Origin of the sequence: Pseudomonas fluorescens (assembly GCF_001623525.1) — a bacterium.
Taxonomy (GTDB): Bacteria; Pseudomonadota; Gammaproteobacteria; order Pseudomonadales; family Pseudomonadaceae; genus Aquipseudomonas; species Aquipseudomonas fluorescens_Q.
The window spans coordinates 4,615,747-4,673,417 of sequence record NZ_CP015225.1; the positions used below are offsets into that span (position 1 = coordinate 4,615,747).

The following is a 57,671-nucleotide window of genomic DNA, read 5'->3' on the forward strand; positions in this document are numbered from 1 at the left end:
GGGGTACGTGCCGCGCGCGTCTGGCGTTCCAGATCGAGGAAGCGCGCGAACACCTGCTCGGCGTTGCCGGTGATCGGCGCGTTCACTTGGGCTCCGCGAAACGCGCGGTACCACTCATGCCGGACAACAGCCCCGTGGCATCCGGCAAGGTCGCCACCAGCAGCAAGGTCTGGCTACCCTCATCGATGCGCGCGCCCAAGCGCTTGACCGTCGCTTGCAATGGCTTGCCGGTTTCATCGGGAATAAACGTGAAAGGCTGGCCGGGCTTGAGCCGGTTCATCCAGCGCGACGGCACCAGCAGATGGATTTCCAGGGTGCGGTTGTCCACCACATCGAGCAACGGCGCCCCAGCGGCCACGCTTTCATAACGCTGGACCTTGCGCGCCACCACCTGACCATCGAAGGGTGCGACCACGCTGCAGCGCTTGACCTGGACCTGGTACACCTGGGACTGCGCCTGGGTCTCATTGAGCCGGGCCTCGGCCCGCGACACCTCAAAACGCCCGACGGATTTCAATTGCGCCAGTTGCCGGTTATGCGCCAATTCCTCACCAGCACCCCGGCTGGCCGCCTGGGCCGCGTTGAGCTGGGCCTGATACGCCGAGCAATCGAAACGCGCCAGGGTGTCCCCCTTCTTGAACGACTCGCCCTCACTGAACGGCAACTCGACGATACGCCCGGCCAACTCGCTGGCCAGCACCGCCTGATCCCGCGCCCGCAGCACCCCTCGCGCCTCATTGCCACTCGGCGCACTGGCCGTGACATTGCTTTCCAGCAAAGGATCGTCGGCAGCAGGCGTTTGTGCCTGAACCGTGCACGCTACAAAGGTCAATCCCACAACCCAACTACTCAAACGTCGCATGACCGTTACTCCCTGACGGATGGGCGGAGTCTACGACAGCGGTAGGTAGCGTCAAGGGAATCGCGGCGAGAAGGGAAATCTCTTGTTTCAAAATCGCCGAATAGGCATCAAGAATGTGCCAGATTTTTTACTGATATTAATGAGTAAAAATTCTTACAACAGGTTAAGAGCTTCCACTCATTCAAAAGGGTGTTGGAGGATGGATCTTTGGAGATTGTAAAGAGAAGTCTTATCTCGCAACAAAAATTGATAGCTGAGGCGAAGAATGAGTTTGACCTTCCACATTGCATGCGCTCGACACTGGCTCGCCGGTAATGGAGGGCCGTCTAGACAGCGGTTGACGTCACGACACGCTCGACTTAGGATGACCTTACTCAACCCCGTACGCAGAGGTTAAATTCTCTGGCTGTTGGGGTGAAAAAACCGGCTTAGGCCGGTTTTTTCGTTTTTGGGGGTTGAGTTTGCGTACTGCATTTTTTGTTGATGGCTACAACCTGTTCTATGGATTGCTCGCCGACACGCCTTACAAATGGCTGGATCTTCGCAGTCTGTTGACACACATCGCGCATATCGAAAACCCACGCAGCACCACTGCTTCAGTTGATTACTTCACCTCCTCAGTCAAACCTGCACTGGCGACCCGGGGTCGAGTATCAAAAGAAGCGCAAGACACTTATATCCGGGCCCTGAAGACCACCCGCATCAGTGTCCATTACGGGCATCATCAACTTGAACCTGCCAAAGCGCCTCGCTTCGTTGATAGAAAGACGAAAGCCTCCCGCGAGGACAAAATTGATATCTGGAAGCTGGAGGAAAAAGAAACAGATGTCCACATAGCAATCAGCATGTACAGAACCGCTGCCAAGCAAGCAAAGCTGAAGCATCATGAACGGGTGGAGCAACTGGTCCTTGTATCCAGCGACACCGATATGACTCCCGTTCTAAGAGCCGTGCGAGAAGATTTTCCAGAGATAATTGTTGGTGTCATTCTTCCCCATCGAGCCGAATTGAATCGCCCATCTCCAGGTTCTTTAAAGAAGCATGCCCACTGGATGCGCCGCGTTGTCACTTGCGACGAACTCCAATCCCACCAATTCCCCAACCGAGTGCCCACGCACAAAGCCCCCGCCATCAAGCCGGATTATTGGTAGCAACCAACCTCAGCTCCCCATCGCAATACACCACCTCACGCCCCAACCAACCCACATCCACCTGCGGCAACACCGCCGAGGGTTTACGCAATTCACGCAGCAGCGTCGAGCCGTGGGACAAACGCCCACCCATTCGCGCAATCACCGCCCGGGCGCTTTGATAGTGTGCGTGGCGACCAGGGTCCAACGTGTCTTCCAGCAGAATATCCTCACCCAGAATCCCACGGGCCTGCCCCGGATAAATCATGAAGCCGCTGGCCTGCTCGGTGCCTTCACGACCGTCCTGCCAGAAGCTGCCATCGCGGGTGCGGATGTCCGGGTGCGGCGCGAACCAATGGGCTCGGTCAGCCGTCGGCATGGCGTGATGCAGGCGGAAGAACATCCGCATCAAGTTGTCGCGATACCATTCGCGCACTTGCAGGTAGTAACCACGCAAGCCCGGCAAGCCGGTCGAGTGAGCCAGGCGAATCGCCAGGGGCCATTGTGGGAAGGCCTGCAAGGGCAACTCGGTCGGCGCCGGGCGTGGCGTCGCCGGGTCGGTTTCCCACGGCAGGCGATGGGGGCTGTGTTCCAAGTCGTCATAGGCGGTCGGTGGGCGCCCCAACAGGTCGCCGCCGCTGCTGGCCAACGCCGTGGCGATGCACAGATTGCCTTGCACCACGAACACATAGAACCGGGTGAACCAATCGGCCAATCGCTGGCCGTCGGCGCCTTGTGTGGTCAGTTCGAACAGCTCCCGGTCGAAGCGCCGCAAGCCGTGTTCGAGCGTGAGCAGATGCCCACGAGCGATGCGTTGCATGCGCAGGAACAACGGCAGCGAACGCAGCAGGCGCAGTGGCCGCCAAGGCAGGTGCGGTGTCGCGCCGCCAACCTCGCCGGCGTAACTGCTGGCACTGATGCCCCAGTCGGCCAGCCGGGCGAGAAACAGGTCGTTGTTGATGTACGACGCGCCGCCAAACACCGCCGTGAACGGCTCGCTATCCTGCAACACCCGCGGATCCCAACGCGCCATGATCGCCGGAATACTCGCCGCCGCGCGGCGCTGGGCGTACTCCACCAACACGCTGGGTTGCGGCGGCAGGATCTCGGCGATGTTGGCGGCGGTCAGGTGGCGGCGCCAGCCGTAGTCGCTGATCGGCCGGTATTGCAGCAGCCACAGTTGCGTGCCGTCCCAGGCCCATTCAACGTCGCCGGGTACGTAGTGGAAGACCCGCAGCACGCCTTGCAGGAAACGCCATAACACGTCTTCGGTCAGGCCATGGGCGGGCTTGAATGTGCCGCTGTTCCACGACGCGCCGAGGCGGGAAAGGATCGCCCGCTCGGGGCTCACCTGACCATCGGCCAACGACTCCAGGTGACCTTCGACCCACTCCAGCTCGACTGATAGGTGGCGCACGAAGGCAATCCCGGACAACCGTGGTGTGATGAAGCGCTGCACCACCACTTCCTCGACACCTGCCGCACTCAACTCGACAATGCGCGCCGGCACGTTGTGCGTCGGTTCACGCAGGAACGTGGTGCTCAGGCCGGCATTCGCCGCGTCGGCCTGGTCCTCGCCGTAGCTGGAGGAACGCACCGCCCAGATAGCGTCCGGTTGACTGCTCAGGAACGCCGGCAAACGCGAATCATGGCAATCGTTGAGTGACAGCGCCGCAGGCACCGCTTGTCCGGCCAGTTCCGCCAGGCGCAAGCGGCCACCCTTGGTGTGCGCGACGAACCCACGCTCGCCCGACTCCAGCCATGCGGTGAACTCGGCCGGCGCATCGATCCACGGGTAGTGGCCCCAACCGGGTTTCAGGCTGATGGTCAGATCGGCACGGGCAAGAATGGCCGACCAGGCCGCCGCTTGGGCGACGCCTAGCACCTTGTCCTGATCGCCCCACACCAGTTCGACCGGGTCGGTGATCCATTCCAGCAGCGGCAATGCGGTGTCCGCACGCAGTTGATCCCAGAGCGGCACAAAGGCGCGGCAGCGAGCATAGCCGGCGCCCATGCGTTGGTATTGCGCGGGCGTCCAGGTCTGGCGGGAGAATTTGTGGGCAAACAGCGTCGGCTTGTTCGCCAGCAGCCAGTGAATGGTCTTGCGAATCGGCAATGGCGACATCAACGCCGGCAATCGTCGCTGCCACAAAAATGCGCCCACCGGCGCCAGCAATACGCTGCGGCAAAAGTGCCCCGGCTGGCGTTGCAGCGCATGCAGCACCAGCAACGCACTCACCCCCACCGCCATGATCGCGCTGCCCTTGTCCGTTGCCGCCAGCAACGTCTGGGCGTAGGCCGCCAGGTCTTCGCCGGGGGTCTGAGGGTTGTTGCCGAAGCCGGGCAGTTCCAGCGGCACCACGTCGTGGTGCTGAAAATGCGGCAACGCGTCGTCCCACCAATCGGCGGCGCTACCGTTGCCGGCCAGCAGGTACATCCGGGGCTTGCTCATGGACGCTCCTCAGGCCAGGTCGCGCAAGGCAGCGTCGAGGGTCGGGTACCGGAACGTATAACCGGCCTCGACGAGACGATTGGGCACCACGCGCTGGCCGTCGAAAAACAGCTGGGCCATCTCGCCAGCCAGGGCACGCACCGGCGCGGCTGGGATGTGGAACCACACCGGACGCTTGAGTACCTTGCCGACGCTTTCGGCGAACAGCGCCTGACTGACCGTTTCTGGCGCCACCAAGTTGTAGGTGCCGCTCAGGCTTTCGTCATCGAAAGCCCGGGCGATCACTTGGATGACGTCGTCGCGGTGCACCCAACTCATGATCTGCCGACCATCGCCCATCCGCCCGCCGAACCCCAGGCGAAACGGAATCAGCAACGGCAGCAACGCGCCGCCCGGGCCAAACACCACGCCCAGGCGCATCACCACCTGGCGCACGCCCAACTCCGTGGCGGGCCGGGCTGAGGCTTCCCAACGCACACAGAGTTCAGCCATGAAACCATCACCCTGGGCGGCACTTTCATCGAGACTTTCGCTGGCGTCACGCACGCCGTAAAAACCGACGGCCGAGGCCTGTATCCACAACGCCGGTTTGTGCCGGGCGTTTTTCAACCAGGTCATCAAGGCTTCAGTGGTATTGACCCGACTGGCGATGAGTTGCGCCTGACGCTTGGGACTCCAGCGCGGCCCGGCCACCGGTGCGCCTGCCAGGTTGATCACCACATCGAAGGTTTCGTCATGGCCCAGTTTGCCCAACGAACGCAGGCACCGGGCGCGGCCGTCGAACAGATAGGCCGCTTTCAAGGGATCGCGAGCCAGCACGCTGACCGTGTGCCCGGCGTCGAGCAGTTGATTGACCAGTGTCTCGCCGATAAACCCGGTGCCCCCCGTGACCAGCACGCGCTTGTAGGCGCCACCGGCAAACGGGTTGGCGGGCTTGCCCGCGCGCTGCATGCGCAAGGCCGCCAACCCGTCGCGAATCCCCGAGGCCGTGACCCCGATGGCGAACAAGGTCAGCAACCAACCGCGCCAGCCCAGGTCGATCGCGCTCAGGCCGGTGGGCAAACTCGCCCACTGCGCCAGTTGCACGCCGTACAGCGCGAAGAAGGCCCCGCCGTTGACCGCCAGCACCGTGTGCATGATGCGCTCGATGGCGGGCAACTTGCGGGTCCGGTCCTCGACCACGAAATCCCAGAGCGTCAGGCCGATCTCCAGCGCGAACAGCAGCGCGATGACGATCGCCCACGTCCCCTCGAAAGCCAAGTGCGCCATGCCCAGGAACAGGATCCCGTAGAAGCACGAGCGCAGGGCGTGGATAGAGAGCTCCAGCCGGGCACTGTGGCGATAGGGCAAGGCGACGGTGAGTTCGTGGTGATACAGGGTATCCAGCGCACCGAGGATCGCTTGGGCGATCAACAGCGTGATGGCCCAGTCCAGCAGGGAAAAGTCAGGCATGGTTTGCATCACTCGGCGCGTGGTCAGTCAGGGAGGTGCGGCGGTCGTGGCGATAGAGCCAAAACAGCGGCGGCAATAAAACGAGCAGTGCCAGGCTGTCGAACCACAGGTGCGACCAGACCCGTGCCTGGGCAGAAATCAGCATGTCCTGGGGCGCCCAGAGCAAGATGCCGGCGATGATCCAACCCCAGGGCATGGCGCGCTTCAGTCGATTGCCAATGTGCACGAGGGCGAGCATGTACAGCGCGTAGCTTTGCAACGTGGCGCCGAACAAGGCCAGCCACCAGACCTGTTGTGCCCTGGCCGTCGCGGGCACCGCGGCGGCGCCCCAGAAGGCCTGTTCGATGTTTTGCAGGTAGCCATCGAGCAACCCGCCATGGCCTGCCCAGCTCAGGGTGATACCGGCAAGCAGATGCATCAGGGCGGCGGCATAGAGCCAAACGACCAGGGCTTTGCGAAGGGTGCTTTGAGGGACTGGCATTCCGTGTCCTGAAGGCTTGCTGGAGGGTCGCAAGTCTAATGGAAAAGGAGGTGGCTTTATCTGGCTAACGGGCCGGCCAACGATAAATAAATCCGCGCCTGAACACCTGAGGCGTTCCCCACACCCAAGCCGAACGCAATTGTGGCGAGGGGATTTATCCCCGCTGGGCTGCGCAGCAGCCCCAAATGGTTGAACACCCGCAGCCTGACACGCCGAGGAGACTGGTTTCAGGGCTGCTGCGCAGCCCAACGGGGATAAATCCCCTCGCCACAGGTTCGTGTTTGGTGTTCCATTTCAGCAAGCAACAGGTCCTAGGAGATTTCCTTCAAGTTGTAGCGATGTTGGTGAACTTGTTCGGCTCGGGGCCCGCCGCTAGTCTGGGTTTGTCACTGAAAAAACGGTGACACGGACGTGCAAGTCCGGGTAAAAGAACGCCAAATAATGCCACCAGCCATTTAATGAGCATTCGTGCCCGTGTTTTATGGCGGCTGTGTGTGGGGAGACCTTCGGGTCTGCCGAGGTTTTTTTGGTGGTTCCTACTCGGTCTTGCACACCCTCACATAGCTGCCACCCTTATATCGCGTGCAAGCGAGCTAGGGCGGCTCTGATTGAATAGGAAGCCAAAACATGTTCAAGGTAACTCCGAATCCGCCAGGAGGCCCTGGCAACTCCGACAAATCCTCAAAAACCAAAAAACTCGACGAAGCCGCCGAGCGCGCCCTCGACTACTACCTCAACCCCAAACCGGCCGATGAAGCCTCGGGTAAAACCCAAGCATCCCAACTCTTCATGGTCGCCCCGGACATCGACACCGAAACCCTGTTGGCCAATGCCTCCGAAGACCTGCTGTCCATCAGCGCCATCGCCGCCGACCTGGCGGATGACGTTGAAGGCAGCCGCCGCAGTGTCATCCTGGCGATCAGCCGCATGGCCGATGGCGTGCATTTGTTGGTGGAGAGGGCGATGGATCGGCTTGAGGTCCAGGCGTCGGGCTGACGTTCCCGTGGTGGGTTGAAAACCGCCATCGCGAGCAAGCTCGCTCCCACAGGGTTTTTGTGTCGACTGAGATATCGAGATCAACGCCCGTCAACTGTGGGAGCGAGCTTGCTCGCGATGACGCCAGCCCAGACAACCCGATCCCCTGTGGCGAGGGAGCTTGCTCCCGCTGGCCTGCGAAGCAGGCCCCTGTGTTTCTTCTGGCTGACCGCGTTGCCGGGTTTTGCGACTGCTGCGCAGTCGAGCGGGAGCAAGCTCCCTCGCCACAGGGTTCATTCACCCCGCAGATTAGCGCTGCATCCCCCAACGCTTCACCGTCACCCGCTCCAAACTGTCGAACACCAGGTTCTCCACCAATAACCCAATCAAAATCACCACCGCCAACCCGGCAAACACCTTGTCGGTGTACAGCTCGTTGCGGTTCTGGAAGATGTACCAGCCCAGGCCACCTTTGCCGCTGGTGGCGCCGAACACCAGTTCGGCGGCAATGAGGGTGCGCCAGGCGAAGGCCCAGCCGATTTTCAGCCCGGCGAGAATCGATGGCAACGCCGCCGGGATCAGGATGAACAGCACAAAACGCAGCCCCTTGAGCCCGTAGTTGCGCCCGGCCATGCGCAACGTTTCCGACACGCCGAGAAACCCCGCATACATGTTCAACGCCAGCGCCCACAGCACCGAATGCACCAGCACGAAAATCAGACTGTTCTGCCCCAGGCCAAACCACAGCAGCGCCAACGGCAACAGGGCGATGGCCGGCAACGGGTTGAACATCGATGTCAGGGTGCTGAGCAGGTCGCGGCCCAGTTGGGTCGACACCGCCAGGGTGGTCAGGCCGAACGCCAGGACGATGCCCAGCAGGTAGCCCTTGATCAGCACCACCAGGGAAATCCACACCTTGCCCAGCAGCTCGCCGCTGAGCAAACCGTCGTACAACGCGTTGGCGGTTTGCAGGAAGCCCGGTAGCAGCAGGTCGTTGTTCTGGTAGCGGGCCACGGCTTCCCACACCACCGCCAGCAGCAACAGGATCAGGCTTTTGCGCAGCCAGCCCTGTTGCCAGAGGCGCTGGCCGAGGGGCAGCTCGCGCTCCAGGGGGACATGGGTAAGCGGTTGCAGGTCGACTTCGTACTCTTCACGTACAGGCGATAAATGGCTCATGGAACGTTCCCCTCAGTACGCGATACGAATGTCGGTGAAATCCAGCTCACGCTCGGCTTCAAGCGGCTGGCCTTCATTGAACAGCAACCCATGGATGCGCCGCGCCGAGTGCTGGAACGCCACGCCACCGAGGCTATGCAAGTCGTATTGATGGCTGTGAACTTCGGCCCGTACACGCCCGGGGTGCGGTGACAGCAGCAGGATGCGATTGCCCACCACCAACGCCTCTTCGATGGAGTGGGTGACGAACAGCAGCGTGAAGCGCACCTCTTCCCAGAGCAGCAGCAGTTCTTCCTGCATCTTGCGCCGGGTCAGTGCATCGAGGGCGGCGAAGGGCTCGTCCATCAAGAGGATTTTCGGCTGCATCGCCAGCGCCCGGGCAATCGCGACGCGCGCTTTCATGCCACCGGACAACGTGTGAGGGTAGGCATCGGCAAACGCCGCCAGGCCAACCTTGTCCAAGTAATGCAGCGCCCGCTCCTCGGCTTCGCGACGCTTGAGGGTGCCAGACGCCAACAGCGCGAACATCACGTTCTGCTTCACGGTTTTCCAGGGCGGCAGTTGATCGAATTCCTGGAACACCACGATCCGGTCCGGTCCCGGCGCGTTGACGGTTTGGCCTTGCAAGCGAATCTCGCCTTCGCACGGGGCGATGAAACCGCCAATGGCCTTGAGCAAGGTGGACTTGCCGCAGCCGGAGGGGCCGAGCAATACGAAACGGTCCGCCGGATCGACTTCGAAACTCACCTGGTGCGTCGCCCGCACCACACGCTGCGGGGTGCGGTATTCCAGGCTGACGTTATCCACCGACAACAACGCGGTACCGGTAGAGGTGGGGTTGCTGGCCGCGTGGCCTTGCAAAAGCGCGGTCATGACAATCAGCTCCCCTGCAGCGGTTTGGCGTCCTGGAAGAAATAGTCTTCCCACGATGCCGGTTTGTTCTTGATCGCGCCGACGCGGTAGAGGAATTCGGCCAGCGGGTAAGTGTTTTTCGGGTTGACGGTGAATTCGATCTGCGGGTTATCGATGATTTTCAGCAAGGTCGCCCGGTCGATCTTGGCCTGGGTCACCCGCAGGTAGGTATCCGCCGCCGCGCCTTTGTCGTTCTGGGCAAACTCGGCCGCTTCGGTCAGTGCCTCGACGAATGCCTTGTAGGTCTTCGGGTTCTCATCGCGGAACTTCTCGGTGGCAAACAGCACCGTGGGCGAGTTCGGACCGAGTACGTCATAGGAATTGAGCACCACGTGGACACTGGGGTTTTGCAGGGCCTGGTCCTGGAACGGCGGATTGGAAAAGTGCCCGGTCAACTCGGTGCCGCCGGCGATCAATGCCGCCGTGGCATCCGGGTGAGGAACGGCCAAGGTGTACTTGTCGAGGCGATTGAAGTCCTTGTCGCCCCACTGCTTGGCGGCGGCGTATTGCAGGAAGCGCGACTGCACCGAAACACCCACCGCTGGCACCGCGATGCGGTCCTTCTCGGTGAAGTCGGCGATGGTCTTGACCTTGGGATTGTTGCTCAACAGGTAATAGGGAAAGTTGCCCAGGGAGGCCACGGCCTTGACGTTCTGCTTGCCACGGGTGCGGTCCCAGACCGTCAACAACGGCCCGACGCCGGCCCCGGCAATGTCGATGGAGCCAGACAGCAACGCATCGTTGACCGCCGCGCCGCCGGACAGTTGGGTCCAGTCGACCTTGATCTCGATACCTTCCTGCTTGCCGTGCTTCTCGATCAGTTGTTGATCGCGGACCACGTTCAGCAACAGGTAAACGATGCCGAACTGCTCGGCGATACGAATTTCGCCCTCGGCGTGGGCGCTGGCCGGCGTGACCAGGCTGCCGGCCAGCAAACTGAAGCCCAGGCCGATGGCAGCGGCCAGCGGTGCAAAAGCGATGCGTTTGGACATGGTGATTCTCCAAGCTCTTTGCGCCAGGCGCAGCCGATCAGAAAGGGGCGTCGCCCTGGATGGTGGTGCGATACAGCTTGCGGCGCAGATGGCTCGGGCAACCGGCGGCCAGGTGGATCAGCGAGCGGTTATCCCAGAACACCAGGTCATGGGGCTGCCATTGATGGCGATAGATGTTCTGCGGCAGCACGCTATGGGCATACAGCTCGGCCAGCAGCGCTTGGCTTTCGTCCTCCGGCAAGCCGACGATGCGGGTGGTGAAGCCCTCGCTGACGAACAACGCCTTGCGCCCGGTTTCCGGGTGGGTGCGCACGATGGGATGGACGACTTCGGCAACCTGGGCCAGTTGCTCCGGCGTCAGCGTCGGGCGCCAGTTGCCTTCGAATTTGGTCTCGCTGTAGCGCGCCGTGTAAGAGTGAGCCGCCGAACGGCCTTCCACCGCTTTGCGCAACGCATCGGGCAAACCCTCCCAGGCTTTGTGCATGTCGGCAAACAGCGTGTCGCCGCCTTCGTTCGGCAGTTCCTGAGCGTGGAGCATCGAGCCGAGGCTGGGGAGTTCTTTATAGGAGAGGTCCGAATGCCAGAATTTGCCGGCATCGCCGAGGCCGATGGATTGGCCGTTTTCGATGATGTTGGAGACGATGAGGATCTCCGGATGCCCGGCCAGCAGGAACTGCTTGAGCACATGGATCTGCAGCACGCCAAAACGGCGGCTGAAGGCGATGTGCTGTTCCGGGGTAATTTGCTGGTCGCGGAACACCACCACGTGATGATCCAGATGGGCGCGGTGAATGCGGGCAAAGTCCTGGTCGTTGATCGGTCGGGACAGGTCCAACCCAATGATCTCGGCGCCAACGGCTTCGATGAACGGACGGATTTCGAACGTCTGCGGCGCGATGTTCGCGGCGCTTGGGGTAAGGGAATCCGGAGAATAAGAGACGGCTGACATACATCACTCCCACGCACGGCGCGCTTGAACAGGCGCGCACTCGATCAAAACTCACGGCGTTACCGTGTTGGTTTGTGTCGTGCGGCGCGCCGATTGGTCGGCAGGTACGCAGGGGGATGACTTTAATAGTATAAGAAAGTTAATTTAAATATTAAAAATGCATAACCATATGGCAGAACTTGAGGGAACGACACGGTCCTGTGGCGAGGGAGCTTGCTCCCGCTGGGTCGCGCAGCGGCCCCAAAAAAAGCGATGAGCGCTGCGCACTCAAGCGGGAGCAAGCTCCCTCGCCACAAAAGCTATCCAGTCATCGATTGGCAGCTGTGGACTACCGCTCGTGCAGCGCCTCGGCCCGGGCCTTGATGATGGGCTTGAGCAGGTAGCTGAGCACGGTTTTCTTGCCGGTGATGATGTCCACCGACGCCACCATGCCCGGAATGATCAGCAGCGGTTTTTCATCAGTGCCCAGGTGGCTGCGTTCGGTGCGCAGCTTGATGATGTAGTAAGTAGTCTTCTTGTCTTCATCGGTGATGGTATCGGCGCCGATCTGTTCCAGCTTGGCTTTCATCCCGCCGTAGATGGTGTAGTCGTATGCGGTGAATTTCACCGTGGCGTCCTGGCCGGGGTGCAGGAAGGCGATGTCCTGGGGACGGATTTTCGCCTCCACCAGGATGGTGTCGTCCAGCGGCACGATTTCCACCAGGTCGCTGCCGGGCTGGATCACGCCGCCGATGGTGTTCACCAGCAACTTGTTGACGATGCCGCGCACGGGCGACGTCACCAGGGTCCGGCTCACCCGGTCTTCCAGGGCTTTGCCGGTGGCCTGGGCCTTGTTCAGGTCGGTGCGTGCTTCATTGAGCTGGGTCAGGGCATCGCTGCGGAACTTGCCGCGGGTCTCGTCGATCTTGCGCTGCACTTCCTTGATCGCCGATTCGGCACGCGGGATCGCCAGCGTCGTGGCGTCCAGTTGCCCACGGGTCTCGACCTCGGCGCGCTTGAGCCGCAGCACTTCCACCGGCGATACCGCGCCCTGGGCCACCAGCGGCTCGGACATGTTGATTTCCTGGCGTTGCAGCGCCAGGCCTGAGCGGTATTGCGCCTGCTTGGACACGAATTCGCGCAGTTCCTGCTGGCGTTGGATCAACTGCTCCTGCAAGCCGCCGATTTCATCGTGCAACTGCTGGCGGCGGCTGATGTACAGCGACTCCTCGCTGGCGGCCTGGCCCGGCACCGCCTTGAGCACATCGGCCGGGAAGTTCAGCGGCCGGTCATCGACCTCGGCACTCAGGCGCTCGACCCGCAACAGCATGGACAGGCGATCGGCCTCGGTTTCGCCGACATTGGAGACAAAGCGGGTGTCGTCCAGGCGAATCAACGGTGCGCCGGCTTCGACGATCTGCCCTTCCTTGACGAACAGCTCAGCGACGATGCCGCCTTCCAGGTTCTGGACTTTCTGGATCTTGGATGAGGGAATCGCCTTGCCGTCGCCCTTGGTCACTTCGTCGATCACGGCGAAGTTGGCCCACAGCGCCAGGAACACAAAGAAGCCGATGATGCCCCAGATCGTCAAGCGCACCACCCGGGGAGCGTCCTCGATCAGCGCCTTGTTGACTTCGGGCAGCGGTTGGCCGTGCAGCGAGTCGGAGCCTTTGAAATAGCGGCCCACAGCGCCCCTGAAACCTGATTTAAGCAACACTGATCTGCCCCTTCTTCAACGCTTCCATGACGGCGGCTTTCGGGCCGTCGGCAAGGATCTGTCCACGGTCGATCACCAACAGGCGGTCCACCAACGACAGCAAGGATGCCCGGTGCGTCACCAACAACACGGTCTTGTTTTCCACCACGGCGGCCAGGCGCTGTTTCAAGCGTTCTTCACCCGTGTTGTCCATGGCGCTGGTGGGTTCGTCCAGCAACAGGATGGGCGGGTTGAGCAGCAATGCACGGGCCAGGGCGACGTTCTGGCGCTGGCCACCGGACAGGTTTTGTCCGCGCTCACCGACCTGCAGTTCATAGCCCTGCGGATGCAGGCGCGCGAACTCATGCACGCCCGCCAGTTCCGCGGCCTGGAGCACCAGTTCATCTTCGACGTAACGGGCGCCGGAGGTCAGGTTGTCCCGCAGGGTGCCGGCCAGCAGCTGGATGTCCTGGGGCACGTAGCCAATGTTGTAGCGCAGCTCGCTGACGTCGATCTGGCGGATGTCCACGCCGTCCACTAGCAAGGCGCCGTCATCGGGTTGATAAAGCCCCACCAGCAACTTGGCCAGGGAACTCTTGCCCGAGCCGCTGCGACCGATGATGCCGATTTTCTCGCCCGGCTTGATCACCAGGTTGATGTTCTTCAGCGCGGGGTTCTGCTGGTTCGGGTAGGTGAAGTTCAACTGACGGCATTCAACGGCGCCCTGCAACACCTTGCGGCTGAGCGGGCGCTCGTCGAAATTGCGCTCCTGGGGCAGCTCCATCATCTGGTCGACGGAGGTCATGGTCACCCGCGCCTGTTGGTAGCGGGTCAGCAGGCCCGACAGCGAAGCCAACGGGCTGAGGGCACGGCCGCTGAGCATGTAGCAGGCCACCAGCCCACCCATGCTCAGGTTGCCGGCGATGATCAGGTAAACGCCGAAGACGATCATGATCACCCCGGCCAGTTGCTGGATCAGCAAGGTGATGTTCATCGCCAGGCCGGACAACATCTTCACCCGCAGTTCGAGGCGGCTGAGGGTGCCGATGGTCTGTTCCCACTGGTACTGGCGCTCGCTCTCGGCGTTGTTGACCTTCACCGCATCCAGGCCGGCCAGGGTTTCGATCAGGCTGGATTGGCGCTCGGCGCCCAGGGCCATGGTGCGCTCCATGGTTGCCACCAAGGGCTTTTGCAAGGCGTAGCCGATCAGCAAGGCAATCGGGAACGCCAGCACCGGAATCCACACCAGGTGCCCGCCGATAATCGCGATGACCATGAAGATCAGCAGGGTGAACGGCAGGTCGATCAGGCTGGTGAGGGTCAGCGAAGCGAGGAAATCCCGCAGGCTCTGGAACTCATGGATGTTCTGGGCAAAGCTGCCGACCCGCGCCGGGCGGTATTTCATGGACATACCGACGATGCGCTCGAACAGCGTCGCCGAGATGATCAGGTCGGTTTTCTTGCCCGCCAGATCCAGACACAGGCTACGCAGCATCTTGAGGATCAGGTCGAAGACATAGGCGCCGATGATACCAACGGCCAATACCCACAGGGTCGATTCGGCCTGGTTCGGTACCACGCGGTCGTAGACGTTCATCACGAACAGTGGCGCGGCCATGGCGATGATGTTGATCAGCAGGCTCGCGGCAATGGCATCGGCATACAGCCAGCGGGACCGCTTGAGGGTGTCGCGAAACCACGAACGCGCCCGAGGAATCAGCGTGCCGTGGTTAACGTCAAATTTATGCTGCGGCTGGGCGAAGAACACCTTGCCGCTGTAGTCATCGGCCAGCAGTTCGCGGCTGATGGTCACCTCACCGCCATCACTTTCGCTGAGCAGCAACCGCGCCTGATCGTCACCGACCCAGCCCAGCAGCACGGCACTGCGGCCGTCCTTGAGCAACAACAGCGCTGGCATGGCGATGGTCGGGATTTGTTCGAGCTTGCGTTGCAGCACCCGACCTTGCAGGCCGGCACGGGCCGCCGCGCGCGACAATAATTCGACGCTCAGCCGCTGCTTGGGCAGCGGCAGGCCGGTGGTGAGCATTGCCGCGCTGGCCGGCTTCTGATGCAGCATGCAAAGCGCCAGCAAGCCGTCCAGCAGCGGGTCGTCGTGCAGCGTGCGCGGGTCATGAACTAGTTCGACTGGACTGACTTCTGATTCCACGCTCTGCACTCTGACTGATTAAAACGGGTGGTAAGACTCAATTCATCCCAGGCAACTGAACCTTGGGCTTCATGTCGTTCTGCACAACCGATGCCAACGGCGCGACCACACCCTGGCTTTTCAACAGCTGGCCCATGGTCGCCTTGATCCGGTACTGGGTGAACAGCTGCACGTTCTTGATTTCGGCCAGACGACGGGACGCGCTGAACAGCTCGTTTTCGCTGTCGAGCAAGTCGAGCAGGGTCCGCTCACCGAGGCTGAACTGCTTCTGGTAGGCAGTGCGCACATTGGCACTGCGATCCACGTATTGCTGGGCGACCGGCACCTGGGCGTTGGCGTTGTTCAAGGCGTTCCAGGCCAGGCCCAGCTCTTCGTTCAACTGGCGCAGCGCGTTGTTGCGAATGTCCAGCGCCTGGTTGGACAGGTAAGACTTGGATTCCAGGTCCGCCTTGTTGCTGCCGCCGGCATACAGGTTGAAACGCATGCGCAGCATGGCTTGCCATTCATTGTTGTGACCGTTCTGGCCGTCCAGGTCGTTGTCGGCCGTGCGACCCAACTCGGCGTCGAAACGTGGGTAGAAACTCGACTTGGCGGCTTCGTACTGTTGCTCGGCCGCGGCGATGTCGGCTTCGGCCGAACGCAGCACCGGGCTGTTTTCCAGCATCTGGGCGCGGGCTTCGGTCAGGTTGGCCGGCAGCAACGCCAGAAAATCAGCAGGCCGCTCCAGTTGATCGGGCAGTTGGCCGACGGCGCTGAGGTAGTTGGTCTCGGCATCGGCCAGGTTGGTTTGTTCGGTGATCAGGTTGTTGCGGGCCTGGGCCATGCGCGCTTCGGCCTGGTCCAGGTCGGCACCGCTGCCCACGCCGCGGGAAGTGCGCAGCTTGATCTGGTCGAAGATGCGCTCGTGACTCTTGAGGTTTTCCTCGGCCAGGCGCACGAACTCGCGACGGGTCAGCACGTCCAGGTAGACCTGGGCCACTGTCAACCCGGTGCGCTCGGACGCGTCCAGCAACGAGTAGGCACGGGCATTGACGGTGGCTTGTTGACGCCCAACTTCGCTGGACGTCGCAAAACCGTCAAAAACCATTTGCGACAGGCGCAGGCTCGACTCGCTGCGGTTCAGGGTTTCCCAATGATTGGTCCCACCCGACCGGGTGGTGACGCTGTCGGTGCCTTCACGGCCGTATCCGGCTGCAAGGTCCACTCTAGGCAGGTAGCCACCCTTGGCCGCCTTGAGTTGGTAGTCCGCCGCAAGGCGACTGTTCACGCCGGCCTGGATTTCAGGATGGACATCCAGCGCCTGTTGCATGGCCTGCGGCAAGGTTTGTGCTTGTACGAAACTGGCGGCGAGGGCAAAGGGTAAAGCCTTGAACAGGTGCAGACGCATGGTGGATTTCTTCCTGAAACACTTGTCTTGGATCACAGCGAAACGTGGCGCTGCATCGGATGATGGCAACCGGAATGACCGTATGTCGGAAAGTTCAAAACAGGAGCTGAAACACGCACTGAAAGAACAGGTCGCCGCTTAAATATCAATGTGACATTACGCCAATGATTGTTTAGGATGGCCGGCATAAGGTCAATAGTTTGGCACAAACAAAATAATTGAAAAATCACAGCCAAAATATTGACACGCAGAAGCGTCAAATAACCTTACTTTGTGAACATGAACGTCCAGACCGCTGCTGCCTTCAAGCTGGCGGGTCCATGGAAGTCTACTGAGCGTGACACCCGGAGAGTCTTCAATGAGCAGTGTTATTGCCGTTGTCAAAAGCATTGTTGGTCAGGTTTTCGTCGTATCCCCTGAGGGCATCCGGCGCGTACTCATTGAAGGTGATCGCCTGAACGTAGGCGACCAGTTGGACACCGGCCCTGCCGGCGCCGTCACATTGGAACTGGCCGATGGCCGCACCCTGGACCTGGGCCGCGATACCCAGTGGAGCGCCAATGCCCCGGACTCGTCCACCGATCTTGAACAGGCCACAGCCCAGGCTGCGCCGTCAGTAGAAGAGCTGCAACAAGCCATCGCCGCCGGCGTCGACCCGACGACCGCCCTGGAAGCCACCGCCGCCGGCGCCACTGCCGCAGGTACGGGCGGTGCCGCCGGTGGCGGCCACAGCTTTGTGGTGCTGGATGCCACCGCTGGTAGTGTCGACCCTACTGTCGGTTTCCCAACTGAAGGTCTCGCTGCGGCTGCCGCCACCGATAACAACATCCTGGGTGGCGATACTACGGATACAACCGCCAACGCCGTGCTCAATGCGACGATGACCCTGAGCGCTACGCCAACCCTGACCGAAGCCGGCGGCGTGCTGGTCTATACCGCGACCGTGACCCAGGCCCCGCAGACGGCCCTGACCGTGACCTTGTCCAACGGCGCGGTCATCGTGATCCCGGCGGGTCAGCTGACCGGTAGCGTCAACGTTCCACTCGCGCCGAATGACACTGTTTACAACGACCCAAGCCAGATCAGCGTGACCGTCACTGGCACCACCGGTGGCACTGGTATTGCCGTGACCGTGCCCACCACGCCGGCCGTGACCCAGATCACCGACACCATCGACACCACCACCGTCACCCTGACGGCGGGCAACACCGTGACCGAAGGCGGCCAGATCACCTACACCGCCACCCTGACCAACCCAGCCCAGACCCCGGTGACCGTGACCTTGAGCAACGGCTCGGTCATCACCATCGCGGCTGGCCAGACCACAGGCACCGTCAACGTCGAGACGCCAGCCAATGACGTCTACAACAACGGCAGCACCATCAGCACCACCATTACCGGTGCGACCGGTGGCAACTTCGAAAACCTGGTCCCGAGCACTACACCTGCGGTCACCACGATTACTGATTCGGCGGATACCACTGGCCTGACGCTGACGGCCAGCAACACCATCACCGAAGGCGGCCAGATCACCTACACCGCCACCCTGACCAACCCGGCCCAGACCCCGGTGACCGTGACCTTGAGCAACGGCTCGGTCATCACCATCGCGGCTGGCCAGACTACCGGCACCGTCAACGTCGAGACGCCAGCCAATGACGTCTACAACAACGGCAGCACGGTCAGCACCACCATCACGGGTGCGACCGGTGGCAACTTCGAAAACCTGGTCCCGAGTGCTACGCTTGCGGTCACCACGATTACTGATTCGGCGGATACCACTGGCCTGACGCTGACGGCCAGCAACACCATCACCGAAGGCGGCCAGATCACCTACACCGCCACCCTGACCAACCCGGCCCAGACCCCGGTGACCGTGACCTTGAGCAACGGCTCGGTCATCACCATCGCGGCTGGCCAGACTACCGGGACCGTCAACGTCGAGACGCTGGCTAACGACGTCTATAACAACGGCAGCACGGTCAGCACCACCATTACCGGTGCGACCGGTGGCAACTTCGAAAACCTGGTCCCGAGCACTACACCTGCGGTCACCACGATTACTGATTCGGCGGATACCACTGGCCTGACGCTGACGGCCAGCAACACCATCACCGAAGGCGGCCAGATTACCTACACCGCCACCCTGACCAACCCAGCCCAGACCCCGGTGACCGTGACCTTGAGCAATGGCTCGGTCATCACCATCGCGGCTGGCCAGACTACCGGGACCGTCAACGTCGAGACGCTGGCTAACGACGTCTATAACAACGGCAGCACGGTCAGCACCACCATTACCGGTGCGACCGGTGGCAACTTTGAGAATCTGGTGCCGAGCACCTCGCCTGCGGTCACCACGATTACCGATTCGGTAGACACCACTACCGTGACGTTGACTGCCACGCCAACCGTGAACGAAAACGGCACGATCACCTACACCGCGACGTTGACCGATGCCAATGGCAACCCGGTCACCGCGCAGAACGGTCCTGTGACGGTCACGCTGGACAGCGGTAAAACCATCACCATCGCGGCGGGCGCAAGCTCGGGCGTACTCGATGTTGCTGTGGGTAACGATGTTTACCAAGGCCCAACGACCGTCACCGAGTCGATTGTTTCGGCATCCGGCGGCAATCTGGAAGCGATTGCACCGAACACCGCGCCGGTCAGCACCATCGTCAGCGACGTCAACGACACCACCACGGTGACCTTGACCGCCACACCGACCGTGAACGAAAACGGCACCATCACTTACACCGCGACGTTGACCGATGCCAATGGCAACCCGGTCACCGCGCAGAACGGTCCTGTGACGGTCACGCTGGACAGCGGTAAAACCATCACCATCGCGGCGGGCGCAAGCTCGGGCGTACTCGATGTTGCTGTGGGTAACGATGTTTACCAAGGCCCAACCACCGTCACCGAATCGATTGCTTCGGCATCCGGTGGCAACCTGGAGGCCATCGCGCCGAACACCGCACCGGTCAGCACCATCGTCAGCGATGTCAACGACACCACCACGGTGACGCTGACCGCCACGCCGACCGTAAATGAAAACGGCACCATCACCTACACCGCCACCCTGACCGATGCCAACGGCAATCCGGTTACCGCGCAGAACGGTCCGGTCACTGTCACCCTCGACAGCGGCAAAACCATCACCATCGCCGTGGGCGCAAGCTCGGGTGTGCTCGATGTCGCTGTGGGTAACGATGTTTACCAAGGCCCAACGACCGTCACCGAGTCGATTGCTTCGGCATCCGGCGGCAACTTGGAAGCCATTGCTCCAAACACCGCGCCGGTCAGCACCATCGTCAGCGACGTCAACGACACCACCACGGTGACCTTGACCGCCACACCAACCGTGAACGAAAACGGCACCATCACTTACACCGCCACATTGACCGACGCCAACGGCAACCCGGTCACGGCACAAAATGGTCCTGTGACGGTCACGCTGGACAGCGGTAAAACCATCACCATCGCGGCGGGCGCAAGCTCGGGCGTACTCGATGTTGCTGTGGGTAACGATGTTTACCAAGGCCCAACCACCGTCACCGAATCGATTGCTTCGGCATCCGGTGGCAACCTGGAGGCCATCGCGCCGAACACCGCACCGGTCAGCACTGTGGTCAGTGATGTCAACGACACCACCAGCGTGACCTTGACCGCCACACCGACCGTGAACGAAAACGGCACCATCACTTACACCGCGACCCTGACCGATGCCAACGGCAACCCGGTCACCGCGCAGAATGGTCCGGTCACTGTCACGCTGGACAGCGGTAAAACGATTACCATCGCAGCGGGCGCAAGCTCGGGCGTACTCGATGTCGCTGTGGGTAACGATGTTTACCAAGGCCCAACGACCGTCACCGAGTCGATTGCTTCGGCATCCGGCGGCAATCTGGAAGCGATTGCACCGAACACCGCGCCGGTCAGCACTGTGGTCAGTGATGTCAACGACACCACCAGCGTGACGCTGACCGCCACACCGACCGTGAATGAAAACGGCACCATCACCTACACCGCGACCCTGACCGATGCCAACGGCAACCCGGTTACGGCGCAAAATGGTCCTGTGACGGTCACGCTCGACAGCGGTAAAACCATCACCATCGCGGCGGGCGCGAGCTCGGGCGTATTGGACGTAGCCGTCGGCAACGACGTGTACCAAGGGCCAACAACGGTTACCGAATCGATTGCCTCGGCATCGGGCGGCAACTTGGAAGCCATTGCTCCAAACACCGCGCCGGTCAGCACCATCGTCAGCGACGTCAACGACACCACCACGGTGACCTTGACCGCCACACCGACCGTGAATGAAAACGGCACCATCACTTACACCGCCACGCTGACCGATGCCAACGGCAACCCGGTCACCGCGCAGAATGGTCCGGTCACTGTCACGCTGGAAAGCGGTAAAACGATCACCATCGCGGCCGGCGCAAGCTCGGGTGTATTGGATGTCGCGGTGGGCAACGACGTTTACCAAGGCCCAACCACTGTCACCGAGTCGATCAAAGATGCATCCGGCGGCAACCTGGAAGCCATCGCACCAAACACGACTCCGGTCAGCACCGTCATCAGCGATGTCAACGACACCACCAGCGTGACGCTGACCGCCACACCGACCGTGAATGAAAACGGCACGATCACCTACACCGCCACCCTGACCGATGCCAATGGCAACCCGGTCACCGCGCAGAATGGTCCGGTTACCGTGACCTTGGACAGCGGCAAAACCATTACCATCGCAGCAGGCGCAAGCTCGGGTGTACTGGATGTGGCCGTCGGCAACGACGTGTACCAAGGCCCGACGACGGTTACTGAGTCGATTGCCTCGGCATCCGGCGGCAACTTGGAAGCCATCGCACCGAACACCGCTCCAGTCAGCACCATCGTCAGTGATGTCAATGACACCACTACGGTGACGTTGACTGCTACGCCAACCGTCAACGAAAACGGCACCATCACTTACACCGCCACATTGACCGATGCCAACGGTAATCCGGTCACCGCGCAGAACGGTCCGGTCACTGTCACCCTCGACAGCGGCAAAACCATCACCATCGCCGTGGGCGCAAGCTCCGGCGTGCTCGATGTCGCTGTGGGTAACGATGTTTACCAAGGCCCAACGACCGTCACCGAGTCGATTGCTTCGGCATCCGGCGGCAATCTGGAAGCGATTGCACCGAACACCGCACCGGTCAGCACCGTGGTCAGCGATGTCAACGACACCACCAGCGTGACGCTGACCGCCACACCGACCGTGAATGAAAACGGCACGATCACCTACACCGCCACCCTGACCGATGCCAATGGCAACCCGGTCACCGCGCAGAATGGTCCGGTTACCGTGACCTTGGACAGCGGCAAAACCATCACCATCGCAGCAGGCGCAAGCTCGGGTGTGCTGGATGTGGCCGTCGGCAACGACGTGTACCAAGGCCCGACGACGGTTACTGAGTCGATTGCCTCGGCATCCGGCGGCAACTTGGAAGCCATCGCACCGAACACCGCTCCAGTCAGCACCGTCGTCAGCGATGTCAACGACATCACCACGGTGACCTTGACCGCCACGCCAACCGTGAACGAAAACGGCACGATCACCTACACCGCTACTCTGACCGATGCCAATGGCAACCCGGTCACCGCGCAGAATGGTCCGGTTACCGTGACCTTGGACAGCGGCAAGACCATCACCATCGCGGCCGGCGCAAGCTCGGGTGTGCTGGATGTGGCCGTCGGCAACGACGTGTACCAAGGGCCAACAACGGTTACCGAATCGATTGCCTCGGCATCCGGCGGTAACTTGGAAGCCATTGCTCCAAACACCGCGCCGGTCAGCACCATCGTCAGCGATGTCAACGACACCACCACGGTGACGCTGACCGCCACGCCGACCGTAAATGAAAACGGCACCATCACTTACACCGCCACGCTGACCGATGCCAACGGCAACCCGATCACCGCGCAGAATGGTCCGGTCACCGTTACCCTGGAAAGCGGCAAGACCATCACCATCGCGGCCGGCGCAAGCTCGGGCGTATTGGATGTCGCGGTTGGCAACGACGTGTACCAAGGCCCGACCACCGTCACCGAAAGCATCAGTACTGCCACGGGCGGTAATCTGGAAGCCATCGCACCGAACACGGCTCCAGTCAGCACCATCGTCAGCGACGTCAACGACACCACCACGGTGACGCTGACCGCCACGCCGACCGTAAATGAAAACGGCACCATCACTTACACCGCCACGCTGACCGATGCCAACGGCAACCCGATCACCGCGCAAAATGGTCCGGTCACCGTTACCCTGGAAAGCGGCAAGACCATCACCATCGCTGCCGGCGCAAGCTCGGGCGTATTGGATGTCGCGGTTGGCAACGACGTGTACCAAGGCCCAACCACCGTCACCGAAAGCATCAGTACTGCCACGGGCGGTAATCTGGAAGCCATCGCGCCGAACACGGCTCCAGTCAGCACCATCGTCAGCGACGTCAACGACACCACCACGGTGACGCTGACCGCCACGCCGACCGTAAATGAAAACGGCACCATCACTTACACCGCCACGCTGACCGATGCCAACGGCAACCCGGTCACCGCGCAGAATGGTCCGGTCACTGTCACGCTGGAAAGCGGTAAAACGATCACCATCGCGGCCGGCGCAAGCTCGGGTGTATTGGATGTCGCGGTGGGCAACGACGTTTACCAAGGCCCAACCACTGTCACCGAGTCGATCAAAGATGCATCCGGCGGCAACCTGGAAGCCATCGCACCAAACACGACTCCGGTCAGCACCGTCATCAGCGATGTCAACGACACCACCAGCGTGACGCTGACCGCCACACCGACCGTGAATGAAAACGGCACGATCACCTACACCGCCACCCTGACCGATGCCAATGGCAACCCGGTCACCGCGCAGAATGGTCCGGTTACCGTGACCTTGGACAGCGGCAAAACCATTACCATCGCAGCAGGCGCAAGCTCGGGTGTACTGGATGTGGCCGTCGGCAACGACGTGTACCAAGGCCCGACGACGGTTACTGAGTCGATTGCCTCGGCATCCGGCGGCAACTTGGAAGCCATCGCACCGAACACCGCTCCAGTCAGCACCATCGTCAGTGATGTCAATGACACCACTACGGTGACGTTGACTGCTACGCCAACCGTCAACGAAAACGGCACCATCACTTACACCGCCACATTGACCGATGCCAACGGTAATCCGGTCACCGCGCAGAACGGTCCGGTCACTGTCACCCTCGACAGCGGCAAAACCATCACCATCGCCGTGGGCGCAAGCTCCGGCGTGCTCGATGTCGCTGTGGGTAACGATGTTTACCAAGGCCCAACGACCGTCACCGAGTCGATTGCTTCGGCATCCGGCGGCAATCTGGAAGCGATTGCACCGAACACCGCACCGGTCAGCACCGTGGTCAGCGATGTCAACGACACCACCAGCGTGACGCTGACCGCCACACCGACCGTGAATGAAAACGGCACGATCACCTACACCGCCACCCTGACCGATGCCAATGGCAACCCGGTCACCGCGCAGAATGGTCCGGTTACCGTGACCTTGGACAGCGGCAAAACCATCACCATCGCAGCAGGCGCAAGCTCGGGTGTGCTGGATGTGGCCGTCGGCAACGACGTGTACCAAGGCCCGACGACGGTTACTGAGTCGATTGCCTCGGCATCCGGCGGCAACTTGGAAGCCATCGCACCGAACACCGCTCCAGTCAGCACCGTCGTCAGCGATGTCAACGACATCACCACGGTGACCTTGACCGCCACGCCAACCGTGAACGAAAACGGCACGATCACCTACACCGCTACTCTGACCGATGCCAATGGCAACCCGGTCACCGCGCAGAATGGTCCGGTTACCGTGACCTTGGACAGCGGCAAGACCATCACCATCGCGGCCGGCGCAAGCTCGGGTGTGCTGGATGTGGCCGTCGGCAACGACGTGTACCAAGGGCCAACAACGGTTACCGAATCGATTGCCTCGGCATCCGGCGGTAACTTGGAAGCCATTGCTCCAAACACCGCGCCGGTCAGCACCATCGTCAGCGATGTCAACGACACCACCACGGTGACGCTGACCGCCACGCCGACCGTAAATGAAAACGGCACCATCACTTACACCGCCACGCTGACCGATGCCAACGGCAACCCGATCACCGCGCAGAATGGTCCGGTCACCGTTACCCTGGAAAGCGGCAAGACCATCACCATCGCGGCCGGCGCAAGCTCGGGCGTATTGGATGTCGCGGTTGGCAACGACGTGTACCAAGGCCCGACCACCGTCACCGAAAGCATCAGTACTGCCACGGGCGGTAATCTGGAAGCCATCGCACCGAACACGGCTCCAGTCAGCACCATCGTCAGCGACGTCAACGACACCACCACGGTGACGCTGACCGCCACGCCGACCGTAAATGAAAACGGCACCATCACTTACACCGCCACGCTGACCGATGCCAACGGCAACCCGATCACCGCGCAAAATGGTCCGGTCACCGTTACCCTGGAAAGCGGCAAGACCATCACCATCGCTGCCGGCGCAAGCTCGGGCGTATTGGATGTCGCGGTTGGCAACGACGTGTACCAAGGCCCAACCACCGTCACCGAAAGCATCAGTACTGCCACGGGCGGTAATCTGGAAGCCATCGCGCCGAACACGGCTCCAGTCAGCACCATCGTCAGCGACGTCAACGACACCACCACGGTGACGCTGACCGCCACGCCGACCGTAAATGAAAACGGCACCATCACTTACACCGCCACATTGACCGACGCCAACGGCAACCCGGTCACCGCGCAGAACGGTCCGGTCACTGTCACCCTCGACAGCGGCAAAACCATCACCATCGCCGCTGGTGCCAGCTCCGGCGTACTCGATGTCGCTGTGGGTAACGATGTTTACCAAGGCCCAACGACCGTCACCGAGTCGATTGCTTCGGCATCCGGCGGCAATCTGGAAGCGATTGCACCGAACACCGCGCCGGTCAGCACCATCGTCAGCGACGTCAACGACACCACCAGCGTGACACTGACCGCCACACCGACCGTGAATGAAAACGGCACCATCACCTACACCGCGACCCTGACCGATGCCAATGGCAACCCGGTCACCGCGCAGAATGGTCCGGTTACCGTGACCTTGGACAGCGGCAAAACCATCACCATCGCAGCAGGCGCAAGCTCGGGTGTGCTGGATGTGGCCGTTGGCAACGACGTTTACCAAGGTCCAACAACGGTTACCGAATCAATCGCCTCGGCATCCGGCGGCAACCTGGAGGCCATCGCACCAAACACGTCTCCGGTCAGCACCGTCGTCAGCGATGTCAACGACACCACCACGGTGACGCTGACCGCCACGCCGACCGTGAATGAAAACGGCACCATCACTTACACCGCCACATTGACCGATGCCAACGGCAACCCGGTCACCGCGCAGAATGGTCCGGTCACTGTCACGCTGGACAGCGGCAAAACCATCACCATCGCGGCAGGCGCAAGCTCGGGCGTATTGGATGTCGCGGTTGGCAACGACGTGTATCAAGGCCCGACCACCGTCACCGAAAGCATCAGTACCGCCACGGGCGGTAACCTGGAAGCCATCGCACCGAACACCACACCGGTCAGCACCGTCGTCAGCGATGTCAACGACACCACCACGGTGACGCTGACCGCCACGCCGACCGTGAATGAAAACGGCACCATAACTTACACCGCGACCCTGACCGACGCCAACGGCAATCCAGTCACCGCGCAAAACGGTCCTGTGACGGTCACGCTCGACAGCGGCAAAACCATCACCATCGCCGCTGGTGCCAGCTCCGGCGTATTGGACGTAGCCGTCGGCAACGACGTGTACCAAGGGCCAACAACGGTTACCGAATCGATTGCCTCGGCATCGGGCGGCAACTTGGAAGCCATTGCGCCAAACACGACTCCGGTCAGCACCATCGTCAGCGACGTCAACGACACCACCACGGTGACGCTGACCGCCACGCCGACCGTGAACGAAAACGGCACGATCACTTACACCGCGACCCTGACCGACGCCAACGGCAATCCGGTCACCGCGCAGAATGGTCCGGTCACTGTCACGCTGGAAAGCGGTAAAACGATCACCATCGCTGCCGGCGCAAGTTCGGGCGTGTTGGATGTGGCTGTTGGCAACGATGTTTACCAAGGTCCGACGACGGTGACGGAGTCGATTGCGTCGGCCTCCGGTGGCAACCTGGAGGCCATCGCGCCGAACACCGCTCCGGTCAGCACTGTGGTCAGTGATGTCAACGACACCACCACGGTGACGCTGACCGCCACGCCAACCGTGAACGAAAACGGCACCATCACTTACACCGCCACGTTGACCGATGCCAACGGCAACCCGGTCACCGCGCAGAATGGTCCTGTGACGGTCACGCTGGACAGCGGTAAAACCATCACCATCGCGGCGGGCGCAAGCTCCGGTGTATTGGATGTAGCCGTTGGAAACGACGTGTACCAGGGCCCGACCACCGTGACCGAGTCGATTGCCTCGGCCTCCGGTGGCAACCTCGAAGCCATCGCGCCAAACACCGCGCCAGTCAGCACCATCGTCAGCGACGTCAACGACACCACCACGGTGACCTTGACCGCCACGCCAACCGTGAACGAAAACGGCACCATCACTTACACCGCGACCCTGACCGACGCCAACGGCAATCCGGTCACCGCGCAAAATGGTCCGGTCACCGTCACGCTGGACAGCGGCAAAACCATCACCATCGCCGCGGGCGCAAGCTCCGGCGTATTGGATGTAGCCGTCGGCAACGACGTGTACCAAGGCCCAACCACCGTCACCGAAAGCATCAGTACTGCCACGGGCGGTAATCTGGAAGCCATCGCACCGAACACGGCTCCAGTCAGCACCATCGTCAGCGACGTCAACGACACCACCACGGTGACGCTGACCGCCACGCCGACCGTGAACGAAAACGGCACGATCACCTACACCGCGACCCTGACCGATGCCAATGGCAACCCGGTTACCGCGCAAAACGGTCCAGTCACCGTCACCCTCGACAGCGGCAAAACCATCACCATCGCCGCCGGCGCAAGCTCCGGTGTGCTCGATGTCGCTGTGGGTAACGATGTTTACCAAGGCCCGACCACTGTCACCGAGTCGATCAAAGATGCATCCGGCGGCAACCTCGAAGCCATCGCACCGAACACCACACCGGTCAGCACCACCGTCAGCGATGTCAACGACACCACCACGGTGACCTTGACCGCCACACCAACCGTGAATGAAAACGGCACCATCACCTACACCGCCACCCTGACCGACGCCAATGGCAATCCAGTCACCGCGCAAAACGGTCCTGTGACGGTCACGCTCGACAGCGGCAAAACCATCACCATCGCCGCGGGCGCAAGTTCGGGCGTGCTGGACGTCGCCGTCGGCAACGATGTCTACACCGGCGCACCATCCGTCACCGAGTCGATCAAATCGGCGTCCGGCGGCAACCTCGAAGCGATCGGTGTCGATAAGACAGGCGCGTCGACGGCCGTGGGCGACACTGTCGACAACACCACCGTCAGCATCACTGGCAGCACGTCAGTCGCCGAAGGCCAGGCGGCCACCTATACCGTCAGCCTGACGAACCCGGCGCAAACCGAGGTGACCCTCAAGATCGTCTACAGCGGCACCGCCGCCGACGGCACAGACTTCACCGGTGTCTACACCGTGAAGATCCCGGCCAACGCCACCAGCGCCACCTTCAACGTGGCAACGCTGGACGACAAGATCACCGAAGGCACCGAAAACTTCGTGGTCAAGATCGACTCGGCCACCGGTGGCAACTTCGAGCACCTGGCGGTCAGCGGCACCAACGGCAGCGTCAGCACCTCGATCATCGACAACGATGCGCCACCGGCACTCGACCTGGACGCCAACAACTCCAGCGGCAAGACCGGTGCCGATTACCAGGTGACCTTCACCGAAGGCACCACCGGCCCGGGCGTGTCCATCGCCGACACCGACCTGAGCATCACTGACCCGGACAGCACCCTGCTGACCGGCGCGACCATCGTGCTGACCAACCGCCAGCCTGGCGATGCGCTGAACCTGGGCAACAGCGTCAATGGCATCAGCATCAACGCCAACAGCACCGACGGCAAGGTCGTCCTGACGCTGACGGGCAATGCGACGCTGGCCGACTACATGCAGCAGATCAAGAACATCAGCTTCATCAACAACAGCGAAGATCCGAGTACCGTGCCGCGCATCATCACCGTGACGGTGACCGACGGCGCGAGCTACTCCAACACCGCCACCACCACCGTGAACGTGGTCGGGGTCAATGACGCGCCGGTGGCCACCGGCGGCGCGGTGACCGGTACCGAAGACACTTCACTGGTCCTCGGCTGGTCGACGTTCGGCATCAGCGACGTGGACAACTCCGCCACCAGCCTGGGTGTGAAAATCACCGAGCTGCCGGCCGATGGCAAGTTGCAGTATCTGGACGGTGCAACCTGGAAAGACGTGGCCAACAACCAGACCTTCACCAAGGCTGACATCGACGCCGGCAAGCTGCGCTTCACTCCGGACGCCAACGAATCCGGTGCCAATGGTTATGTTGGCAGCAGCACGGGCAACAACCAGGCCGACTACGCACAGGTCAAGTTCCAGCCAACCGACGGCCAGGCACTGGGCAATACCGGCACCGTGAAGATCGACATCACGCCAGTCGCCGACGCTCCGACCCTCAACGTGGCCGGCAACAACGTGACCTCCACCGGTTTGATCAAGGAAGTCTGGACCGGCCTGTCGGGCCTGGGCACCGATGGCAGCGGCGCGCCGTCCGGCACGCTCAAGTCGGTTATCGATGCCGCCGGCACGCCGAACAGCAGCGGTACCGTGACCAACGTGCAGTCCGACAGCAACGTCAACCCGGGCACCGCGTCGAAAACCTCGGGCCTGATTTTCCTCGAAGCCGGCAAGACCTATACCTTCAGTGGTACCGGCGACGACAGCCTGCTGGTCACCATCGGCGGCAAAACCGTCGCGGCAACCACCTGGGGCGCGGGTGGCCAGTTGAACGGTTCGTTTACCCCGACCACCAGCGGCTACTACACCCTGGACATCTACCACCACAACCAGACCGGCCCGGGCAGTTATGACGTGAACCTGTCGGTCAACGGCAGCACACCGGTCGACCTGAACGGCGCCGGCGTGCCGTTGTATACCGGCGTGACCGACCTGACGAACGCCGGCGTGACGGTCTCCGATTTGCACGGCACCAACGGCGAAGGCTACTACGACGGCTTCAAGCTCAACGAAGGCGCCGAAGGCACCAGCGTGCACCTGTCGAAAATCACCACCGCCCTGACCGACACCGACGGCTCCGAAAGCCTGAGCGTGAAGATTGGCGGCATGCCCGAAGGCAGTGTGCTGAGCGACGGCGCGGGCCACTTCGCGACCGTGGGCAGCAACGGCGAAGCATCGGTCAGTGGTTGGAACCTGGGTAGCCTGACCCTGACGCCGCCGGCCTACTACAACGGCCAGTTCAACCTGACCGTGACATCGACCTCCACCGAAGCCCTCGGCGGCTCGGCCACAAGCACGGCGCAGATCCCCGTCACCGTGCACCCGGCGACCTATAACGCCGTCACCGCCACGTCGGGCAGTGACAACGTCACCGGCACCGACGGCAACGACATCGTCGTCGCCGACATTGGCGGGCTGACCGTAGTACCGGGCGTCAACTACAACATCGCCTTCATGGTCGACAGCTCCGGCAGCATGAGCGACTCGTCCATCGCCGCGGCCAAGGCCTCGCTGACCTCGGTGTTCAACACCCTTAAGCAGAGCCTGGGCAGCAACTCCGGGACGGTGAATATTTTCCTCGCGGACTTCGACAGCCAGGTGAACAGCACGGTCTCGGTCAACCTCAACGACTCGGACGCCCTGACCCAGCTCAAGGACCTGCTCGACTCGATGGTGTCCGGCGGTGGTACCAACTATGAAGACGTGTTCAAGACCACGGCGAACTTCTTCAAGAGTACCGAAGCCCTGAACAATACCGGGGCGAAGAACCTGACGTATTTCATTACCGACGGCAAGCCGACTTACTACCAGACCGGCGAACAGGTCAATCCGACGCTTTATGACTCCGTCAAACTCGATGACGTCTTGAGCGCGGCCAATTACAGCGTCGGCAAGTACTACACCCAGACGATCGACAGCACGCACAAGTACACCATCTACGAAGACGGCAAGATGTACCTGTCGACCAAAAACGGCAAGAAGTGGACCGATAGCTACGTGGGCGTGGTGCATGCCGAGGGCAATGGCACCTTTGAATTGTCGAACCAGGGCGGCACCGGTTATGGCGAATACTGGAACTACGTCGACTCGGCGGCAGGCTCGACCGACAGTTTCACGCTGCTCAAAAACCTGAGCACCGTCGAAGCCATCGGCCTGAACAGCGATGTCACCCTGAACGACCTCAAACCCTACGATTCGGACTCGTCACCGCAGACCAACATCGACCCGAACAACCTGGCCAACTCGATCATCGGCCACACCGAAGCGACCCTGCCGGGCTCCGATACGGTCAACGGCGGCGACGGCAATGACATCCTGTTCGGCGACCTGGTGAGTTTCAACGGCGTTACCGGCGAGGGCTACCAGGCCATCCAGGCCTTCGTCGCCCAACAGAGCGGCGTGGACGTCAGCAAGGTCACCACCAGCAACGTGCACCAGTACATCACCGAACACTACACCGCGTTCGATGTGTCCGGTGCCCATGATGGCAACGACACCCTGCTGGGCGGCGCCGGCAACGACATCATTTTCGGCCAGGGCGGCAACGACACGCTCAACGGTGGCAAGGGCAATGACATCCTGCTGGGTGGCACAGGCAACGACACACTGATCGGCGGCCAGGGCAATGACACCCTGATCGGCGGTCTGGGCGGCGATACCTTTGTCTGGAAGTCCGGCGACACCGGCACCGATGTGATCAAGAACTTCAACGCCGGCGAAGGCGACCGGATCGACCTGCGGGACCTGTTGCAGGGCGAAACCGGCAGCACCATCGACCACTTCCTGAAGATCAGCACGGTCGATGGCGTGTCGTCGCTGCAAGTCAGCACTTCCGGCCAGTTCAACACCACCAACGGCGGCGCCGCGACCCCGGACGTGACGATCAAGCTCGAAGGCAACAACTGGTCGAACGTGAACCTGAACTCGTTGATCGCCGGCAGCGACCCGACCATCAAGGTCGATCACAACAACAGCTGAACCTGACACAAAACCGTGGCGAGGGAGCTTGCTCCCGCTGGGCTGCGCAGCAGCCCCTAAAAACAGGGCCGCTTCGCGCCCCAGCGGGAGCAAGCTCCCTCGCCACGGGATAAGTGTTCATACTCCCCCACAGTTGGCCTATGCTGCCCAGCATGACGCCGCTTCATACATGAGGGATGCCCGATGTTTTATGTGCAACGCGATGCACAAGGCCTGCTGGTGCGCGTAGAAGCCACCGCTTACGCCGAGGCCACCGAAACCTTGCCGGCCGACAACCACGAGATCCAGGACTGGTTCGCCAACCAGGCGGTGGAAAACAGCCTCAAGCAGCTCAAACAAAGCGACCTGGAGATGATCCGGGTACTCGATGACTTGATCCAGGTGCTGACCAGCAAAGGCGTCATCCGCGTCACCGACCTGCCACCGGCGGCCCAGGCCAAGCTGATGGACCGCACCCAGGCCCGGGAAGCCTTGGGCGGGTTGAGCCGGTTGATCGACGATGATGAGAAGGGGTTGATCTAACCTCAAATGACACAACCCGATCCCTGTGGCGAGGGAGCTTGCTCCCGCTCGGCTGCGCAGCAGTCGCAAAACCAGGCAACGCGGTCTGCCTGAAGAGCTGCTGGGGGCCTGCTTCGCAGGCCAGCGGGAGCAAGCTCCCTCGCCACAGGGGATCGTGTTGTATGGGCTTACGCTATCGCTCCGGGACGCGGAGCGTCCCTGGCTACATTCCCACGCGGAGTGGTGGAACGATCAATGTTTCAGGATCACCCCACCGCCGAGGCTCCCCAACCAACTGCCCCTGCACCCCAAACAACCCCATCTCACGAATCACCGCCAACTCCCCCTCCGTCTCAACCCGCTCAGCAATCAAAGGCAAGTCAATACTGTGGGCCGCGCGCTGGATAGCCTCGATGAACAAACGTTTATCACTTTCCTGATCAATCGCGCGGATATAGCTGCCATCGATCTTCAGGTAAGCCAGCCCCAGCCGCGACAAATTGCCGATCATGCTGAACCGCCCACCAAAACGCTGCAGGCTCAAGGAAAAGCCAAGTTCGCGCAGACGCCGGGTCAACTGCTCCAGCACCGCTTGCTCCGGCAGTTGCTCTTCGCCAATCTCCAGGGTCAAGCGCGACCCGAGGTTGGAATGCGCCCGCAGGATCTCAAAGATCTTGTTCAGCGCCTGCGGATCGGCCAAGGTCGCCGAAGACAGGTTCAACGCCAGGGATTGCTCATGCCCGGCCATTTGCCTGAGCACTTGTTCGAGCATCAAACGGTCCAGGCGCGCGGTCCAGCCGAAGCGCTCCAACCAGGGCAGGAAACGCCCAGCAGGGATGGTCTGGCCCTGCTCGTCGAGCAACCGCGACAGCACTTTGTAATGCAACACCACCTGGGTGTCCCGGGCGGCCACCACCGGCTGGAAGTACAGCTCGAAGCGCTGATGATTCAAGGCCTGGTCGAGCAGCGTGTGCCAGGCATGGTGATCGTCACCGACGCTGGCCACCGCGCTGTGATCCAGGCAGGCCCAACCCGGTTCGCCCTGGCTTTCGGCCTGGGCCAGGGCCTGGTCGCCGAGCTGCAGCACCGCTTGCGGCGAGTCGCCATGGACGAACGGCGCCAGCCCGATGGAGGCCACCGACGCCACATCCGTCGCACCGGTCGCATGCAGGCTCGCCAATGCAGCCTCAAGGTTCTGCGCCAGTTGCAGCGCTTCCTCGCGCACCAGCCCAGGTGCCAACACCGCAAACTCTCCACCGCGAATACGCGTGACCAAGTTGTGGGTTTCCGGATACCGCGCACATTCACGCAGCAATTGCTCACCCACGGCCTGGAGCAACTGGTCGGTGCGCTGCCCGCCCAACCGCTGGTTCAAACCGGCCAGGTCCTTGACCCGCAACAACAGCAGATAACCGGAACTGGCCTGCTCCGGGTTGCTCACCCGGGCATTGAGCTGCATTTCGAAATAACGCCGGTTGGCCAGGCCCGTGAGGTTGTCCTGGTAGGACTCGACCCGCAGTTTCTCGCTGCGCTCGGCCTGCTCCTGGAACAGCGCCTTGAGCTTCTCGACCATCTGGTTCATCGCCTGCACCACCCGGCGCAGTTCAGGCGTGCGCGGCAGCTCCGGCAGGCTCAGGAATTCGCGACGGGCAATGGCATGGGACTGATGCACCATGTAGTCCAGCGGCTTGAGCTGGCGACGCAGCAGCAAGGCCCCCAGCACCGCACTCACGGCGCCACACAGCAAAAGCCAACCCAGGCTGCCCAAGGCGCTCTGCCACAGCTTGGCGAGGGCGAACATCGGGTGGCTGACCACTTCAACTCGCGCCGCCTGTTCCCAGCCGCGGCTGACGATGGCGTCGCCACCGGCCGGTTCCAGGCCGATCAGCTTGACGAACCATTGCGGCACGCTGCCGGCGTCCGGCGTGCCGGTGCGCTCGACGAGGGTCCTGTCGGTGGCCACGTCGACCACGCGGATGCTGGCGTAGTAGCCGCTGTCGAAGATCGAGCTGACCATCAGCTCCACCATCGCCGGGTCGTCGATGTTCGGCGTCAGCGACAGGGCCAGCGCCGTGGCCGCATCCTGGGCGTGGGAGCGCAACTGGTTGACGTACTGGGCCCGCGAGCTCTCCAGGCTGACCATGAAGCTGCCGCTGAAGGCAACCACCAGGAACAGACAGATAGCGATCAACAGCTGTTTGAACAAGGACATCTGAGCGCGCGCTCCTAGTTAGTCGTCTCGACCGGAAAACCTTCGGCCTGCATTTTTTTCAACACATCCTGCCACCGGGACAGGCGCTTGGTGTCACCCACTTTCTTGTTGCCCTTGGCGCCCGGCAGCCACAGCCCTTCGGCATTGAAAGAGTAGACCGGGAGCAAGTCGGTTCGCTGGCTGGCCGGCTGGATGCCGTCGATCAGGCTGTCGAGTACCAGCGGCATCGCCTCGGGCGTGGCGTAGTAGGTGAGCACCATGTGCGCACGGTTCTGCCGCAAGGCCTTGACGTAGGTGATGCGCAGCTTGTCACTGGACACCCCGAGATGACGCAGGCTGAAGTACTTGGCGATGGCGTAGTCTTCACAATCACCGGCGCCCTTCCACAGGGCCTGGATCGGGGTTTCCCAGTAGTCGACTTCACGCCACAGGTCGATGTCTTCCACGTAGCGCACCTGTTTGTTGAAAAACAGGTTCACCACCTTGAGCTGTTCGAGTTCCGGAATCTGTTTCTGGGTCGCCAACAGTTGCTGCCATGCGTCGATCCGTTGCTGACCTTCGCCCAAGGGACCATATAACGCTTGCGCCCGTCGGCTGATCTGCGCAAAGTCCCAGTCGGCCTGCAGGCCGCCCAGCATCAGGCCGGCCAGCAACAATGCCGAACATAGCCAGCGCAAGGACCTGAGGACAGGGAACGGTGCAGCCAAGGGAAATACGTCCGAAAAGGGTCGTTGGAAATTCGTTGGATGGTGACGCCTGGCCCACTAAAAGACAATGGCAAGGTGCAATCACCGCAGGCAGACTAAACTTTAGTTCAGGAACCTCCGGTCGAGAGACTTTGACGGCTCACCAACCTGTAACTAACGTGAGCCTGGATCCAATTTTTACTACCAATCAGGGTGCGTTGTCGTGACACAGAAGCCCAAACCGCTCAGCACTATCCAGATCAACGGCCCCATTCCCGCTGACCAGGCACGCTCGATCATCGAAGAGTCTCTGCGCGAGGCCATCCTCGATGGACGCTTGCCTTGCGGTACCGCCCTGCGCCAGCAGGAACTGGCCGACCTGTTCGGCGTGAGCCGCATGCCGGTGCGCGAGGCGTTGCGCCAGCTCGAAGCGCAGTCACTGCTCAATGTGGTTCAGCATAAGGGCGCCGTCGTGGCACCGTTGATCACCAACAATGCGGTAGAAACCTATGCCCTGCGTTCGGTCCTGGAATCGTTCGCCTTGCGCCTGTCCATCCCCTTGCTCGATGACAGCGACCTGGCAATGGCCGCCCAGTACATCGAACAGCTGGAAACGGAAACCGAACACGCCGAGATCGGCAAGCTCAACCGGCTGTTCCACATGTCGCTTTATCACAAGGCCCCCAACAGCAAGCTGCTGGACCTGATCGAGCGCGAGCTCAATGAAGAAGAGCGCTTCCTGCGCTTTCATCTGTCGTCCATGGGCCTGGGCAAGTTGAGCCAGGACGATCATCGCGCGCTGCTCGAGGCCGCGCGAGCCAAAGACATCGATAAAGCGATCGTATTGCTGGAACGGCACCTGGAAAAAGCCTCTGTCACCATGCGCCGGTACTTGGAACAGTTGTCGAAGCTGTGATCCCACGTCGGCGCTCCGTCCGGCGTAAAAATTTCTTACATATCCTTCCGACTCACTTGTCGCCTGCGCGGCGCGGCCTGGCCGTGGCCGCGACTCGCCGTCCCATCAGTTCAATGGCACTGCCATCGATTTGGGCTCACTCTTGCGCTTGTCGATTCAAAACAGACCTGAAGAAGTCAACGCCTGGCTGAGGCCAGACGAATCGAAGCCAATACGCAAGGAGCGTCGTCCAACCGGCGGGATGATCGGATGTCCGACCGACGTCCTGCCCATAACATAAAAGTTATTAACTCCCCGATCCCTGAAGTGCTCCGAGTGAGGCATTCACTCGAACTATTCGATTCTGATACTCGCAAATCGGAAGGAGCTTCTTCGCCCAAATAAAACTTATATAAAAAGTTTTAAAAGCCCTCTTCGCGCCCAATAAAACATCAACTTTAAATAATTAAAAAAATACTTGCCGACAACTTGTTTCATGCATTAGTTTTTTATTCGTCGCGTTACTTGCGGCCCTTTCGCTTTTTGACAAACCCTTTAAACACAGGCAACACAAGCCCACAACCCGTACTGAAAGCGAACACTTAAGCCACTTGGGTAATTCATGGATTCCGGTTCAGGCTCCCGCTCGTCTTAATTAAACAACGAGCAACCTTCCGGACAAAACATCATTGATGAGGACGTTCCGATGCAGCCATCCAAAGAACAACTATCTCTGAAAAAACACGAACTTGGCCAACACCCGGTTTTTTCCGAGATTACATCAATCGATCTGTTACGCCGCTTTATGGAAAGCCATGTCTTTGCCGTCTGGGACTTCATGTCGCTGACCAAGCGGCTGCAACGCGAACTCACCTGCGTCCACCTGCCCTGGCTGCCGCCGGCCGACCCGCACGCGGCACGCTTGATCAATGAAATCGTACTGGGAGAAGAGTCGGATGACCGCCCCGGCGCAGGCTATTGCAGCCACTTCGAACTGTACCTGGACGCCATGCGGGAAATCGGTGCCGATACCCGCGCGATCGAGCAATTCATCACCCTGCAACAGGAAGGCGTCAGCCCCGAGACTGCGCTGGACAGCGTGGAGGTCGAGCCGGCGGCGGCGCGGTTTGTCCGCCAGACCTTGCACACCGCTCTGCACGCACCGGCCCACAGTGTGGCCGCCGCCTTCGTGCACGGTCGCGAGAGTGTCATCCCGCAGATGTTCCAGCGCATGCTCGACGCTTGGGGCATTGGCCTGGATCAGGCGCCGACCTTTCGTTATTACCTGCAACGGCACATCGAAGTCGATTCCGAAGACCATGGCCCGGCGGCAGAAAAGTTGTTGGCCCGGCTGATCGATGGCGACCCACAGCGCGAAACCGAAGTACTGGTCGCCGCGCTCGCCGCTGTCCACAGCCGCGCGGCCCTGTGGGATGGCTTGCGCCAGAGCATGACCCAGCCGGTTGCACAGGTGATGCCATGAACGCTGTCGAATACCAATCCTTCGCCGACGCCTGGGAAAGTCGCGCCACGATCCGTACCCGGCCACGGCGGCGGGTCGAAAACGACGACAAGCTGATCTTCCCCATGAGCCGCCAGCCGCTGGTGCACAGCCAGACCTTCCTCAGCCACTGCCCGCAATTGCGCGACTTTGTGCTGGTGCAGAGCCTTTACAAGTTCATCAACGACGTGGTGATTTTCGAGACCGAACTGGTGGACCACACCGCCCGCCGCATTGCCAAGAACCGCTTCGGCATCGAATTCCCGTTCGCCTGCCGCTACGACGCGATGACCGTGGTGGTGGACGAGGATTATCACGCGCTGGTGGCGATGGACTTCATGCAGCAGACCATCGACATGACCGGCATCGCACCGATCCCGTTGCCGGGGCAGATCGAACTCAGCCGCGCGATACCGGCGACCCTGGCCCAGGCGCCGGAACATTTGCTCAGCGCCGTGGAGCTGATCTGCATCGCCATTGCCGAGAACACCGTCACTAACGAAGTGGCGGCCTTCGCCCGGGACGACTCGGTCAAGGCCTCGATCAAGGGGCTGATGGCCGATCACTTGCTCGACGAGGGCCGCCACTCCGGTTTCTGGACGCGACTGGTGCAGATCTACTGGCGCACCGCGCCCGAAGAGGACCGCGCGGCGATTGCACGCTTGATGCCCGGGTTCATCGTCCAGTACCTGGCGAGCGACCTGCAGCAAGCGTTCGACGTCGAGCTGATCGCGCACCTGCCCGTCGACGAATCGGTACGCCAATCGCTGCGTGAAGACGCCAGTGCGCTGGCCTACCCCATCAATCGTTTTCACCCGTTGGTGGGCAACATCACGCGCTTTTTCCGCAGCAGCTCGATGCTCGCGTCCCCCTGCGTACGCGACGCCCTCGCTGATTACCTGACTCCATGAGGACCTTTCGATGAAACGCCTCGAAATTGCAGTGCCTGGTACCAGCCAGGCCATGGCCGAACTGGCCCGGGAACTGGAGCTGCACGGCCATGGCATCGTGGATTGGCAATCGCCGGCCAACCACGGCATGGTCGACTTGTTGCTCGACGACGGTACGACACCGCGGGCCATTGAAGCCCGCTCATGCCTCCAGGTGCGCGTGGCGCTGCGCACGCTATCCGGCGAGGTATTGCCGCAACCGGTGGTGATATTTCGCGACGGCGCGCAGCGGCTGTTGTGCCAGGAGGTGATTGCGCCGCAAAGCGATGGCAACGGTCAGTCCCTGCGGTTGCGTACCCTGGCGACAGTGGTCGAGACCGGCGCACGGCTGGTCAGCCAGTTATCCCGGGATGACACCTGCTTCGATCACTGGCCGACGGTGCACGCTGACGCTGTCGAGCAGCCCCTGCTCGGGCTCGACGCGCTGGAGCCGCTGGCGTTCGAGCACGGCCTCAATCGGCCGCCAGTACCTTGGCTGCTCGCCGCCGCCGACATGCCGGTGATGCACAGCATTGAACAGCGCATGCTCGACGACGCGGCGCAACCAGCCCTGTGGGTCGATGGGCAATTCATCGACTACAAATCCTTGCGCCGCCTGGCGCTGGGGTTGCAACAGCCGATGTTGCAGAGGTTAAGCGGCGCGGCCAAGCGCCCCTTGGTGATCGGTGTGTGCCTGCCCAAGTCTGCGCACCTATATGCGGCGATCCTGGCGGTGCTGGGCTGTGGGGCGGTGTACCTGCCGCTGGACCCGCAGCATCCGGCGCAACGTCGGCGCTTCATCCTGGAAAATGCCCAGGCGGACCTGCTGCTGCACGACGGCGACAGCGACCTGGGCGACCTGTCGGTGCCAACGCTGAATGTCCATCAACTGCCATCGCCCAAGCCAGGCATCCCAGCCTCGTTGATTCGCCGCACAGTGGACAGCGACGAACCGGCTGTGGCGATCTACACCTCTGGCACCACCGGCCAGCCCAAGGGCGTGTTGCTCAGCCACCGCAACCTCAGTCATTTCTGTGCCTGGTACGGCGACTACGTCGGGTTGCAGCGCGACAGCCGGGCGTTGCAGTTTTCCACCATCAACTTTGATGCGTCGCTGCTGGATATCCTGCCGACGTTCATCCACGGCGCCTTGCTGGTGGTGCCCAGCGAAGACCAGCGCCGCGATCCGCAGCAATTGGTCGCGTTGATTCACCAGCAGCACATCAGCCACGCCTTTCTGCCGCCTGCGCTGCTGAGCGTCATGCCCCTTGATGCACCGCTGGGCCTGGCGCACCTGATCACCGGTGGCGATGTCTGTGAACCGTTCGTGATCGAACAGCTCGCGCCACAATGCCAGTTCCACAACATCTACGGCCCGACCGAAACCACAGTGCTGGCGACCACACGACAGTTCGGCGTCGGCGACAACAACCGCAACCTCGGCGTGCCCATCGCCAATGGCCAGGTCTTGATCCTGGACGAACAGTTGCAGCCGGTTCCCCAAGGTGTGCCCGGAGAGTTGTACATCGCCGGCCCGGGCGTCGGCCTCGGCTATCTGAACGACCCGGCGCTGACCGCGACGCGTTACCTCGACCTGACACTGCCCACCGGGCAAGTGCTGCGGGTTTATCGCACGGGTGATATCGGCCAGTGGACCGACAACGGCATCGAACTGTGTGGCCGGCGCGATAACCAGGTGAAGATCCGCGGTTTTCGGGTCGAGCCCGAGGAGATCGAACACTGCCTGCGTGATAGCCAGTTGTTTCGCCAAGTGGCAGTGGGGGTCGATGAACGGCGGCGAATCCTGGCGTTCCTGGTTCATCCCGAGCACTCCGGCGACGCCCTCCAGGCGTTGCGCGATCACGTGCAGAACAGCTTGCCCAGCTACATGCACCCGGCCGCCTACGTCGAATTGCCGAGCCTGCCGTACACCAGCAACGGCAAGGTCGATCGCCGGGCCTTGCTCACCATGGCGGTGCAGGTGCAGGTCGATGGCCAACGCCGCCAGCCACAGAACGCCCTGGAGACGCAATTGCAGCAACTGTGGGCAGAGCTGCTTGAACTACCCGTCGAGGACATCGCCACCGACGAAAGCTTCTTCAACCTCGGCGGGCATTCGATCCTGCTGTCGCGACTGTTGTTGAGCATCCGCCAGGTGTTCGGCCGCAGCCTGTCGATCAACCGCTTTATCGAAGCGCCAACGCTGATGACCTTGGCCAAGTTGCTGGACGATCCTGATCAAAACAGTGCCTCGATCCTCAGCCCCCAAGCCTTCATCGATGCCGAGGCCGAACTCAACCTCGATCCGCTGCCCATCAGCCAATGCGGCGATGTGCACAAGGTGGTGGTGACTGGCGCCAACAGCTTTCTCGGCGTGCACATCGTCGAGGCACTGCTGGCCTGGGGCGCCACCGAAGTCGCGTGCCTGGTGCGTGCGAGCGCTGAACAAAGCGCGGCCGAGCGCTTCTCCCAGGCCCTGCGGGACAATCACCTGACCCACCTGGACCTGGACCGCGTCAGTGTGTACGCCGCCGACATCACCCAACCGCAATTGGGCCTGCCAGACGACGTCTACACCCGCATAGACCGCACCTTCGGCGCGCTGGTGCACAACGCCGCCCACGTCAACCATGTGCTCGACTACGAGTCCCTGGCGCGGGACAACGTGGAGCCGATCTTCGAGTGCCTGCGCCTGTGTGAAGGGCGCAGCAAGAAGATCTTCAACTTCGTCTCCACGCTGTCCGCCTCCAGTGCCCTGGATGCCGACGGCCAGGTGCTGGAACAGCCGGCCGCCGAGACGCCGCCGATCTACATCAAGAACGGCTACAACCTGTCCAAATGGGTCGGCGAACGGATCCTGCAGCGGGCTCGTGATCGCGGGGTGTGGGTCAACCTGTTCCGCCCCGGCAACATCAGTTTCAACAGCCTGACCGGGGTCTGCCAGCCCCACAAGAATCGCTTGATGCTGATGCTCAAGGGCTCGATCCAACTCGGCCAGGTACCGGAGCTGTCTCTCAATTTCGACCTGATGCCGGTGGATTTCCTGGCCCGCTTCATCGCCTTCCACGCCAGCCGTTACCAGCCGACGCAAGCGGTGTTCAACCTGCACAACCCGCAGCCTTTGAGCTGGGACGCTTATGTCGCCTCGTTTCGCGACAGCGGCCGGGAGTTTTCGTTGGTCAGCGTCGCCGAGTGGCAACGGCAATTGGCGCGGGTCGATGCCGACAACGCGTTGTTTGGCGTGCTGGGTTTCTACCTCAACGGCTTCGAGGAGGACATCGGCGATATCTCGCTGATCAGCCACGACAACGCCCGCGCCGGCGTGCGGCAGATGGGCGCCAGCTACCCGGAAAAGTCCCCGGCCCTGCTGCGTCGCGGCGCCGAGTACCTCAAGGCCATCGACTTCATCTGAAACACCCTCAACCCAAAGCAAGGAGCAAGACCATGAGTGCATTTCAACCCGACACCCTGATCAAAAACCCCCAAGCCTGCCAGGTCGAAACCTCGGTGGAGGTCGCGGCCGACGCGGCAAGCGTCTGGAACGTGGTAGGTGATTTTGGCGGATTCAACCATTTCATTCCGGCACTGGAACACATCGAAATGACCGGCGAGGGCGTGAGGTCCCTGCGCAAGAAATTCTTCCGCGATGGGCAGAACCTGGTGGTGGAACAGCTCAACAGCCGGGACGACCAGGCCATGCACATGACCTGGACGCTGATCTACAACACCCTGGGCATCGACAACCTGTGGGCGGCCATGCGCGTCGAACCCCTGGCGGACAACCGCTGCCGCGCCACCTGGACCATCATCGCCGACCACACCGACGCCCACACGCCGTCGGGCTTCAGGGATTTCCTCCAGGGCTTCGCCGATGAGGCGATGGGGAATGTGCAAGTGATGTTCGCCTAAGGCACAGCCCTTCCCCGATGTGGAGCTAATGCTGTTCACTCAAGGCAATCGACAAACCCCGTGGCGAGGGAGCTTGCTCCCGCTGGGCCGCGAAGCGGCCCCAAAACCTGCCAAATGCGGAGTATCAGACACACCGCACCCGCCGGTTTACGACTGCTTCGCAGCCGAGCGGGAGCAAGCTCCCTCGCCACAGGGATTGGGTTGGCTTGAGGTTCAAGCATTGGGCTGAGCGGCCTGTGCTGCATTGAAGATCGCCATCGCGAGCAAGCTCGCTCCCACATTGAGTTGCAGTGGACCCAGGATCCCGGCTCACCGCCAATCCCCTGTGGGAGCGAGCTTGCTCGCGATGGCAGTGGCTCGGCTTGCGACTGGGGTCAGATCTTGAAGCTATCCACCAGTTGCTTCAGTCGATTGGCCTGTTGCGACAAGGCATCGCAATCCTTCAGGGTTTCATTGAGGTTGGCCACGCTTTGCTGGTTCAGCAGGTTGATGTGGCTGACGTCCATGTTGAGGGTTTCAACGACAGCGGTCTGTTCTTCGGTCGCAGCTGCTACCGACTGGTTCATGCCGTCGATCTCACCGATACGCTGCGTCACGCTGACCAGTCGCAGGCCGGCCTGGTTGGCCACTTCCACGCTTTCTTCGCTGGACGTCTGGCTGGCGTTCATCGTAGTGACCGCTTCACGGGAGCCGACTTGAAGCGAGGTAATCATCTTGTGGATTTCTTCCGCCGACTCCTGGGTGCGGTGCGCCAGGTTGCGCACTTCATCGGCCACCACCGCAAAACCACGGCCGGCTTCACCGGCACGGGCCGCTTCGATGGCAGCGTTCAGGGCCAGCAGGTTGGTTTGCTGGGAGATGCCCTTGATCACGTCCAGGATGTGGCCGATGTTGTCGGTGCTGGCGTTCAGGGTTTCGATCTGGGTGCAGGAAAGGCTGATCTTCTGCGACAGCTCGGTCATGGCCTGGATGGTTTTTTCCACCACTTGGCGACCGTCATCGGCCTGTTCGCTGGCGCCGCTGGCATGTTGCGAGGCATCGGCGGCATTGCGGGCGATTTCCTGGGTCGCTGCCCCCAACTGGTTGATGGCCGCGGCCACGCTGTTGGTGCGAGCGCTCTGCTCATCCGAGCCGACAAGCGACGCATTGGACGAGGTCATCACACGCTGCGACAAGTCATGCACCTGACGGGTGGCGGAAGACACTTCCGAGATCGACGCGTGAATCCGCTCCACGAACTGGTTGAACGAACCACCCAGCACTGCGAACTCATCCTTGCCCTGCACCACCAGGCGCCGGGTCAGATCGCCTTCACCCTGGGCGATGTCCTGCATGGCGCGACCCATGGTGGTCAACGGGCGCATCAATACCTGGATCAACAGGCTCAACAACAACGCAATGGCCGCCACCGCGACAAACATCGCAATCAGCGCAGACGTACGGAACTGGCTCAACGGCGCGTAGGCCTTGGCCTTGTCGATCGACAGGCCGATGTACCACTCGGCGTTCGGCAACCCAGTCACTGGAGTAAACGAAAGGATACGGTCCTGCCCGTTCAGCTCAACGTCCTGGATACCCTTGCCAATGCGCACCGGGGTCCCGGGGTAGATGTCCTTGAGGTTCTTCATCACCTGGTCTTTGTCCGGGCTGACGATCACCTGACCGTCGCCGCTGACCAGGAACGCATGGCCGATACCGCCGAAGTCCACGGAGTTGATGATCTTCACCAGGGTTTCCAGGCTCAGGTCGCCGCCCACCACACCGAGCAGTTCGCCGTTGTGCTTCACCGGCAGGGCAACGGTCACCACCAGGCCACCCACCGCCGCCAAGTAAGGCGGGGTCAGCATGGTTTTATCGGCGGTCACAGCCTGTTTGTACCAGGGGCGCTGACGCGGGTCGTAGCCGTCAGGCATTTTGGCGTCCGGACGTTGGGTGAAGACACCGTTGGCCTGGCCGACATAAGTGAACTGGAAGTTCGAGGTCAGCGCCGGCTGATCGACCAGCCCTGGCAGATCGGCAGCAGTACCCTGGTGCGCGATGTTTTGCGCCAGGTTTTCCAGCACCAATATCCGGCCACTCATCCAGTTCTGAATGCTGCTGGCCGTCAGGTCGCCGGATTGCTCGATGGACGACTCAAGGCTGCTGCCGATGGTGTTGCGCTGCAAATAATCGTTGTAGAGCGTGAACAGGGCAAAAGCCAGGACCACCACACCAGAGGCGGCAAGAAGGATTTTGTGGCTGAACTTTAGATTCATTGATGAGGCTTCTTAGGCAAGGAGTGGGGGTGCATTCCAGATTTGCAACGTTCCATGTAGCAGTGCGAGCGGTTATCAATACGCTCCACTTTGGTGCACACGTACAAGTCTGTCGGCAAACCTGTACAAATAATTAGGGATACGAAGAAATAGCCGACGGGAGGACACAGCGGGCGAACGGTGGTTGCAAATTCGCCGACGGCTGATGACAATGCGACCTATTATCATTTGTAACATCCAGGCCGTTGCGTCCATGTCATCTCCCGAGTTTGCAGTACAGGCGCTCTACAGCCGGCATCACGGCTGGCTCAATACGTGGCTGCGCACCCGGCTGGGCAATGCCGCCGATGCGGCGGACCTGGCCCAGGACACCTTCGTGCGCCTGTTGCAGCGTAGCGAACGCCTGGAACTTCGAGCTCCACGCGCCTTTTTGCGCACCATCGCCCAAGGCCTGGTGATCGACCATTGGCGGCGAGAAGAAATCGAACGTGCCTACCTCCAAACCATAGCTCACTTGCCGGAAGCCGAAACCCCTGGCGCTGAAGCCCAGGCCTTGATCCTGGAACTGCTCGAAGCGATTGCCAGGATGTTCGAAGGCCTCAAGCCGAAAGTGCGCAGGGCCTTTCTGTTGGCCCAGTGCGAAGGCCTGACGTACAAGCAGATCGCCGAGCAGATGGGCATCTCGTTGCGCTCGGTGGAGCGCTACGTCGCCGATGCGCTGTACCACTGCTATGTGCTGCGTTATGAAAGCTGAGCCGGCGGAGCACTTGCAGAGCCGCCGCAACGGCCCGTCGCAACAGGTGGTCAGGCAGGCGATCAACTGGCTACTGCGCCTGCGCAATCACACCGCTCACCCGACCCTGCGCCAACAGTGCGACACCTGGCGCGCCGCCCACCCGGAACACGAACTGGCCTGGCAACGGGTGCAATCGCTGCACAGCGAATTGACCTCGAACCTGCGGGCGGTGCCCGGTGCCCACATCGCCCTCGACACCCTGGAAAACAGTGCCCAGCGCCTCAGTCGTCGCCAGGCCCTGAAGTTGCTGTCGGGCATCGCCATGGTGAGCGGCGCGGCTTGGCTGGGCAAGGACCTGGGCTGGCAACCGTGGAGCGCTGACTTCGCCACCGCCACCGGTGAACGCCGAGGTTTCCAGTTGCCGGACGGCACGCGACTCGAGCTCAATACCCACAGCGCCGCCGACCTGGACTTCAGCGCCCGGCAGCGCCTGATTACCCTGGCCCGCGGCGAAATCATGGTCACCTGTGGTCGCGACCCGGGGCGGCCGCTGCTGGTGAAAAGCAGGCATGGCCTGTTCGAAGGGCTGGAGGGGCGCTTCGTGGTGCGCCAGGACAGCGACTGCACGCGCTTGAGCGTCACCAGCGGGCAAGTCGTCATCCGTTCGCACCCCAACAGCGATGGCAGGCCCATTCAGGTCGAGGCCGGGCAAAGCTATCTGATCACTGCATCGACAGCGGCCCTCGCACCGCCGCTGGACATGGACGCAGGCGCCTGGGCCGACGGGTTGATCGTCACGCGCAACATGCGCCTGGAAGACTTCCTCAATGAAGTAGGACGCTACCGCCCGGGTTATATGAACTGCGCGGCGTCGGTTGCCGACCTGCGCTTGTCGGGGGTTTTCCGTTTGGAGGACACCGACAAACTGCTCGCCGTCCTGCCACGCATGCTCCCCGTACAGATCCGTTATCGAACCCGTTGGTGGATCACGGTGCAGCGCCTGGCTTGATTTTTTTTGGCGGGTTTCAGGCCGGCGTCCGGCTAGGACAGTAAGCAACCCTTATCTGCCTTCGGCGACTCCTACGGAACCTACAATGACTGAGCGCGTACCTCTCAAGAACCCCTTCGGCTTCTCTGCGCAACCGGGCCTGCTGCGCCAGGCGATCCATGCCGCGCTGTTCTCCACGGCGCTGGGGGTCAGCGTCGTGCCGATGCTCGCGGTGGCCGCACAAAACGGCGTGACCGCCAGCCGTCAGAGCTACAACATTGCCCCGGGCCCATTGAGCGATGTGCTGAACCAGTTCGCCCGCCAGGCCGGGATCACCCTGGCAAGCACCCCGGCGCAAACCGGCGGCGTCCAGTCCCCGGGGCTCAAGGGCGAGTACTCGCCGGACCAGGCCCTGAGCCAACTGCTCAGCGGCTCGGGACTGGTTGCCGTCAGCCAGGATGGCAGCAGCTACGTGCTGCAGACCGAGACCGCTGGCAGCACACTGGAATTGCCGACCACCGACATCAAGGGCTTCGCCTTGGGTAACGCCCTGGGCAGCATGGAAGGCTACAACGCCACCCACAGCCAGGTCGCCACCAAGACCAGCACCGCCCTGCGCGAAACCTCCCAGAGCGTGTCGGTGGTCACCCGCGAACAAATGGACGACCAGGGCGCGCAAACCGTGTCCCAGGCCATGCGCTACACCCCCGGCGTGCTGACCAACCCCTACGGCGCGACCCACCGCTACGACTACGTGGCGATGCGCGGCTTCAACGACGGCTCGGTGGATAACATCTACCTCGACGGCCTCAAGTCCATGGGCGACAGCGGCACCTACAGCTCCATGCAGGTCGATCCGTACTTCCTGGAGCGGGTCGACATTCTCAAGGGCCCGTCCTCGGTGCTCTACGGTCGCAGTTCGCCCGGCGGCCTGGTGGCACTGACCAGCAAGAAGCCGCAGTACGAGGCCTATCACCAGATCCAGGCCACGGTCGGCACCCAGGGCCAACGCGGCATGGGCTTCGACTTCACCGGCCCCGTGGATGACGACAAACGCATCACCTATCGCCTGATCGGCCTGGCGGACACCTCCGACACCCAGTTCGACCACAACAAGGAAAAACGCTTCGCCCTCGCGCCGACAGTGAACATCGACTTCAGCGAGGACACCTCGCTGACCCTGCAAGCCTACCTGCAGCATGACCCCGACGGCGGCTACCACGGCGGCATGCCGGCCGATGGCACCTTGCATCAGCGCAACGGTCGACGGATTTCCGAGCACTTCTTCGAAGGCGAACCCGGCATCGACCGCTATGAGCGTGACCAGCAGTCGTTCGGCTACCAATTCGAACACCGTTTCAACGACGTCTTCACCGCCCGGCAGAACTTCCGTTACCTGGATTCCGAGGTCAAGAACGATCAGGTCTATGCCTACGACTGGACCACGCCCACCAGCAACGAGCTGAACCGCTACTACACCGGTGCCGAAGAAAAGCTCCATTCGTTCATCGTCGACAACATGCTGCAAGCCGAATTCTTCACTGGCGCGACCAAGCACACCGTACTGATGGGCGCCGACTACCAGCGACGCAAAACCGTGGTCGACTGGACCAGCGGCAGCCTGGCGCCAATCAACGCCTTTGACCCGGTCTACGGCAACTCGGCCATCACTGGTCGCTATAACACCAGCTACCTGCGACGCCTGGAGCAGACCGGCGTCTACCTGCAAGACCTGATCGAAATGGACAAGTGGCGCTTCTCCCTCGGCCTGCGCCAGGACTGGGTGCAAACCTCGGATGAGAACCGCATCGCCGAATTCGGCCGCCCGGAAGGCACCGAGATCAACGACAAACGCACCAAGCTCACTGGCCGTGCCGGGGCGCTGTACCTGTTCGACAATGGCCTGGCGCCGTACATCAGCTACTCCGAGTCATTCAACCCGAACTCCTACGCCGACAGCGCCGGCAACCCGCTGCCGCCCACCGATGGCAAGCAATGGGAACTGGGCCTGAAGTACCAGCCGCCGGGCACCGATGACCTGTACACGGCCTCGCTGTTTCGCATCGACCAGGAAAACCTGGCGACCAAACTGCCCCAGGACAACTTCTACCGCGCCGTCGGGGCCGTGCGCTCCCAGGGCCTGGAACTGGAAGCGCACCTGCAGTTGACCGAACAACTCAAAGTGCTGGGCAGTTACACCTTCACCGACATCGAATATTCGAAATCGATGATCAGTACTTTGAGCACGCCCACCGACATCATCGAAAACAAGGGCAACTCCCCGACCCAGGCCCCGCGCCACATGGCCTCGGTCTGGGCGGATTACAAGTTCGACAGCGGCACCCTCGATGGCCTGCGCCTGGGCGGCGGCGTGCGGTATGTCGGCTACAGCTGGGCCGATGCGGAGAACACCATGAAAGTGCCGTCCTACACGTTGTTCGATGCCTCGGTGGGGTATGACCTGAGCAAGGTCGGCTTGAAGGGCGTGGACGTGCGCCTGAACGCGAACAACCTGACCAACGAAAGCTACGTCGCTTCGTGCGCCAGCCTGAGCTTTTGCTACATGGGCGAAGAGCGCAATGTGGCGGCGACGGTGAGTTACCAGTTCTAACTGCAACCCATTCCCTGTGGCGAGGGAGCTTGCTCCCGCGGGACGCGAAGCGGCCCGTTTTTTTGGGGCTGCTGCGCAGCCCAGCGGGAGCAAGCTCCCTCGCCACAGGTTCTGTTCTGGCCCTTAGGATGGGGCAGCTTCAAACCCGAACCGTATCCCCTTCCTCCCGCACCACACCCTCCTGGCGCACAAACCGATTCGCCCGCCCGAACGTACCGAAATCATTGAACCGCACACCCATCTCCCGCATCACCTTGTGCGCCACCGGCACCGTCAGTTGACGAATGTAGAACGGCTCCTTCACCACGAAGTGATGAATGCCATGGCTGCTGCCGAAGTTGAAGCAGAACGCCTGCAACGGCCACAACCACCAGGGGTTGAGCACTTGGGTTTGCTGGATGACGTTGCCCGGCTCGATATCGCCGTAGTAGTGCATGTTCGAACTGACGAAATGCAGGCAAAAGGTGCGCAACACGTTCGGCCCGATGATCACCACCGCGGCGATGTCGATCACCTGCATCGTCGCCAGCGTGGTAGCCGACCAGTCAATTGAAGTTCCCAGCAGACCGGCGATGCCGTTGGCCCCATGAAAACCGAGAAACACATACCAGGCGCCCCAATGCAGCAACGCCAGCGGGAAATACACCTTCAGCGTGCGCTTGAGAATGCTGCGCTTATGCGCCCAGGTCCTGGCTCGCAGCAGGCGGATGAACGCCGACATCACGTTATCGCCGACCATCAGCAACCGCGCCAGCCCCCAGGGTTCGCCGTTGGTGATGGCCCGCTCCTCCATGTCGGCTTCGCTGCCGGACACCTTGTGATGGTTGAGGTGCAGGTGACGACGGATCCACGGATTGATCGTGCTCGGCCGCGCCAGCCAGACCAAACCCATCATCAGGTTGTGGGGCAGGCGCTGCTTGCGAAAATACATGCTGTGGATCAGGTCATGTTCCAGCTCGTGGGTCAGCGACGCGAAGAACGCGTTGAGCAACAGGCACGCCCACCCGGCCAGGTAACCGTTGATGTAGAGCAGCGCCGAACCGATCATCCCAGCCAGGGCGAACGCCAGGATGCCCGCGCCCAACGCGTCCTGGTGGCGCAGGATCGGATAGCGCCGACGCAACTCCTCGCCCCGGGCCAATACAACCTGGCGAATATGGGCTGATCGTTGTTGTGCATTCAATCGCTCGGAGCTTGCGCAAGTGCCGTGCATGGCTTACATCCTCTGTTAGAGATGTGCTCATCCTGCCGGGCGTTGTCCCCTGGGGTGGTAGCCGTAAACGCCAACCTGTTGACCGCAAGCGCCAATCGTCATGACTGAACCGACTTCCCTCGCCAGCTGGACCCGCGCCCTGCGCAAACAGCTCGATGCGCTGGGCCTGGACAGCCACGCCCTGTGCGTAGAAGCCGGCCTCGACCCGCAATGGATGGACGACCCGAACGCCCGTTACCCGCTCTCGGCCACCACCCGCCTGTGGACCTTGGCGGTGCAGGCCAGCGGCGACCCGGCCATCGGCCTGCGGGTGTCGCGTTTCGTCAGCCCCACCACCTTTCACGCGCTGGGTTATGCCCTGGTGGCCAGCGGCAGCCTGCGGGAAGTGTTCGAGCGGATCGTGCGCTATCACCCGGTGGTCAGCGATGCGCTAACCCTCCAACTGATCCGCGCAGAGGACCGTTATCGCTTTAGCCTCGAGGTGCCGCCGGACCGACCGGCGCCAGCCTTTGAGGCCATCGACGCGTTCGCGGCGATTTACGTGCGCACCTGTCGCAACCGCCTCGGCCGTGATTACGCACCGCTGGCCGTGTACCTGCGGCGCCCGGAACCGGCGGACCCCAGCCCCTGGCACAAAGTGTTCCGCTCGCCGGTGCATTTCGGCGCCGCGCAGGATTGCCTGGAGTTCAACCTCACCGATTTCGACAGCCACCTGGACGACGCCAACCCGGAACTGGCCGAACACAATGAAACAGTGCTCGAACGTACCCTCGCACAGCTCAAGCCATTGACCTGGGAGCGCAAAGTACGCGCGGCCATCGAGGCCCAACTGCCCGAAGGTGAGCCCAGCGCCGAACGCATCGCCCAGGCCATGCACCTGAGCCTGCGCAGCCTGCAACGGCACCTGGCCGACGAAGGCTGCCGATTCGACGCACTGCTCAACGAGTGCCGGGAGAATCTGGCGCTGCTGCACCTGCGGGATCCGAATTGCTCGCTGAGCGAAGTCAGCTACCTGTTGGGTTTTGCCGATGCCAGCAGCTTCAGCCGCGCCTTCAAGCGCTGGACCGGGATGACGCCGGGGCAGTTTCGGGATGGGTTGCGCTAGGGATTTGGATTGGCTGGGCGGGCGATGACTTTCGCCCAGACAAGCCCCTGTGGCGAGGGAGCTTGCTCCCGCTCGGCTGCGCAGCAGTCGCAAAACCGGCCAATGCGCTCCGCCTGCCTATAGACATGCCAAGGGCCTGCTGCGCAGGCCAGCGGGAGCAAGCTCCCTCGCCACGGGGGCCAGGTCGGTTTCAGATCGTGGTCAACCCGCGCAATCGTTCGATGTCGAGGATTTCGATCTCGCCATAACCGAGGTGGAGAATGCCCTGGGCCTGCAAGTCCTTGAGGATCTGGTTGGTGGTCTGGCGTGACAGCGCGAGCATCAGCGCCAGATGCTCCTGGGGCAGTTGCAAGATTCGGCGCGGCGGTTCGATTTCGCCGTAGCCTTCTGCGATCATCAGCAGGCGGTGGGCCACCCGGGCTGGGGCGGGCATCAGGCTCAGATGTTCGAGGTTGATGAAGGTCAGGCGCAGTTTGTGGCTCATCAACAATGCCAGATGCCGCCAGTAGATCGGCTGCGCTTGCAGGAAGGCCAGCAACGGCGCCTGCGGCACGTGCAGCAGCGAACCTTGACCGACCACCACCGCATCATGAGTGCGCGGCTGGCCATCGAACAGGCAGATTTCACCGAACCAGTGGGGCGCCTCGATCATACTCAGCAGTGCCTCCTTGCCCTGTTCGTTCACCGCACCGATGCGCACCGCGCCTTCCAGCACGGCATACAGCCCGCACGGCGGATCGCCACGCTTGAACAGCCCATGGCCCGGCGGCAGGCGGCGCTCGCGGGCCATATCCAGCAGGCTATTCTGTAACTCAACGGGCAAGTGGCTGTACCAGTGGCCGGCCATCAGTTGTGAGTGCCAGGGATGCGAATTCATGGAAACTCCGGGACAAGTGTCGGCTAACTGACAGAGCGTCGTGCAAGACCTGATGCATCATGCGGGCATCACCCCAGGAGGAACAACAATGAAAAGCCTCGTCGATCATCTCAGTCAATACGCTGCTTATCACCGAGACCCGCGCAACATCGCCACTCATTTCGTTGGCATTCCGCTGATCTTCGTCGCCGTTGCCGTGCTGCTGTCACGGCCCGGTTGGCCGCTGGGCGCGATCCTGATTTCTCCGGCATTGCTGGTGGCCGTGGCCAGTGCTTGGTTCTACCTACGCCTGGAAGTGCGCCTGGGTGTGCTGATGACGGTGCTGCTGGGCCTGGCGCTATGGCTGGGTCAGACACTGGCCGCGCAAAGCACGGCGGTGTGGTTGAGCAGTGGCCTGGGGATGTTCGTGGTGGGTTGGGTGATCCAGTTTGTCGGCCACTATTACGAAGGCCGCAAACCGGCGTTTGTCGACGACCTCACCGGGCTGATTGTCGGGCCGCTGTTTGTGGTGGTGGAAGCGGGCTTCCTACTGGGGCTTCGCGGCGAATTGAAGCAGGCCATCGAAGAGCGCGCCGGGCCGGTGACGTTGCGCAACCAGCGTTCGGCCGCCTGAAAACACCCCTCTGTGGGAGCGAGCTTGCTCCCACAGGAGTTGGGCCTTACCGCTCAGGCACTACAGGGTGCCGAATTCGATCCGCACCGTCAGCGCACCGGTGTTATCGCTCAAGCCTGCTCCGTATTGCCCGGTCAGGTCATCGTTGATGCACAGTTGCAGCTCGCCTTGCTCGCTGGCAGGAACCTGCCCCAGATCCCCCACCAGGAACGGCTTGCCACCATCGCCCACGCGACCGATCAAGGCGCCTTCGGCGGCACCGGGCAAGGCATAGCTGCTGTAGTCGATGTGCCTCGAACCGCCATTTCCATCGACATTTCCACCCTGCGGACTGGCACACCATAGCCCACTGACGTAGCGAACCAAACGCGGAACCAACCCGTTGACCTTCACGCCAGTGCCCTGCCAGGCGATGTTGGATTGGACCTGCATCGTCACCGCCTTCAGGTCGTTGGCCACAGTGTCCCCGGCCTGGAACGACAACGCCGCGATCGTCAGGCTCGGGTTCGAGGTGCCGGTACTGGGGAAGACACCATCGCCTACCAGGAACAGGTTCTTGTGGTCCCAACTGCGCTGATACTTATCCACCACCGACTTGGCCGGATCATCACCCATGCGGTAGGTGCCCATCAGGTGCCCGGCGCCCTGGAAGGTGTAATCCTCTTCTTTGTACCTGAATTTCCCTTGGCCAATAGGTGCCGTCAGTTCCACGGCGCCGAGCAGGTCCTTGATGATGTGGCTCGCCAATATCTTCGCCTGCCTGAAACCTTCCTTGGTGTAATCGGACAGGTCGTAGTGGATTTCCGGCCGAAGAATGCCAAGCCCGTCCGTGAGCTTGTCCGTCGAAGGCACGATGTAGCTCTTGGACTGGTCGGGATCCTTCTCCACCTGCTCCACCAAAAAGCCGATCCGAAACTGGCGGATGAACAGGTCGTTGAGCCGTTGAATCAGGGCCGTGCCGTAAAGCGCTTCAGTGGGCGGCGGCGGGTTCTCTTTCGATGGCAACGGGTTGGTGCTGCTTTTGTTTTTGCCATCGATAAAATCGGCCACGGTGATGTAAGGGTCGCCCACCGGCCAGTTCCAGCCCTCGTTGCCGATTTCGATACGCCACGCCGCTCGCTGGCTGCGAAAGTCGCCGTCACGCAGGCTCTCGATGCCCGCCGTGGACACCGGTCCCCGGTACGGGAACACCGTCTTGCCTTCCGGCATCAGCCCCCACGCCAGGTAAATCGGATGGTCGGACAGGCTGCGTCCGACCTGGCCGCTGCTATTGGCCACGCCATCGGGCCAGGCAGGGGTCTTGGAGTTGAGCAACAATTTGGGAGTTTCGATGGCATGGGCCGCGATCACGTAACGCTGCCCGATGGCCACGCCGGTGCCCGTCTTCGGTCCCTCGCCAAGCTGGTATTGAATGAATTCGACGCCATTGATGTTCTTGTCCGGGCCCACGGTCACTTTGCTGGCCACGGTCCGGTACATGACTCGGACCTTGCCGGTGGCCAGGGCCTTGTTCAGGGTCACGGTGGCGTCGTACTTGGCCTGGATCGGGCAGATCGGCGTGCAGTTGGTATTGCCGGCACACACCCGGCGCCCGGCATAGGGCTGGGAGTTGCGCCCGGCCGGGGTCGGGCTGACTACCAGCGGCAAGCCGTCGAAGTTCTTGCCGGTCACGGCTGTGACGAAACTGCCATCGACCAACGACAACGGAATGCTGTGCATCGGGAATGAATAGCCCTCGGGGAACGTCATGCCCAGGTAGGCCTGGTCGGCGACATTGGCCGACACCCCGATTTCCGCCTCGGCCCGGCAATAGGCGCTTTGCAGGTCGTCGTAGCCGATCGGCCAATCCACCCCGACGCCGTACTTGCTCTTCAGGCGGAAATCGTTAGGCACCATGCGCAGGCAGGTCCCGACCCAGTGCCAGGTCGTGCCGCCGCCCACCCGTTCATAAGTGCTGTTGAAGGGCAGTGGGCCTTTCTGCACCAGATAGCTGACTTGCGGCTTGTCCCAGCCAAGGATCAGGTCGGCGATGGTCGCCCGGGGGGCATTTTCCTTGCTCGGGTCACGCGGCGTGTCCAGGGTCGACACTGGCGGATAGGGCGACTCCGGGGTCTTCAGGGTGGCGGTGTAGAAACGCTCCAGATACTGGGCACGGTTGGCCGGGATCTCCGGACCCGATTCGAGCACCAGCACATCCACGCCCGCCATGCCCAACTGATAAGCGATGATGCTGCCGGCCAACCCCGCGCCAACGATGATCACCTCGGCTTGTTCGGTACTCATGACGAGGCTCCTTGTGTGTTGGCAGGCACGCCGGTGTAGTCCTCAAGGCTCGGTGGCGTGGTGTTCCAATAGCCGAAAAACATCTCGCTGTAGCCCATGGGGTGGGCCTGGGCGATTTTCCAGGCCCAGCTCTGGATGTAGGCCTGGTCGGACACCACCGTCGAGTCGGTCGATTTGTAGTTGCCAGTGGCATAGGGCTGATACCAGACCCCCAGCAACCACAGTTTCATGATCGAACGCGCAGCTTGGGCCGCTTGCGTGACAGCCGGTCGCGATCCATCCATCAGCACCGCTTTGGCGATCTGGTCGGGGGGCACATTGTCCGCTGCCAGCGTGGCGTATTGAGTCAGCAACGTATTGAGCACCTCAGGGGTGATACGCGGGGTGATGAACGCGAGAAAAATCGGTGGCAAACCCACCTGGTCGATCGCCGGTGCCAGCCGATCCGTGGGAATGCCGGTCAGGGCCGATGACAGGCCTACAAAGTTGTCCAGATCACTGCTCATGGTTGACTCCTTGTCCGCCAGTGGACTGTGCGCGTTCGAGCAAATAGGTGAAATCCGCGAAGCTGGTACGCGGCGACTCGGTGACATGGGTGGCCGCATTGCCGTGGCAAGCCATGCAACTGGAAGACGCCTGGGGCACGGTGCCCTGGATGTAGGTCTCCAGCGTGGCGTTGGCCAGGAACAAGGGCGCAGGGCTGCCCAGCGGGTTGGCGGCCGATATCTGGCAGTTCGGTGACGGGGCCGACGGCCACTGGGTGCTGATCAATTGATAGTTCGCCCAGACGCTCTTCGGGTTCACCGTACGCAACAGGCCTTGATACGTAGTGTTCAGTTTTTTGGTGGCCTCGGTGAGCGGCACGTCACGCACGATCTGCGAGGGCGTCGCCTTGACCGCCGGGTTCCATGGCCGTGGCGGCGGCTGGTTGATGTCGCTTTGGCTGGCTGCGTTGTAGAACAGATAAGGCCCCGTGCGCTGGGCCACAGGTGTGGTTTTTTCCGGCACGTTTTTCACATGCTCAAAGGTTGACCAGACCCATTGCGCCGCACTGGCGGTCTTATGGACCATGTGCAATCCCACCAACCCGACCGGCTCGGACACGCACGACTCTCCGACAATCGGCCCATGGCTCGGGTCGTTGTTGCCCGGGGTGTAGACCAGTGCATCGACGGTATGGAAATCCTGGCGGTTGTCGTTGGGGCCCAGCACTTTCCACGACGCCTTCACCATCACCGCGCCGACCTGTTTGGTCTGGGTGGAACCACAACTGAACGCCACGGTATTGGTCGGCTTCGCGGCGAAGAACTTCTGCTGGCCTTCGATGCTGTACAGACCGTTGTCGACGATGCCGTTGAACATCGATTGGTTGACCACGATTTCGTTGCGCGTGTAGGTGCCGTTCTGGTCCACCAGCGGGCCGCTCTCGAAGGGCTGGATAAATTCATCCAGCACATCGGGCACCTTGCCCATTTGCTGCAACAGGCGACCGGGCTTGAGCGACTTGCACGCTTCGGGCAGCGTCGCCGGGGCATTCCAGGGCAGCGGTGCCTGGCCCTTGGCGCGGAAAATCTGGTAGCTCTCTTTCCAGCTCTCCCACACGGTGGCGCCATCCTGCTTGCCGATGGGCGTGCCGGTATTCGGATCACCGTTGTCCAGCGCCGGCCAGTTCAGGGCAATGAAGGTTTGCCACGACAGCTCATCGAAATTGGCTTGCAGGCTGACCAGTGAAACGGGGTGGGTCACCGTGACATCGAAGGGTATCTGGGGGGACAACGAAGGGGCGGCGCTGGCGGCCGGAGCCAGCAAGACGCCTAACAATGCACAGCCAAGCGGGCCATGCCGACTGACTTCCACTCTCATGTTTTCTCTCCTTGGCATCAGGGCACCAGGAGAGATAACACCGGTCCGTCATGGACTCTCACTTGCCTCCTGGCCTGTCAGAGTCTAGGTAGGGTTTGGGCGGGGAAAAGGCGTTGGCGTAGAACCAATCGAAGCAAGGTTGGGTGGAGTTATTCAGATTCTGATCGTGGGCAGTGAGGACGCCATCGCGAGCAAGCTCGATCCCATGGATTGGCTTGAAGCTGATCAAAAGCGGAACGCGGAGCGTCCCTGGCGGCATTCCCACGCAGGAGCGTGGGAACGATCGAACCGCCAATCCCCTGTGGAAGCGGGCTTGCTCGCGATGCTTTCAGAGGTTGGCGACTTTCTGCCAGACCTTCGGCTTGAAGAACAGCGTCTCGCCCTTCGCCAGGCCCACCAGGCTGTCGTGATCCTTCACCACTTCCGCCTCGATCAGCTCACTCTGGCCTTCCACCTTCAGGGTCACCCGAGTGGTGGCGCCGAGCGGACGGATGTCGCGCACTTCGGCGGCGTGGTGGTCTTCCAGCTCCGAGCGCGACAGCGAAACTTCGTGAGGGCGGAACAG

At 61.7% G+C, this 57,671-nt stretch carries 36 protein-coding genes (2 of these 36 only partly in view); 15 read left to right on the top strand and 21 right to left on the bottom strand.

Features of this window, described 5'->3' with window-relative positions:
• Together TK06_RS19850 and TK06_RS19855 are read right to left on the bottom strand one after the other, a co-directional pair.
• Positions 1-86 carry the start of an efflux RND transporter periplasmic adaptor subunit gene (locus TK06_RS19850; RefSeq protein WP_063323470.1) on the bottom strand. 1,234 nt of this gene lie to the left of the window's left edge, so only the first 86 of its 1,320 coding nucleotides appear in the window; its start codon is at positions 84-86; its stop codon lies beyond the left edge, outside the window.
• Entirely contained in the window at positions 83-862 is a 780-nt protein-coding gene (locus TK06_RS19855) for an efflux RND transporter periplasmic adaptor subunit (protein ID WP_063323471.1), read from the bottom strand. Before TK06_RS19855 ends, TK06_RS19850 begins: the two co-directional genes overlap by 4 nt.
• A gap of 461 nt (positions 863-1,323) precedes the next feature.
• Here TK06_RS19855 and TK06_RS31060 point away from each other — a divergent pair, with 461 nt between their 5' ends.
• On the top strand, positions 1,324-2,013 hold the full coding sequence (locus TK06_RS31060) for an NYN domain-containing protein (RefSeq protein ID WP_086936683.1): 690 nt from the start codon (positions 1,324-1,326) through the stop codon (positions 2,011-2,013).
• Here TK06_RS31060 and TK06_RS19865 read toward each other — a convergent pair.
• From TK06_RS19865 to TK06_RS19875, 3 genes are read right to left on the bottom strand one after another with little or no spacing between them, the layout of a single operon-like run.
• Positions 1,994-4,444, bottom strand: a complete 2,451-nt coding sequence (locus TK06_RS19865) for a hypothetical protein (RefSeq protein ID WP_063323473.1) — start codon at positions 4,442-4,444, stop codon at positions 1,994-1,996. The two genes, TK06_RS31060 and TK06_RS19865, sit on opposite strands and share 20 nt — an antisense overlap.
• A 9-nt stretch (positions 4,445-4,453) precedes the next feature.
• Positions 4,454-5,896 (bottom strand): TIGR01777 family oxidoreductase, encoded by a 1,443-nt coding sequence (locus tag TK06_RS19870; protein ID WP_063323474.1) that lies wholly within the window; start codon positions 5,894-5,896, stop codon positions 4,454-4,456.
• A complete protein-coding gene (locus tag TK06_RS19875) occupies positions 5,889-6,377 on the bottom strand; it encodes a hypothetical protein (protein WP_063323475.1) in 489 nt (162 codons plus the stop codon). The genes TK06_RS19870 and TK06_RS19875 overlap by 8 nt, the downstream gene beginning before the upstream one ends.
• Positions 6,378-7,004: 627 nt before the next feature.
• On the opposite strand from TK06_RS19875, the gene TK06_RS19880 reads away from it, so the two are divergent.
• Positions 7,005-7,373: a DUF6124 family protein gene (locus TK06_RS19880; RefSeq protein WP_063323476.1), complete on the top strand. Its 369-nt coding sequence runs from the start codon at positions 7,005-7,007 to the stop codon at positions 7,371-7,373.
• 288 nt (positions 7,374-7,661) lie between these two features.
• Here TK06_RS19880 and TK06_RS19885 read toward each other — a convergent pair whose 3' ends face one another.
• The 7 genes from TK06_RS19885 to TK06_RS19915 form a co-directional block, all read right to left on the bottom strand.
• Complete coding sequence (locus TK06_RS19885; RefSeq protein ID WP_063323477.1) at positions 7,662-8,528, bottom strand: ABC transporter permease; 867 nt, start codon at positions 8,526-8,528, stop codon at positions 7,662-7,664.
• A gap of 12 nt (positions 8,529-8,540) precedes the next feature.
• Positions 8,541-9,401 carry an ABC transporter ATP-binding protein gene (locus TK06_RS19890; protein WP_063323478.1) on the bottom strand — a complete coding sequence of 287 codons (861 nt, stop codon included), beginning with the start codon at positions 9,399-9,401 and terminating at the stop codon, positions 8,541-8,543.
• A gap of 5 nt (positions 9,402-9,406) precedes the next feature.
• Positions 9,407-10,432: an ABC transporter substrate-binding protein gene (locus TK06_RS19895; protein ID WP_063323479.1), complete on the bottom strand. Its 1,026-nt coding sequence runs from the start codon at positions 10,430-10,432 to the stop codon at positions 9,407-9,409.
• 37 nt (positions 10,433-10,469) lie between these two features.
• Positions 10,470-11,381, bottom strand: coding sequence for a TauD/TfdA dioxygenase family protein (locus TK06_RS19900; protein ID WP_063323480.1), 912 nt, complete (start codon positions 11,379-11,381; stop codon positions 10,470-10,472).
• A 328-nt stretch (positions 11,382-11,709) separates the two neighbouring features.
• Positions 11,710-13,077: an HlyD family type I secretion periplasmic adaptor subunit gene (locus TK06_RS19905; RefSeq protein WP_063323481.1), complete on the bottom strand. Its 1,368-nt coding sequence runs from the start codon at positions 13,075-13,077 to the stop codon at positions 11,710-11,712.
• On the bottom strand, positions 13,067-15,223 hold the full coding sequence (locus TK06_RS19910; RefSeq protein ID WP_063325188.1) for a type I secretion system permease/ATPase: 2,157 nt from the start codon (positions 15,221-15,223) through the stop codon (positions 13,067-13,069). The genes TK06_RS19905 and TK06_RS19910 overlap by 11 nt, the downstream gene beginning before the upstream one ends.
• A gap of 37 nt (positions 15,224-15,260) precedes the next feature.
• Entirely contained in the window at positions 15,261-16,610 is a 1,350-nt protein-coding gene (locus TK06_RS19915) for a TolC family outer membrane protein (protein WP_063323482.1), read from the bottom strand.
• Between TK06_RS19915 and TK06_RS32595 the strand changes: the two genes are divergently transcribed.
• From TK06_RS32595 to TK06_RS19925, 3 genes are all read left to right on the top strand, one after another.
• On the top strand, positions 16,609-16,752 hold the full coding sequence (locus TK06_RS32595; protein ID WP_161951741.1) for a hypothetical protein: 144 nt from the start codon (positions 16,609-16,611) through the stop codon (positions 16,750-16,752). The two genes, TK06_RS19915 and TK06_RS32595, sit on opposite strands and share 2 nt — an antisense overlap.
• 216 nt (positions 16,753-16,968) lie before the next feature.
• A complete protein-coding gene (locus TK06_RS19920) occupies positions 16,969-31,929 on the top strand; it encodes a LapA family giant adhesin (protein WP_063323483.1) in 14,961 nt (4,986 codons plus the stop codon).
• 183 nt (positions 31,930-32,112) lie between these two features.
• A complete protein-coding gene (locus tag TK06_RS19925) occupies positions 32,113-32,451 on the top strand; it encodes a hypothetical protein (RefSeq protein ID WP_003196545.1) in 339 nt (112 codons plus the stop codon).
• A 202-nt stretch (positions 32,452-32,653) separates the two neighbouring features.
• Here TK06_RS19925 and lapD read toward each other — a convergent pair whose 3' ends face one another.
• Both lapD and lapG read right to left on the bottom strand, forming a co-directional pair.
• Complete coding sequence (lapD, locus tag TK06_RS19930) at positions 32,654-34,642, bottom strand: cyclic di-GMP receptor LapD (protein ID WP_063323484.1); 1,989 nt, start codon at positions 34,640-34,642, stop codon at positions 32,654-32,656.
• Between the two features lie 14 nt (positions 34,643-34,656).
• A complete protein-coding gene (lapG, locus tag TK06_RS19935) occupies positions 34,657-35,280 on the bottom strand; it encodes a cysteine protease LapG (RefSeq protein WP_408003321.1) in 624 nt (207 codons plus the stop codon).
• Positions 35,281-35,551: 271 nt separating this feature from the next.
• Here lapG and TK06_RS19940 point away from each other — a divergent pair, with 271 nt between their 5' ends.
• From TK06_RS19940 to TK06_RS19960, 5 genes are all read left to right on the top strand, one after another.
• Positions 35,552-36,244: a GntR family transcriptional regulator gene (locus TK06_RS19940; protein WP_063323485.1), complete on the top strand. Its 693-nt coding sequence runs from the start codon at positions 35,552-35,554 to the stop codon at positions 36,242-36,244.
• Between the two features lie 685 nt (positions 36,245-36,929).
• Positions 36,930-37,706, top strand: coding sequence for a DUF3050 domain-containing protein (locus TK06_RS19945; protein ID WP_063323486.1), 777 nt, complete (start codon positions 36,930-36,932; stop codon positions 37,704-37,706).
• Entirely contained in the window at positions 37,703-38,635 is a 933-nt protein-coding gene (locus TK06_RS19950) for a diiron oxygenase (protein ID WP_063323487.1), read from the top strand. The genes TK06_RS19945 and TK06_RS19950 overlap by 4 nt, the downstream gene beginning before the upstream one ends.
• A gap of 10 nt (positions 38,636-38,645) precedes the next feature.
• Positions 38,646-42,065 carry a non-ribosomal peptide synthetase gene (locus TK06_RS19955; RefSeq protein ID WP_063323488.1) on the top strand — a complete coding sequence of 1,140 codons (3,420 nt, stop codon included), beginning with the start codon at positions 38,646-38,648 and terminating at the stop codon, positions 42,063-42,065.
• Between the two features lie 32 nt (positions 42,066-42,097).
• Positions 42,098-42,562: an SRPBCC family protein gene (locus tag TK06_RS19960; protein ID WP_063323489.1), complete on the top strand. Its 465-nt coding sequence runs from the start codon at positions 42,098-42,100 to the stop codon at positions 42,560-42,562.
• 374 nt (positions 42,563-42,936) lie between these two features.
• Here TK06_RS19960 and TK06_RS19965 read toward each other — a convergent pair whose 3' ends face one another.
• The gene (locus TK06_RS19965; protein ID WP_063323490.1) at positions 42,937-44,817 is read right to left on the bottom strand and encodes a methyl-accepting chemotaxis protein; all 1,881 of its coding nucleotides are present in this window, start codon (positions 44,815-44,817) and stop codon (positions 42,937-42,939) included.
• A gap of 253 nt (positions 44,818-45,070) precedes the next feature.
• Between TK06_RS19965 and TK06_RS19970 the strand changes: the two genes are divergently transcribed.
• The 3 genes from TK06_RS19970 (at position 45,071) to TK06_RS19980 (ending at position 49,152) form a co-directional block, all read left to right on the top strand.
• Positions 45,071-45,571, top strand: coding sequence for a sigma-70 family RNA polymerase sigma factor (locus TK06_RS19970; RefSeq protein WP_063323491.1), 501 nt, complete (start codon positions 45,071-45,073; stop codon positions 45,569-45,571).
• On the top strand, positions 45,561-46,562 hold the full coding sequence (locus TK06_RS19975) for a FecR domain-containing protein (protein WP_063323492.1): 1,002 nt from the start codon (positions 45,561-45,563) through the stop codon (positions 46,560-46,562). Before TK06_RS19970 ends, TK06_RS19975 begins: the two co-directional genes overlap by 11 nt.
• An 85-nt stretch (positions 46,563-46,647) precedes the next feature.
• Positions 46,648-49,152 (top strand): TonB-dependent siderophore receptor, encoded by a 2,505-nt coding sequence (locus TK06_RS19980; RefSeq protein WP_063323493.1) that lies wholly within the window; start codon positions 46,648-46,650, stop codon positions 49,150-49,152.
• A 139-nt stretch (positions 49,153-49,291) separates the two neighbouring features.
• Here the strand turns inward: TK06_RS19980 and TK06_RS19985 are convergent, their stop codons facing one another.
• Positions 49,292-50,365 (bottom strand): fatty acid desaturase, encoded by a 1,074-nt coding sequence (locus TK06_RS19985; protein WP_063323494.1) that lies wholly within the window; start codon positions 50,363-50,365, stop codon positions 49,292-49,294.
• Positions 50,366-50,465: 100 nt separating this feature from the next.
• Between TK06_RS19985 and TK06_RS19990 the strand changes: the two genes are divergently transcribed.
• Complete coding sequence (locus tag TK06_RS19990; protein WP_063323495.1) at positions 50,466-51,470, top strand: AraC family transcriptional regulator; 1,005 nt, start codon at positions 50,466-50,468, stop codon at positions 51,468-51,470.
• Positions 51,471-51,660: 190 nt separating this feature from the next.
• Here TK06_RS19990 and TK06_RS19995 read toward each other — a convergent pair whose 3' ends face one another.
• Positions 51,661-52,347, bottom strand: coding sequence for a Crp/Fnr family transcriptional regulator (locus TK06_RS19995; protein WP_063323496.1), 687 nt, complete (start codon positions 52,345-52,347; stop codon positions 51,661-51,663).
• An 88-nt stretch (positions 52,348-52,435) separates the two neighbouring features.
• On the opposite strand from TK06_RS19995, the gene TK06_RS20000 reads away from it, so the two are divergent.
• Entirely contained in the window at positions 52,436-52,960 is a 525-nt protein-coding gene (locus tag TK06_RS20000; RefSeq protein ID WP_063323497.1) for a DUF962 domain-containing protein, read from the top strand.
• Between the two features lie 60 nt (positions 52,961-53,020).
• Here the strand turns inward: TK06_RS20000 and TK06_RS20005 are convergent, their stop codons facing one another.
• The 4 genes from TK06_RS20005 to TK06_RS20020 form a co-directional block, all read right to left on the bottom strand.
• Positions 53,021-55,243, bottom strand: coding sequence for a GMC oxidoreductase (locus tag TK06_RS20005; protein WP_063323498.1), 2,223 nt, complete (start codon positions 55,241-55,243; stop codon positions 53,021-53,023).
• Positions 55,240-55,749: a hypothetical protein gene (locus TK06_RS20010; protein ID WP_063323499.1), complete on the bottom strand. Its 510-nt coding sequence runs from the start codon at positions 55,747-55,749 to the stop codon at positions 55,240-55,242. Before TK06_RS20010 ends, TK06_RS20005 begins: the two co-directional genes overlap by 4 nt.
• Positions 55,739-57,106 (bottom strand): hypothetical protein, encoded by a 1,368-nt coding sequence (locus TK06_RS20015; RefSeq protein WP_063323500.1) that lies wholly within the window; start codon positions 57,104-57,106, stop codon positions 55,739-55,741. Before TK06_RS20015 ends, TK06_RS20010 begins: the two co-directional genes overlap by 11 nt.
• Before the next feature lie 328 nt (positions 57,107-57,434).
• A protein-coding gene (locus tag TK06_RS20020; protein WP_063323501.1) for a sulfate/molybdate ABC transporter ATP-binding protein crosses the window boundary here: on the bottom strand, positions 57,435-57,671 show its end. Its footprint extends 753 nt past the window's final position; 237 of the gene's 990 nt are visible here — the last part of the coding sequence; its start codon lies off the right edge, out of view; it ends in the stop codon at positions 57,435-57,437.

Bases quoted from the DNA above. Each gene is read 5' to 3' on its own strand.
- TK06_RS19855 (WP_063323471.1), bottom strand. From the start codon at position 862: ATGCGACGTTTGAGTAGTTGGGTTGTGGGATTGACCTTTGTAGCGTGC.
- TK06_RS19865 (WP_063323473.1), bottom strand. From the start codon at position 4,444: ATGAGCAAGCCCCGGATGTACCTGCTGGCCGGCAACGGTAGCGCCGCC.
- TK06_RS19870 (WP_063323474.1), bottom strand. From the start codon at position 5,896: ATGCCTGACTTTTCCCTGCTGGACTGGGCCATCACGCTGTTGATCGCC.
- TK06_RS19875 (WP_063323475.1), bottom strand. From the start codon at position 6,377: ATGCCAGTCCCTCAAAGCACCCTTCGCAAAGCCCTGGTCGTTTGGCTC.
- TK06_RS19880 (WP_063323476.1), top strand. From the start codon at position 7,005: ATGTTCAAGGTAACTCCGAATCCGCCAGGAGGCCCTGGCAACTCCGAC.
- TK06_RS19885 (WP_063323477.1), bottom strand. From the start codon at position 8,528: ATGAGCCATTTATCGCCTGTACGTGAAGAGTACGAAGTCGACCTGCAA.
- TK06_RS19890 (WP_063323478.1), bottom strand. From the start codon at position 9,401: ATGACCGCGCTTTTGCAAGGCCACGCGGCCAGCAACCCCACCTCTACC.
- TK06_RS19895 (WP_063323479.1), bottom strand. From the start codon at position 10,432: ATGTCCAAACGCATCGCTTTTGCACCGCTGGCCGCTGCCATCGGCCTG.
- TK06_RS19900 (WP_063323480.1), bottom strand. From the start codon at position 11,381: ATGTCAGCCGTCTCTTATTCTCCGGATTCCCTTACCCCAAGCGCCGCG.
- TK06_RS32595 (WP_161951741.1), top strand. From the start codon at position 16,609: ATGGTGGATTTCTTCCTGAAACACTTGTCTTGGATCACAGCGAAACGT.
- TK06_RS19915 (WP_063323482.1), bottom strand. From the start codon at position 16,610: ATGCGTCTGCACCTGTTCAAGGCTTTACCCTTTGCCCTCGCCGCCAGT.
- TK06_RS19920 (WP_063323483.1), top strand. From the start codon at position 16,969: ATGAGCAGTGTTATTGCCGTTGTCAAAAGCATTGTTGGTCAGGTTTTC.
- TK06_RS19925 (WP_003196545.1), top strand. From the start codon at position 32,113: ATGTTTTATGTGCAACGCGATGCACAAGGCCTGCTGGTGCGCGTAGAA.
- lapD (WP_063323484.1), bottom strand. From the start codon at position 34,642: ATGTCCTTGTTCAAACAGCTGTTGATCGCTATCTGTCTGTTCCTGGTG.
- lapG (WP_408003321.1), bottom strand. From the start codon at position 35,280: ATGCTGGGCGGCCTGCAGGCCGACTGGGACTTTGCGCAGATCAGCCGA.
- TK06_RS19945 (WP_063323486.1), top strand. From the start codon at position 36,930: ATGCAGCCATCCAAAGAACAACTATCTCTGAAAAAACACGAACTTGGC.
- TK06_RS19950 (WP_063323487.1), top strand. From the start codon at position 37,703: ATGAACGCTGTCGAATACCAATCCTTCGCCGACGCCTGGGAAAGTCGC.
- TK06_RS19955 (WP_063323488.1), top strand. From the start codon at position 38,646: ATGAAACGCCTCGAAATTGCAGTGCCTGGTACCAGCCAGGCCATGGCC.
- TK06_RS19960 (WP_063323489.1), top strand. From the start codon at position 42,098: ATGAGTGCATTTCAACCCGACACCCTGATCAAAAACCCCCAAGCCTGC.
- TK06_RS19965 (WP_063323490.1), bottom strand. From the start codon at position 44,817: ATGAATCTAAAGTTCAGCCACAAAATCCTTCTTGCCGCCTCTGGTGTG.
- TK06_RS19970 (WP_063323491.1), top strand. From the start codon at position 45,071: ATGTCATCTCCCGAGTTTGCAGTACAGGCGCTCTACAGCCGGCATCAC.
- TK06_RS19975 (WP_063323492.1), top strand. From the start codon at position 45,561: ATGAAAGCTGAGCCGGCGGAGCACTTGCAGAGCCGCCGCAACGGCCCG.
- TK06_RS19980 (WP_063323493.1), top strand. From the start codon at position 46,648: ATGACTGAGCGCGTACCTCTCAAGAACCCCTTCGGCTTCTCTGCGCAA.
- TK06_RS19985 (WP_063323494.1), bottom strand. From the start codon at position 50,365: ATGCACGGCACTTGCGCAAGCTCCGAGCGATTGAATGCACAACAACGA.
- TK06_RS19990 (WP_063323495.1), top strand. From the start codon at position 50,466: ATGACTGAACCGACTTCCCTCGCCAGCTGGACCCGCGCCCTGCGCAAA.
- TK06_RS19995 (WP_063323496.1), bottom strand. From the start codon at position 52,347: ATGAATTCGCATCCCTGGCACTCACAACTGATGGCCGGCCACTGGTAC.
- TK06_RS20000 (WP_063323497.1), top strand. From the start codon at position 52,436: ATGAAAAGCCTCGTCGATCATCTCAGTCAATACGCTGCTTATCACCGA.
- TK06_RS20005 (WP_063323498.1), bottom strand. From the start codon at position 55,243: ATGAGTACCGAACAAGCCGAGGTGATCATCGTTGGCGCGGGGTTGGCC.
- TK06_RS20010 (WP_063323499.1), bottom strand. From the start codon at position 55,749: ATGAGCAGTGATCTGGACAACTTTGTAGGCCTGTCATCGGCCCTGACC.
- TK06_RS20015 (WP_063323500.1), bottom strand. From the start codon at position 57,106: ATGAGAGTGGAAGTCAGTCGGCATGGCCCGCTTGGCTGTGCATTGTTA.